The sequence below is a fragment of the Anaerofustis sp. genome (genome assembly GCF_019420015.1).
In the GTDB taxonomy this organism is placed as follows: Bacteria; Bacillota; Clostridia; order Eubacteriales; family Anaerofustaceae; genus Anaerofustis.
This window is the reverse complement of record NZ_JAHZIA010000008.1, coordinates 256,899-314,569: the sequence shown is the minus strand read 5'-3', so window position 1 is coordinate 314,569 and position 57,671 is coordinate 256,899. Positions and strand designations below refer to the sequence as shown.

Below are 57,671 nucleotides of genomic sequence, written 5' to 3'. Positions count from 1 at the left end.
AAAGATTGTGTTTATTCGCGTAATCGATTAAAAATTTTCTGTCTTCAATGGAATGTTTTGCGTGCAAAACTTCTACACCGTCAAGTCCGGTACTTCTTGCACAGTCAAGCATTTTTGTTACCCTTTCATGCTCCATATGATGAATACAGGGATGGGCAAAAAATGCCATTCCGTCTGCTTCGTGGATGATATCTATTGTTTGCTTTATTGTTTTAAAAAATCGTGATTCATCAACATAAAAGTTGCTTTTTTTATTTGCACAATTATCCCAAAAGAATGCTGACGGATTCATAAGAGAGGGGTATTTTTTTATATTTTCCTCGTGTCCTAATGCACTTATAATAGTTTTTTTATATCCTTCATTTTTTTCTCCGTCTTCTATTTCCAAACCTTCATCAATTATGATCCCGTTTTTTCTAAATACATCAATATACTCTGTCAATAATTCTTTTTCTCTTTTAATATCGCCTTCTTTAGATTCAAGACTTTTTAGGATTTTTCTCATTTTCTCTATGTCTATATTGTATCCGAGTATATCTCTCATTTCACTTTCATAGGCACAAGAAAGCTCAACGGCAGGAATAATTTTTATTCCTGTTGTATCAATTTTTCTTAAATCGTCATATGCATTGACGGTATCATGATCAGTAATGGAAATTAAACCTATATCTAAATCTTTAGCTTTTTGTATAATCTCTTTTGTGCTGTCATCGCCATCAGAATTATTAGTATGTAAATGTAAGTCTATATTCATAAAAACACCTTCTCTATTTTAGTATTATCTTATCTACTTTATCCACCCAATCTTTAATCATATTATACGAGACTATTAAATCTCCTTTTCCTTTAACCATACTTATATCTGGTTTTGTTCCTCCGTGAAAATCACTTCCTCCGCTTTTATAAAGTTTATATTTCCTTGCAACTTCCGCAAGAAATAATTTATCGTCAAAAGTGTGTTGGGAATGTAACACCTCTATACCGTCTAACCCACATTCTATTGCATGATTTATAAGTAAAAGAGTTTTTAATTTTCCTATTCTGTACATACATGGATGAGCTAAAAACGCAAGACCTCCTGCTTTATGTATAAGTTCTATTCCCTCTTTTATTGTAGGATATTCCTTTGATTCATCAACAAAAAACTTACTGTCGCTGTTTGAGCAGTAATTCCAAAAAAACATAGTAATTTTAGATATAAACGGGTATTTTTCTACATTTTCGGGATACTTTATGAGGCTGTTATACATAACCATAAAAGCTTCACTTTTATTTCCTCTATTAACCTCAAGCCCGTTATCGAATACTATCCCGTTTTCTCTGAATACCCTTTTATACTCGTTTAAAAGTCTCTTTTGTTTTTCCAGTTTTGCTTCAGCAGAATATCTTTTACTTACAAATTCATCTATTACTTTTCTGTCAATACCATAACCGAGAACATCTCTTATAACACCGTCAAAAGAACATCCAAGTTCCGTTGCTGGAATTATATTTATGGGCTTATCCAATTTAAATTTTGTATTTGTGATATCTTCATATGCTTTTACGTTGTCATGATCTGTTATTGACGCATAATCCACACCAAGATCACTCATCATATTTATCATATCAACCGGAGTAAAAGTTCCGTCAGAATAAGTACTGTGCATATGCAAGTCTACTATTTTTTCCATAAAAAACCTCATTTAGAATTCTTAAAATTATTATATATCAATATTTTTTACTTTTCAATTAATCAAAATAAATTAATATGTTATAATGATTTTATCACAATATACGATGTTTGGTATTGACAATGTAAAAAAGGAACAAATGTGAAGGCACATAAAATTTATCCAAAACAGGAGAAAGAGTATGAAAGAATATATTTGCGGGAATGAAGAGATAAAAATAAGAAAGTTACAAGATACCGATGAAGAACTTACGATGCTTGGAAAATGGCGAGATGACGAAAGGGTAAGCAAATTTTACGGAGGAAGAGACAAAGATAATTCCCTTGAAGGACTAAAAAAGAAATATCTTCCAAGAATTCACGGAGAAGAAAATATTCAGTGTTGTATTATTGTATATGAGGGTGAAGACAGTGGATATATACAGTTTTTCCCATTGAAAAAAGAAGCATACAAAGAACATAAACTTGAAAATTATAAAAATGCTTACGGAATAGATATTTTTATAGCAGGTCACATGGGTCATAGTAAAGGACTTGGTTCAAAAGCTCTTAAAATGCTGTATACATATTTATTCGAAGAAAAGAATGCGGATGTTGTTGAGATATGTCCGAGAACGGTTAATGAAAGAGCCGTTGCCGCATATAAAAAAGCCGGATTTACACCTCATTCAAAACTTGAAAAGGGAGAGTTTTTTGAGGGTGAATGGTTTGAAGAAACTGTTATGATTATTACAAAATAAAAGACTTCTGAATTTCAGAAGTCTTTTTCTGTTACTTTATAATTATTTTCTATCGTTTTTTTTACGTCTATTATACGTTGATTTGCACTTCCCACAAAGGTTTTATTGTAAGTTTTTTTTTCAATCTCAAATTTGCCGTCCATAATGTAATCATTCAATTCTATTAATTTCATGATATATGGATTTTCTTTACCCATGATAAGCAAATCTTCAAATAAAAAACCTGTATACGTTATTAATGACAGACCTTTTTCTTTTATTTTTTTCCCTATAAGGTAAAGACTTTTTGCTTGCATAAAAGGTTCTCCACCCGAAAATGTAACACCGCTCAATAAATGATTCTCGAATATCGCATTTAATATTTTTTCATGTGTTACCGTTTGTCCACCGTTGAAATCATGTGTTTGCGGGTTATGGCATTCGGGGCAGTGGTGTGGGCATCCCTGTACGAATAAAGTAAATCTTATACCCGGACCGTCAACAATGGATTCTCTAACTATCCCTGCTATTCTTATTTCCTTTTCTTCATTCATTATAAAGTTTCCATTTCAGAATTCATCGAATGTTTGACTCTTTCTGATTCTTCTGCTCTTTTTGCATCGTTGAATCTGTCAAGAGTTCCTACTAAATAACCTGTAATCCTTCGTATTCTGTCAAAAGGAATAGGTTTTACTTTTGCGCTTCTTCCTATGTATCCGCTTTCTTCGTCTGCATATAAATTAAGTTCTGTAACTTCGCTGTTTTTTTCTTTTTCTACTTCTTTTATATAAGCTTTTATTTCTTCTTTTGTAAGGTTTTCGATTTTACCGTATACATATACGTTAGTATTATCAATCTTTGTTTCATAAGTTAATTCTTTTGCCGTATTCATTCTTTTCCTCCTATAAAGTTTCCATTTCGGAATTTATTTCATGTTTAACTCTATCTGCTTCCTCTGATCTTTTCCCATTGTTAAATCTGTCTAAAGTTCCAACCAAATATCCCGTGATTCTTCTTATTCTTTCGAATGGCACTTCCGTGTCACTTTCTTTTCTGTGACAACATGGACATTCATCATATATTACACCGTTGTAACCGCATACCGGGTCTCTGTCTACGGGATGGTTTATTGCTCCGTAACCAAGCCCCATTTCTTTCATACATCTTACTATTTTTTCGAATGCTTCAAGATTTTTTGTGGTGTCTCCGTCAAGTTCAACATATGTTATATGTCCCCCGTTTGTAAGTTCATGGAAAGGAGCTTCTTTCTTTATTTTTTCGAAAGCACTTATTCCGTATCCTACAGGTACGTGGAATGAGTTTGTGTAATAATCTTTATCTGTTACTCCCTTTATAATTCCGTATCTTTTTCGGTCCATTCTTACGAATCTTCCTGATAATCCTTCTGCCGGAGTTGCAATCAGTGAAAAGTTTAGATGTGTTTTTTGTGTAACTTCATCAAGTTTTTCTCTCATATGAGATACTATATCAAGACCGAGTTTTTCACTTTCTTCGCTTTCTCCGTGGTGCTTTCCGACAAGAGCGGTAAGTGTTTCCGCAAGTCCTATAAATCCTACTGTTAATGTTCCGTGTTTTAGAACTTCTCCGACTGTATCATCCGGTTTTAAATTTTCAGAGTCAAGCCATATTCCTTCACCCATTAAAAAAGGAGAATTTCTGACTGTTTTTGAACATTGTATTTTAAATCTGTGGAGAAGTTGATCTACACATAAATCGATTTTTTTATCTAAATCAGAATAGAATTTTTCTATATTGCCTTTTGCTTCAATGGCAAGTCTTGGTAAGTTTATAGATGTAAAACTAAGGTTTCCTCTTCCTGTAACAATTTCTTTTTCTTTATCCACATTTGCCATTACTCTTGTTCTGCATCCCATATATGCAATCTCGGTATCAGGATCTCCTTCCTTGTAATATTTAAGGTTAAAAGGAGAGTCTATAAATGAGAAGTTAGGGAACAGTCTCTCACTTGAAACTTCCATTGCAAGCTTGAATAAATCATAATTTGGATCTCCTGGATTATAATTTATACCCTCTTTTACTTTGAATATTTGAACCGGGAATATAGGTGTTTCGCCGTTTCCAAGTCCTGCTTTTGTAGCAAGAAGTATATTCTTTATTATCATTCTTCCTTCACTTGATGTATCCATTCCGTAATTAATTGAGCTGAAAGGTACTTGTGCTCCTGCTCTGGAATGCATTGTGTTTAGATTGTGAATTAAAGCTTCCATTGCTTGATAAGTCGCCTTATCGGTTTCTTTGAGGCTGCTTTTTTGTGCGAATGATATAAGTGCATCAATATTGTTATTTGTTACGGTATTTTCAAGTTCTTTTCTTTCGAGTACCGAAAATTCTTCATTTTTATCAATAGTTGGATAAAGTCTTGATTTTTCTTCTATGTTTTTATATATAGTTTTTGCTGTGTTTTCGCCTTCTTCTATATTTGCAAGAAGTTCAAGAGCTTTGCCCATGTTTGTTATATAAATTTTTTTATAAGTTTTCTTTACCCCTGCAGCTAAATCATAATCAAACTTCGGTATACTTTGTCCCCCATGTTGATCATTTTGATTTGACTGTATAGCAATACACGCAAGAGCCGAATATGTTCTTATATCTTTGGGTTCTCTTATAAATCCGTTACCTGTAGAAAATCCGTTTTTAAACAGTTTTGTTAAATCTATTTGGCAGCAGGTTGTTGTAAGAGTATAAAAATCAAGGTCATGAATATGAATATCTCCTTTTGCATGCGCAGCCGCATGTTTTTCGTCCAAGATAAACATTTCATAAAAGTTTTTGGCACCTTCTGAGCCATATTTCAACATGGTACCCATTGCCGTATCGCCGTTTATGTTTGCATTTTCTCTTTTTACATCGTTCTCTATAGAGCTTTGAAATGTCAGATCTTCATAAATTTTCATTAACTTTGTGTTCATTTCTCTGACTTTGTTTCTTTCTGCTCTGTATAGAATATAATTTTTTGCGGTTTTTGCATGTCCGTTTTCTATTAAAGTTTTTTCGACTATATCCTGTATCTGTTCGACAGTCGGTATCATATCGACATATTTTTCGTTTAATATTTTATCAACTTTATCTGAAAGCATTTTTGCTGTTACATAGTCTTGTCCTCCGGCTGCTTCCGCCGCTTTGTAAATGGCATCGGTTATTTTTCTTTGTTCGTATTTACCTGTTCTGCCATCTCTTTTGAGTATTTCTGTTATCATTATTCGATCCCCTTTATATTAATAAAATTATATACGAGCTATATAGTATTTCGCTGACTGATATTAATTATATATTGTATATTATGTTTTTGTCAATAGAAATAAAACACAATATATTGTGTTTCTTGTTTTTGGTTATCTTGATATTCCCAAAGTGCTTTTGTAGTCGGTATTTTAGGTGATGTAAATTTTTTTATTTTAAATTTTTTTATATAATCAGATTTTTTATATTCATATATTTGAATTAATAAGATGATTATTATAAAATATACTCATATAGAGAAAGAAGGATGGATATGAAATACAATACTGTAATATTTGATTTTGACGGAGTTATTGTTGATTCATGGCTTGGAATAGCCAAAGGTTTTGTTAAAGCGCTCGGAACGTATGGAATAGAGGAAAGCATTGAAAATGTAAAAAAACTTATAGGTCCTCCTTTTGCAAAGTTGATAATAGAAAAGTATGGCTTTGATGAAAAAACGGGAAAAGAAGCGATAATGATACATCGAAAATATGTACAGGAACATGGATGTTTTGAAGCTTCCTTATATGAAGGAGTATATGAAATGCTTGTGTCTTTAAAATCAATGGGAATAAAAATGGCGATTGCTTCCAATAAACCTATAGAAAATGTGAAATTGCAAATAGAATATTTTAATATCGAAAAGTTCTTTCAAGTGGTTGTTGCCCAGGATACCATGCAGACCAGAGGAGAAAAATCCGATTTGGTAAGAGAAGTAATGGAAAAAATGAATATACATAACCCTAAAGAAGTGTTGATGATAGGAGATAAACCCACGGATATAATCGGAGGGCATAAAAACGGGACGGATTCCGTAATGGCCGATTATGGGTATGGGAATGATGAAGAAAAAAGGAATTGTAAAGTTGAATATCATATTCAAAACCCAATGGATTTGATAAAAATAGTGCAGGGGGAATAAATATGGTTAAACTTCTTGTTTTGGATTTGGACAAAACTCTTGTCAGAGATGACGGAACGATATCAAAGAAAGATGAAGAGTCAATAAAAAAATGTGTTGATTGTAATATTATTGTAAGTATTATTTCAGGAAGAAATACGGAATCAATAGAGCCTGTAGTAAAACAATTGGATTTATATGGGTACAAACATATAGGTGTAAACGGTGCAATCATGATTGATTATAAGGAAGGTTGCAAGGAGCTTGTTACAATAGACAATGATGTTTATGCTTATCTGGTTAAAAAATTTGAAAAAGATAACCGAGAATTTATGCCTTTAAATAAAGACGGATACTTTTATGACAAAAAGGGAGCGCTTTATAAGGATATAACCACATGGATAAAAGAAGATTCTTTGATAAAAGGTGACTTGAAGAATCTTAAAAATTGTTACAGAATATCAGTGCGTTTTGAAGATGAGAAAGATCTTGACTATCTTATAAGTTACCTTCCTTCTTCAATGTACGGCACGGTTGACAGAAATGTTTATGATATACGCCCGACGAAAGTAAATAAATTTACAGGATTAACCGTACTTATGGATTATTATGGTGTAAGTTCAAATGAAGTGGCAACTATAGGGGATCAAGACAGTGATATTGAATTACTTCAAAATACAAAGTATTCTTTTGCCGTTAAGAATGCATCGGATACGGCAAAAAATGCGGCAAAGTTTGTTTTGTCAAAGACAAACAACGAAAATGCCGTAAGTGAAATGATTGATATATTATTGTCTGGTTGTTATTAACTATGTTAATTTTAATAAAAAAAGCGGTTATTTTTCATAACTGCTTTTTGTTTATTTTAATTCATATGTAAGAAGTGCATTTTCACTTTCCGTGAAATTTGTTAAAAATACGGTATCATATTCTTTACGAAATGCTTCGTATGCATATTGTGCCTTTGAAAGACTGTCGTAAAGGGCAAAAACGCTCGGACCGGAACCGCTCATTTGTACTCCTATGGCATCGAGTTTTTCAAATTTATCTTTTATGTATTTTACTTCCGGATATTTTTCCAATACAAAAGGTTCAAATACATTTATCAGTCCTTTTTTCAGTTTCTTTTTATCCGCTTCCAGAAGTCCTGACATTAGAGATGTAAAATCCGGCCTTAAAAGTTCTTTTGCATTGTCTATTAAGTCGTATGCAAATTTTGTGCTTACTCCGAAGTCCGGTTTGCATAATACGATGTAGCACGGAATATAAGGGTAAATAGGTCGTATTTTTTCTCCTATTCCTTCACATAGACCTGCTCCGCTGTGAATTAAAAAAGGAATGTCCGCACCTATTTTGCTCCCTATTTTGCATAACTCTTCTTTTGTCAGGTTTAGTTCGTAAATTTTATTATATGCAATAAGTGCAGCTGCTCCGTTTGCACTTCCTCCGCCAAGACCTGCACATACAGGTATTCTTTTTTCTATGTGTACGGATAACAGTTTATGTTTATTGTCTGTTAATTCGCTTATTGTTTTTATACATTTATAAACTATATTGCTTTCATCTCTCGGGACTTCGTTATGATTGCAGGTAATGGAAATATTATCGGATTTTTCGAAAGTCAGATAATCATATATATTTATGGAATGCATTACTGTTTTTATATCATGATAATTATCTTCTCTTTTCCTTACTATATCAAGGCCGAGGTTTACCTTCGCAGGTATTTTAATTTGTATTTTATCCATTTTTTACCTTCGTTTTTTATAACATTTTTGGTACGTTAATGCATCTTTCGTCTTTGCTTGGTGCATTTTGCAATGCTTCGTCTATGCTAAGTCCTTCTTTTATCTTGTCTTCTCTTACTACGTTTTCCAAATTTAGAACATGAGCCAAAGGTTTTATGTTTTCTGTGTCGATATTGTCCAAAGATTTTGCATATTCCAACTGTTTTTGCAATGTTTCTGTGTATTTTTCAGCGTCTTCTTCGCTTATGTTGATTTTTGCCAAAGAGGCTGTATATAAAACATCTTCTTTATTTACTTTCATGTTAATCTCCTTTATAAATTTGAATTTAATATAAAATGAACAATTACAATATAAATATTATTAATATATTTTACTTTTTTTGGATTCATTAGTCAAGAAAGTATATCATACAAAGAAGTTTTTACACTATAATTAATTTTTCTTTAATGTAAATTTCTTCTTATTTTAATATAAATTATGATATAATACTAATTATTAAATATAATAGGAGGGGTATGCGTGAAGGTAATATTGCTTGAAGATATCAAAGGTATCGGAAAAAGAAGAGAAATAAAGAATGTTAAGACCGGTTATGCAAATAACTTTTTACTTAAAAACCAAAAAGCGGTAGAGGCTACAAAAGCTAATATAGATAAACTGGAAGAAGAGATAAGGCTTGAAAAGGAAAACAGAGCAAAGCTTATCGAAGAAGCAAAAAAATCAAAAGAAAAACTTGAAAAAATCAAAGTTGATTTAAAAACGAAAACAGGACCGGACGGTAAATTATACGGTTCTGTAACCTCAATGGACGTGAGCGTTGCAATTAAAGACGCAAGCGGTATAGAGATAGATAAAAGAAAAATCGTTATGGATAACATAAAGACAAAAGGCGAGCATAAAATAAAGATAAAATTATTTGAAGATGTAGAAGCAAATGTTTCAATAAATGTTGTAGGAGAATAAAAGTATTATCATAAATTTTATGAAAGTAAGGAGTCAAAATTGGCAGATAAATTAAATTTAAAGGTTATGCCTCACAATAGCGATGCCGAGAGGTGTGTTCTCGGCTGCATGTTAATAGACAGTGAAACCATAAGTATTGTAAGAGAAGTTCTAAGTGAGGATGACTTTTATGATGGAGAACATAGATGGGTATATAAATCAATATTATCATTATCTCAACGAGGCAAAGCCGTTGATACTCTTACACTTTCAAATGAACTTAAAGAAAATGATGTGTTCGATAAAATCGGCGGATATGAGTTTTTGACAAAAATCGGAGACAGCGTTGTATCTACAAACAATATTGAAAATTATTGTGAAATAATAAAAGAGAAGTCAATAAGGCGCAGACTTATAAGGGAGCTTGGGGATGTAATAGACAGGTGTTATACCGATGTAAGCGATGCGTCCGATATGATAGAGAGTGCTCAAAGATCTGTTTATAATATTTCGATGGATAACAATGCCACGGATTTTACAAAATTATCCGATGCCGTCAGTGATGCAGTAAACGAACTTAACAGAATTCAAAAATTAGATGAAAAGGTAATAGGAGTTCCATCCGGATTTGAGGCAATAGATGATATAACTTCGGGATTTCAAAAGGGTGATTTTGTTCTTATTGCTGCAAGACCGAGTATGGGTAAAACTGCATTGGCGGTAAATATAGCGCAAAATGCATCGATCAGACATAATAAATCCGTTGCGATTTTTTCTCTTGAGATGCCTACAAGGCAACTTGCCAACAGGATTATGTCGGGGGAAGCAGAAGTAGATTCGTCAAGACTTAGGATAGCGAATATTTTCCCGAGCGAATGGTCAAACTTATATGATACAGTAAGAGATATCAGAGAGAAAGACGTGAAATTATTTATAAACGATACGTCGGGAATTTCAGTAGGAGAACTAAGAAGAAAGTGCAGAAAGCTTAAGGCTACGGAAGGTCTTGATTTGATAATAATAGACTACTTGCAGCTGATGACGATAAACGAAAGAAGCGAAAGCAGACAGCAGGAAATTTCCATAATATCTAGAACTCTGAAGTCAATCGCAAAAGAGTTGGAATGTCCGGTTATAGCTTTAAGTCAGTTATCCCGTGGTCCTGAGGCAAGAACAAATAAAAGACCTATGCTTTCGGACCTTAGAGAATCCGGAGCGATAGAACAGGATGCGGACCTTGTAATGCTGCTTTACAGAGATAAATATTATAATCAAGAGAGTGAAGATGACTCAACAGAAGTTATAATTGCAAAGCACAGAAACGGTAGTGTAGGAACCGTTAAGCTTAAATTCCATGGAGAATACACAAAATTTATTACCATTGAAGATGACCCCACAAGCGGGGAAGCATACAGTGATGACAATTTAGTATAGGAGATGAAGTAAATGAAAGATATTTTTGAGAAGGATTTTATCCTTAAAGTATTGGTCCCTTTAGCTGTTACAATGTTGGTCAGCGGTGTTTTATACATTCTTGCAAATGTATTTTTTATTCTCGTGGGGTTAATTGTTTTTGCAGGACTGTTCTTCTTTACAAAATACAATAAAGATTTATTAGAAGAAGAGATATATTATGAAGAAGAAGATACTTCTCCTATAGGAAAGATAAGAGAAGAATTGAAATATGATAAAGATTATACCGAGCTTTCAAAAGAAAATGGGTATGATTCTTTGAAAGATAATAATATCAATAATGATTACGGTTCTTTTTTGGATATTGAAGATGAAGACGGAGAAGCTTTGCATTTTGAAAAGGCGGATATGTCTTTAACACAGCAAATAAAAGCAAGTGTTGATGAAGATTATCCTGAACCGGGAACTAGAAGAGCAAAACCTGAGAAGAAAAAAAGCAGTGGATTGGTTTCAAAATCTATAAACAATATTAAAAGGAAAAAAGAAGTTCCTGTAAAAAAAGATATAAACTATGACGATGATTATGAATTTGAATATGGTTCATATGACGAATATTAGTATTTTTATTTATTCATTTATATTAGTTAAAATGTAATTAACGTATAGTTGTAATTTGATATAAATTCAATTTATGCTATACGTTATTTTTTATGTATAAGTTGTATTTTAAAATGTAGGATAAATGTAATTGTTATATTTTTTACTTTATTGATAATTGATATAAAGATTATTTATATTTGACAAAAAATATTATTTTTAATATAATGAAAAACAATTGTTTACTTTGTGAACTAAATCGGGAGGGTTTATGAGCTTTTTAGCTGAAAATTTTTTAGATGCGTGGATTAATTTCTCAACAGTGCTTAAAAATAATAGATATATGATAAATATGTCTTTCAATGAAGGTCTTATATGCCATATTCTTTATAAAGAAAAAAATTTAAATGGGAATATTCTCGGTTTGCCGATAAAAGATATATGTTCAAAAACTAATATGTTAAAATCGCAAGTTAATAAAGTAATTAATGGGATGGAAAGAAAAAATATAATACTAAAAAATAAAATTAACGAAGATAGACGTTTGGTTTTTATTTCTCTCAGTGAAAATGGATTAAAAGTTTATCAAAAGGAATACAGAATTGTTTTAGAGCATATAAAACGCCTTGTAAATGTATTGGGGAAAGAAAAAGCAAAATCGGCGATAAATATTTTTTATGAAATAACCAGAGATGTTGAGTTATTAAATGGAGGTAAATATGAGCATAAAAATACTAACTGATTCTTCTGCTGACTATGAATCGGCAGAATTGAAAGAAAAGGATATATCATTGATTCCTATATCGGTTTCTTTTGGGGAAGAACATTTTTTGGATGGAATCAATTTAAGTAAGGATGATTTTTACAATAAACTTTTTCATAGTCAAGAATTCCCCAAAACGGCACAGCCTGCTCCGAGAGAATTTTTGGAGCACTTTAATGAAGCTAAAGCAAATGGAGATGAGTTGATAGTTATATTGCTTTCAAGCGGCTTAAGCGGGACCGTGCAAAGTGCCAATATTGCAAAGCAAATATCAGAATATGAAAATATTTATATAATTGACAGCGTTCATGCAATAACCGGGGTAAGGTTGCTTGTTGATACTGCCGTGAAACTTAGAGATGAAGGCGAGAGTGCAAAAAGAATATACGAAAACATTTATAATCTTACAAAGAAATTGCGTTCTGTAATAATAGTTGATACTTTGGAATATTTACACAGAGGCGGCAGACTCACAAAAGCACAGGCCACAATCGGAGAAGCCGTAAATATGAAACCAATAATAAGTATAGATGAACACGGGAAACTTTATATGAAAGATAAAGCCCTTGGAAAAGCCAGAGCTTATAAAAAAATAATAAAAATTTATCAAAGCTTTGACAGAGATGATTCTTATCCTGTTTATTTCACATATTCCAATGAAAAAGAAAATTGCGAAGAGCTTATAAGAAGGCTTGTATCTAATGGGGAAAAAATAGATGAAGATCTTATATACAATATAGGACCTACGGTAGGAGCTCATCTTGGAAGCGGTACCCTTGGTTTTACTATGGTTGTAAAATAAAAAAGAGTCATATTATATGACTCTTTTTTGTTATCTTTTATTTCTTGTTCTTTTAGTTATGTATTTTGTTGTTTTTTTATCGGCTTTGTTTATTTTATAAAAGATTAACAAAAGTAAATATATTGTCAGTATATTAAAGCTTATTGATAAAGATTTGTTGATAAATGTATCAGGATTTTTTCTTTTAAATAAAATTTTATTGCTTCTTTCTTCTATTTCTTCTGCATCTTTATTGTTTATTTTTTTTACATTTTCAAGATGTTTTAAAACCTTTTTACCGTATCCCTTTCCCGGATATGCCCATCCTTTTTTATATGGATTGTCTGCATACCCCAAGTATTCGACGTACTTTGCTTTATTTCTTAAAGTATTGTTCCACCTCGGATCTACACATTTTTGGTTTAGAGGTTCGGTTGATGCGTAACATTTTAAATGTTGCACAACCGCCCGTATTCCTATTTCCATTGTTTTAAAGCTTGCTCCTTTTACTCCTCCTCCCGTAGTTCCAAGACCTGCAAAATTATTCTGTTCTTTTTTTACGTCTCCTTTAAAATTAAGATATCCGGTTTCGTGCATCATTACACAAAAAGTTATATCTGCTCTCACGCCCTCTTTTTTTGCCTCTTTTATGGTTGTTTTTACGAAGCTTTTTGCGTATTTTTTTGATATGGGATTATTCCCTTTCGGATCATTGTTTTTTATTAAATACAAGTACATCTGATTTGCCGAACATTCGTAATTTTCTCCCATTATTTTAGTGAGGTTTTTTTCTTCCTTTCCATTTACTAAAGACGGAAAACATGGTAATATTATTAAGGTTATAATAATAAATACAGTAAATATTTGAAATTTATTAAATTTTAATGAAATATTCATGAAAAGCCTCTTTTTTTACATTTTTTATATTATGATTATTATAAATTAAAAAAAACAATTATTTTGTAAATTTTACTATAATGTATTTAAAATATATAAAAATTATTTTATAAATGGAAGGTACTATTTTGAAAAAAACATTAACTAAAATTATCGGTGTATTGTTAATAGGTATCATTTTAGCCGGTGCTACGGTATTTATGTATATTTCCCTTACTTTACCTGATATATCAGGGTATACATATTCTCCAAAGCTTAAAACGCAAATACTTACTGAGGATAAGCAACTGGTTGGAGAAATATATGATGAAAACAGAACTTTAGTTTCAATAGAAGATATGCCAGATGATCTTGTAAATGCCGTTGTTGCAATAGAAGACAGAAGATTCTATCAACATCATGGATTCGACCTTAAAGGGATTTTCAGAGCGATTGTCGTAAACTTAAAAGGTGATGGTATACACGAAGGTGCTTCTACTATTACGCAGCAAGTTGCAAGAAGATTATTCCTTTCGGACGAGAGAACTTATACCAGAAAAATAAAAGAGATTTTATTGGCAGTTAAACTAGAACAGAAATACAGCAAAGAAGAAATTGTTGAAATATATTTAAACGATGTTTTTATGGGGCAGGGAACGTACGGAGTAGAAGAAGCTTCCAAAAGATTTTTCGGTAAGCATGTAAAAGATTTGACTTTGGAAGAGTGCGCTCTTTTAGCGGGGATTCCTCAGGCTCCGACAGTGTATAACCCTACAACGAAATCCGGATATAAACAGTCGAAGGCAAGAAAAGAAGAAGTTCTTGATTCGATGGAAGAATGCAGATATATAACCCATGAAGAAAATGAGGCCGCAAAAGCAAAGAAAATCTCAATTAAAAAATCTGATTCTCAGAAAAACTTTAACGGAAGAATAAGAGAAGGATGCGGTGCATATTCACAAAGGGTTCTAAGCGAAGCTCAAAACGTTTTGGTAAATAGTTTTACGGATAAAAATCAGATGAGTAAGAAAAATGCTCAGGCTAAAGTTGAACAAATGATTAATCAGGACGGGCTTAAAATTTATTGTTCTCTTAATATGAGTCTTCAAACTTCAGGTATCAAGAGCGTTAAAGAATTTATGTCTGCTTATGGAATTACCGACAGTGCGGATCTTGCGTTTACCACTGTTGATGGGTCTAACGGTAAAGTTGTGGCTTATTACGGCGGATCTTCGGCAATTGATATGGCTAACACAGCAAGACAGCCAGGAAGTACAATAAAACCACTGTATGTGTCAAAATATTTGGAACTTCCGGATAAAACAATATATTCTACCGTACAGGATGGTCCTATAAATTTATACGGATATTCTCCTAGAAATTACGGTAATAAATATTACGGAAGAGTAACAATACAAAAAGCGATTACGAATTCTTTGAATACTGCTTGTTTGAGACTTTATGAAGAGCTTGGGGTAAATGAAGACGGTAATCTTGCGGGATACGAAGCTGTTAAAGACTTTGGGTTTACCACTTTGGTTGATGTGGAAGATGACCCTGTATACAATGATAACAACTATGCTTTCGCTCTTGGAGGGCTTACCTATGGATTAAAACCTTTAGAGCTTGCAAATGCTTATTCTGCTTTTGCGAATGACGGAGAAAAATATCCTTATTATTTTGTTGAAAAAATAACAACAAAAGAAGGAAAGGTTCTTTACGAAAGAAAGCCTGCAGAATCTGAAAGAATAAGAACCAGCGAAGCAAATGAAGCTATCGTGGAATGTATGAAAGGCGTTGTTAATTACGGAACAGGAACCCTTGCCAGAACACAATACGAAACATTCGGTAAAACAGGAACAACTCATGATAATAAGGACTTTTGGTTCTGTGGGGTTACAGGAAATCTTGCCACAAGTATATGGGTGGGAACACCTTCAAATAAGATACTATATGGAATATCTTCATCCGGAGTAGCTTCGTTTTATTCAAGATATGTAAATAATACGGATGAAATAGATGATTTCGGTAAAATAGCAAATGTAGGTGAAGGAACTTCATCTTCAACGGAGAATGTTGAGTATAAAAATTTATTGGTGGTAAAAGATAATATAGATGTTGCGGACAGAGAATATTTTACAAGATTGGAAGTTGAAACTATTTCTGTTCCGGAAGATCAGATTGATAAATATGAAGACAGGCAGGTTGTAAAGGTGAATGTTGATTCATCAAGCGGTATGCTGTTTAATAAGGAAAAATGTGACAAAGAAAATAAAGAAATAAGGTATTATATAAAAGGTCACGAGCCTGATAGTCTTTGTAATAAACTTCATATTTTTTAGAAGGTAAACAATGGAAGATATAAAAATAGAGATAGAGAAATTAACCGATAAACTTTTAGAGCATAATAGAAAATATTATGAAGAGGATAATCCGGATATATCAGATTATGAGTATGACATGATGCTTAGGAAGCTTACAGAGCTTGAAGAAAAATATCCTCAATTTAAAAAAGAATATTCCCCTACGGACAGAGTAGGGGGAAAGGCTCTTGATGTCTTTAATAAGGTAAAGCATGAGTATAAGCAGCTTAGCTTAGCTAATGCTTTTTCTTATGATGAGCTTAAAGATTTTGATGAGAGAATAAAAAAAGAGATTGAAAATCCAAAATATACTCTTGAAAATAAATTTGACGGGTTGACAATTGTTCTTACTTATAAAGACGGTATATTGACAACAGGAGCTACAAGAGGGGATGGACAGACCGGTGAAGATGTAACACTTAATGTTAAGACAATTAAAACTATTCCTTTAAAGCTTAAAGAAAAAGTAAATTTAACCGTAAGAGGAGAGGTTTTAATATACAAGGATAACTTTGAAAGAATAAATAAAGAGAGAGAAAAAGACGGATTGAGCCTTTTTGCAAACCCCAGAAATATGGCTGCGGGATCAATAAGACAACTTGATTCGAAAATTGCGGCAAAAAGAAATTTAGATTGTTTTATCTTTCAGTTAGAACATATTGATAATATGTCTTTTTCTTCTCATAGCGAAAGCTTGGATTATCTGAAAAAACTCGGATTCAAAGTCAGTGAATACAAAATCTTTGATAATATGCAAGCTATTTTTGAAGAGCTTGAAAAAAAAGAATATATGCGAAAAAGTATGCCGTATGAAATAGACGGTGCGGTAATAAAATTAGACAATTTGGAACAAAGAGAGATTTTGGGTGCTACAAATAAAAATCCAAGATGGGCAATCGCTTATAAGTTTAGCGAGACCAAAGTCATAACAAAACTTAAAGATATTATTGTTAACGTCGGCAGAACAGGAACTTTAACACCTGTTGCCATACTTGACGGTGTAAGGATAGATGGGTCTTTTGTAAGCAGGGCTACATTGCACAACGAAGATTATATAAAGGATAATGATATAAGGATTGGGGATAGTGTGGTCGTAAAGAAAGCGGGAGAAATTATTCCTCAGGTTGTTAGTTCCGTTAAAGGTGACAGAGATGGCAGTGAGAAGTTGTTTGAAATGCCTAAGGTGTGTCCTGTGTGCAACCATAAGGTCGTAAGGAATGAAGGGAATAGTGCCGTAAAATGTATAAATATAGACTGCTCGGCCAAAATTTCCAGAGAGATTATCCATTTTGCATCCAGAGACGCCATGAATATAGATACTTTAGGTGAAAAGGTATTGGAGAGTTTAATCGAAGCGGATTTGATAAATGATATAAGTGATATTTATAATCTTAAAAATAAACGCAAGGATATTGAAAATCTTGAAAAAATGGGTGAAAAATCCGTTCAAAATATGCTGAATGCAATTGAAAAATCAAAAGAGAATTCTCTTGAAGATTTATTATTTGCACTATCAATAAATTTAGTGGGAAAGCAAGGTGCAAAACTTCTTGCCAAAAAATTTAAGAATATGGATAATCTTATTAATGCTTCTTATGATGATATAGTTTCCATTAATGAGATAGGAGATAAAATGGCAACTGAGATAGTAAATTTCTTCAATAATCCGAAAAAAATAGAATTGATAAATAAACTTAAATCTGTAGGATTAAATATGGAGTATATCAATGAAGAAAATGAAGATTTGAAGTTTGAGAATATGACCTTTGTTTTAACCGGAACGTTATCTAAATATAAAAGAAGTGAAGCAAAAAAAATAATAGAAAATTACGGCGGTAAAGTTTCTTCTTCCGTAAGCAAAAACACAACATATGTGTTGGCAGGGGAAAATGCGGGAATTAAGGAAGAAAAAGCAAAGGCGCTGGGTATAGATATTATCTCGGAAGAAGAGTTTGAGAAAATGATTTGATGTATTAAGCTTTGGAGTTATCCAAAGCTTTTTTATTTGTAATTTTTTGTTGTATTTTATAATATTTTTTTTATTATATAATAACTTAAATAATATTTTATGAGAGGTGTATGTTTTGACATTTGATTATTTTTTTTCTAATCCTGAATTGATACCTAAATCACTTCTTTGGAGTATTTTTTCAAAAGAGCATTTAATATGGCTTTTTAGCATATTTATTTTTATTTTGTGTATGTGTAGAATCTTTAAAAAAACAGATTTTAATGTGCAGAATAAAATATTGAAGTTTTTTGCGGTTTTGATTGTTATTCAAGAAATATTAAAAGATATATTCCATTATATTGCGGGAACATTTACTCTTGAGCATTTACCCTTTCATTTGTGCGGAATATCGATATTTATAACATTTTTGTACGCTTTCAAGCCCGGTAAATTAAACGGAGAGTATTTATATGCTCTTTCTTTGCCCGGAGCTCTCGCGGCGTTAATATTTCCGGATTGGACAAATTATCCAATGTTTCATTTTTCTAATATAAACTCTTTTACCATTCATACATGGCTAGTGGTTTTTGTAGCTATGCTGCTTTACAGCGGAAGACTCAAACCTAATTATAAAGAGCTGATTCATGTTGGGGTATTTATAGGTGTTTTGGCTGTACCTATATACTTCTTAAATAAGTTGTGGAGTACAAATTTTATGTTTTTAAATATACCGGCTCCCGTGTCTCCTTTGGAGTTTTTATATACCCTCTGTAGTTGTTTTGGTGATAATTGTATGGTTTTTTATGTATATACCTTGGTATCTGAAATATAAGGCGGAATATAAAAAAGAGTTTGAAAAAATATAAGATTTATTTATAAACAAATTATATACTTTGATAAAGATGTAAAATTTTGTGTTAGAAATAATATGTTTTATCTACTATTAATACTTACCTGTTAAGTCAGAATAAGTTACGATTATTGCATCCATATTTTCTCTTAATAGGTAAGTTCAATTATATTTATTTTTTATTTTGTTTACTGAGTATTATATGTTTTAGTAAAGGTATGTATTAAATTCTTTTCTTTTTTATTACATATATATTTCCATTCACAATCCTTACATATTTGTTTTCTTTTCCCGGGAAATATAATCTTTTCTATAATTAAATTTTGTATGGAACTGTATTTGTAAGATTCTTTTGTGTTAAGGTTTAAAATATCCAGTATTTTTTTATCATAACTTTGTACTTTTTCGTTGTTGATACAACCGATACCATTTTCATTATTCGGGCATTTCTTGCATATTATATCTTCGTTTTTAGTGAGCTTTATATATGGATTCTGTTTAAGATTTTTTATAACTGTTTTCATGTTATATATGAATTCTTCATTATAGCCTTTTTCTTCAAAAAACAGAGTACAGAGAATATGGTGAGGTCTAAGATTAATCATCGTAAATCCTGCTTTTTATGATTTTTGATACGTAGAAGGCAAGAAGTATTTTTATTGTATCGGGAATAATAAAAGGTACTACACACATGGCGAGTATACCCGAATATGTTATGGTTCCCGTTGATGATGTGTATACGAGGTAAAACCATAATGTTCCTGCGGTATAACATATAAATAAGGATATAAACGAAAATATCAGTGTTTTTATGCTGCTTTTTTTATAAATGAATTTTGTTATTGACAGAAATAATGCGCTTAATAAAAAACCGATTATATATCCTCCGGTACTGCCGAATAATATTCCCATTCCGGAGGTAAATCCTGAAAATACCGGGATTCCTATTGCTCCCATAAGGATATAAACCGTTATGGATATAGCTGCTTTTTTTGCGCCGAGTACAAATATAATAAAAAAAACGGCAAAAGTTTGCATTGTGAAAGGTATTGATGTCGGAATTGATGTCCATGAACATATAGCCATAAAAACTGCTGATAATGCACATAAAATTAAGTCTTTTGTTTTCATATTTTTTTCTCCTTTTTTGTTTTGAAAATATGATATAATAAAAGAACAAAATATGTCAACTAATATCACTATCAAGGTTGACATGTTTTGTTCTACTTGTTGAATAGGTTAAATATAGTTTGTTTTAGGGTACTTACTTTTACTATTTCGATATCAATATTTTTTAGTTCTTCGTCTGATGAAGCTGAAAAAGGAATGATAGCTCTTGTAAAGCCCATGGATTTTGCATCTTTTATTCTTTTATATATATTACTTACATTTCGTATTTCTCCGCATAATCCGACTTCTCCGATAATTAATGTATCTCTTCTTATCTCTTTTTTTAATACGGAAGATACAATAGCACAGGCTACAGCCAAATCGCTTGCTGTTTCTTTTATTTTAACTCCTCCTACAACGTTAAGGTACACGTCTGTAGAATGAAGTTTTATATTTGTCATCTTTTCTATTACAGCTAAAATCAAAACAAATCTGTTGTATTCAAACCCGGTCGAAACTCTCCTTGGGACTTGGAAAGAAGAATCTGTTGCAAGAGCTTGTATTTCTATGAGCATACTTCTGTTTCCTTCCATTGCCGCGCATATAGTGCTTCCGTAACTTCTGTTTTCTCTGTCTTCAAGGAGGAGTTTTGAAGGGTTGATTACACATTCCAACCCACGTTTAGTCATTTCAAATACGCCTATTTCTTCACTTGAGCCAAATCTGTTTTTGCTTAGTCTCAATATCCTTAGATTTGAATTTGTTTCGTTTTCGAAATACATGACCGTATCCACCATATGCTCAATGGTTTTAGGACCTGCCAATGTTCCTTGTTTGTTTATGTGACCCACCAAAAATACACTGGTATTGCTTGCCTTTGCAAAGTTCATAAGTAAGTTTGTACATTCTCTTACTTGGGTTATCGTTCCCGGGGCGCTTTGTATATCTGTACTTCTTACTGTTTGTATTGAGTCTATGATTAGTAAATCTACTTTGTTTTCTTTTGCGCTTTCGATTATTTGCTCTATATTTGTATTGGATAGTACCATTATGTTACCGTCTTTAAGCTTCAATCTGTCCAATCTTAATTTTAACTGTGTCAGACTTTCTTCACTTGATGCATAAAGGACTTTTCTATTGGTAAGAGAAATATTGTATGCGGTTTGCATTAAAAGGGTGGATTTACCTATTCCCGGTTCTCCTCCTACCAAAACCAGACTTGATGCTACTATTCCTCCGCCCAATACTCTGTCCAATTCGCTTATAGATGTTGAAAATCTTATGTCATCGTCGGCACTGATGTCGTTTAACTTTTTTACTTTTGGTGTAACAATGTTTGCATTGTTGTTTACGATATCCAGTTCTTTTTTTGAAAATTCGCTGAAAGTATTCCATTTCCCGCAGTCCGGGCATTTTCCCCAATATTTAGGGCTTTCATATCCACATTCACTGCAGACGAATATTTTTTTGTCTTTTGCCAAAATTCTATCCTCTTTGCTGTTTTTTTATTTAAAATAATAATTGATTATAAAAAATTATATCATAACAGTCATTTTTTTCATAAATATTTGCTCAATTAATAAAAATTTAGTGTATTATAAAATTTTTATTAAAATAACTTGTAATTTTATGATAAAATAAAAAAAGATAATATAAGTTAAAAGAGCTGAAAAAGGGCGATAAAATTGGAAAAAAATTGATATTTTTCTTTTGTTACCCTTGACTTATTTGTGTTCTTTTGCTAAAATATTAAATTACTGAAAATACAAAACAAGCCTAAAATTTGTGTTGATTTTATGCAGTTTAGGACGGAGGAAATAACAGCAAATTGAGTGAATCTTTTATTTGAAATAAGATAATTTTGCTGTGTTTTTCATGTTTAAAATTAAGGAGAGTGGTACAGTGATTCATCCAGAGAAAATTGGTAGAAGAGAAAGAATGAGTTTTTCCAAAATCAAAGATGTTATGGAAATGCCTAATTTGATTTCTATTCAGACAGACTCATACAAGTGGTTTATCGAAGAAGGGTTAAGAGAAGCCTTTTTAGATGTATTCCCAATCAGCGATCCAAGTGAAAATCTTATACTTGAATTTGTTGATTACATCTTGGACGATACCCCTAAATATGAAGTTGAAGAATGTAAAGAAAGAAAAACGAATTATTCTGCTTCTTTAAAAGTGAAAGTTAGACTTGTTGTAAAAGAAGACGGCGAAATAAAAGATGTAAGGGAACAGCATGTTTTTATGGCGGACTTCCCTCTTATGACAAAGACCGGTACATTTATTATAAATGGAGCCGAAAGGGTTATCGTAAGCCAGCTTATCCGTTCTCCGGGAGCATATTTCTCGGTAGAAAGAGATAAATACGGTAAAGAATTATATAACGGACAAATTATCCCTAACAGAGGTGCATGGCTTGAATATGAAAGCGATGCAAGCGATTGTTTGTACGCAAGGGTAGACAGAACCAAAAAAGTTCCTATAACAGTTTTGATAAGAGCTTTGGGACTTGGTACAAATGAAGAAATTATTGACTTTTTCGGTGAAGAAAAAAGATTAATGACAACATTTGAAAAAGACTCTTCAACAAATGTAGATGAAGGTCTTATTGAAATATATAAAAAATTAAGACCGGGAGAACCCGAAAGTGTCGATTCGGCAAAGGGTTTATTTATCCCTATGTTCTTTGACCAAAGAAGATATGACCTTATGATGGTCGGAAGATTTAAATTAAATAAAAAATTAGCACTGGCTACAAGAATTACTGGACAATATGCATTTAAAGATATAGTTAACCCTCTAACGGGCGAAATATTGGTAAACAAAGATGAAATTATAGATGAAAAAACTGCATGGGAAATTCAAAACAGCGGTATTAATACTGTTGAGGTTAAAGTTTCTGAAGATAAAGGCTTTAAGGTTATAGGTAACGGAGTTGTTGATATTAATAAATATGAACTTCCTTTTGACGTAAGTGACCTTAATATAGACGAAATGGTTAACTTTAAAGTTTTAAATGAAATTTTGGAATCAGAAATTTCAAATGAAGAGAAAAAGGAACAGATAAAGCTCAGAATGAGTGAGCTTCTTCCAAAACATATTACCGTTGAAGATATTTATGCATCAATAAGTTATAATCTCGGATTTGACCACGGTATAGGAACTCTTGATGATATTGACCATTTAGGAAACAGAAGAATACGTTCTGTCGGTGAATTGTTGCAAAACCAATTCAGAATCGGATTGTCAAGACTAGAAAGAACCGTAAAAGAAAGAATGATTTCTTTCGATCCGGAAGAAGTAACTCCTTCAAGTCTTGTTAATGTTAAGCCCGTGAATGCGGCTTTGAAAGAATTTTTCGGTTCTTCTCAGCTATCGCAATTTATGGATCAAACGAACCCACTCGGAGAGCTTACACATAAGAGAAGATATTCTGCCCTTGGTCCAGGCGGGTTATCAAGAGACAGAGCCGGATTTGAAGTAAGAGACGTTCACCATTCTCATTACGGAAGGGTTTGTCCTATTGAAACCCCTGAAGGTCCTAATATCGGTCTTATCGGTTCACTTGCTACGTATTCGAGAGTAAACAAATATGGCTTTATAGAAACTCCTTACAGAAAAGTAGTTGACGGCAGAGTAACAGGAGATATTGAATATATCCCTGCTGATGAAGAAGGTAAGTACACAATAGCTCAAGCCAATGAGCCTTTGATGGATGACGGTACATTTAAGCATAAGAAGGTAACCGGTAGAGCAGGTGTGGAAAGAGATTTCGTTACGGTAGAAAAAGAAAAAGTTGATTATATGGATATTTCTCCTAAACAAATCGTTTCTGTTGCTACAAGTATGATTCCTTTCCTTGAAAATGACGATGCTAACAGAGCCTTAATGGGTGCGAACATGCAGCGTCAGGCTGTTCCGCTTCTAAAACCTCAGGCTCCTATGGTTGCCACAGGGATAGAACACAGAGCTGCAAAAGACAGTGGTGTTTGTGTGGTAAGTGAAGTTGACGGAGTTGTTAAAAGGGTTACTGCTACGGAAATTATCATCACCGATGATGATACAAAACAAAATGTAAAATATAAATTACTTAAATATAAGAGAACAAACCAAAATACCTGTATTAATCAAATTCCTATTGTTAAACTTGGCGACAGAGTTAAAAAAGGCGAAGTTATTGCCGATGGACCATCGACAGAAAATGGGGATTTATCACTTGGTAGAAATATATTAATCGGATTTATGACTTGGGAAGGTTATAACTACGAAGATGCGATTATAATAAATGAAAAACTTGTAAAAGAAGATGCTCTTACATCAATTCATATAGAAGAATTTGACTGTGAAGCAAAAGAAACGAAACTCGGAAGCGAAGAAATTACGAGAGATATTCCTAATGTCGGAGAAGACGCACTGAGAAACCTTGACGAGAGAGGGGTTATAAGAGTAGGTGCGGAAGTAAAATCTGACGATATACTTGTAGGAAAGGTTACTCCGAAAGGAGAAAGTGATCCTACTGCGGAAGAAAAACTATTACGTGCTATTTTCGGTGAAAAAGCAAGAGAAGTAAGAGATACTTCGCTTAAAGTTCCTCATGGGGAAAAAGGTGTCGTAGTAGACGTTAAAGTATATACAAAAGAAAACGGTGATGAATTAAAGCCGAATGTAAATAAACTTGTAAGAGTTTATATTGCAATAAAAAGAAAAATCCAAGTCGGAGATAAAATGGCCGGACGTCATGGTAACAAAGGTGTTATAAGCCGAGTTGTTCCTGAAGAAGATATGCCGTTTTTACCTGACGGAACTCCTCTTGAAATACTTCTTTCACCTATGGGGGTACCGTCTCGTATGAATATAGGGCAGGTTCTTGAAGTTCATCTTGGAAGAGCTTGTAAAGAGCTTGGATGGAATATTGCAACACCTGTATTTGACGGTGCAAAAGAAGAAGATATTATGGAACTTCTTGAACAGGCAGGATGTGACCCTGACGGAAAGGTACAACTTTACGACGGAAGAACAGGAGAGCCTTTTGATAACAGAGTAACCGTAGGGTACATGTACATGTTAAGATTACATCATATAGTTGATGAGAAAATGCATGCCAGAGCAACCGGTCCTTACTCTCTTGTTACACAACAGCCTCTTGGAGGTAAGGCTCAAATGGGCGGTCAGAGATTCGGGGAAATGGAAGTTTGGGCGCTTGAAGCATACGGAGCTGCTCATACACTACAAGAAATACTTACCGTTAAGAGTGACGACGTTTCGGGTAGGGTTAAGACTTATGAATCTATTATTAAAGGAGAAAATATCCCTAAAGCGGGTGTTCCTGAGTCATTCAAAGTTCTCATTAAAGAATTCCAAAGCTTATGTTTGGATGTAAATGTTCTTGGCGAAAGAAATGAAATCATCGAAATAAGGGATGATGTTGATTCTGATTTGGTTACTGATTTAGAACAAGTCGAAGACGGTGCAGATACACAGTTCAGTGAAGTTTTGGAAGACGAAGTTGTATTTGATGAAATGAATGATAATGCCTTTGCAGAATCAAAAGAGAACATCAACAGCGAAGATTTAGATTTCCTTGATAGTGATATTTTAAGTTCTGATGAAGATGATATCGAAGATGAAGAATTTTTATAAAATAAATTACTTATAAAGGAAAATATATTTGGGAGGTACATTCCTTGAAAGAATTTAACGATGTAAATATAGATAAAAAAGAAAATACAAATATGGGTGATATTGATTTTAAATCAATTCAAATAGGTCTGGCATCTAAAGAAAAAATTCTTGACTGGTCATATGGTGAAGTTAAAAAACCCGAAACTATAAACTACAGAACCTCTAAACCCGAAAAAGATGGTTTATTCTGTGAAAAAATATTCGGACCGACCAAGGATTATGAATGTTACTGTGGAAAATACAAACAAATAAGATATAAAGGCGTAATTTGTGACAGATGCGGTGTTGAACTTACAAAATCAAAAGTAAGAAGAGAAAGAATGGGGCATATAGCTTTGGCTGCCCCTGTTACACATATCTGGTATTTTAAAGGTATTCCTAGCAGAATAGGTCTACTTCTTGAAATGTCACCTAAAGAGCTTGAAAGAATTATTTATTTTGCTGCTTATGTTGTTACGGATCCGGGCAATACACCTCTTGACGAAAAGACCGTGTTAACCGAAACCGAATATAAAGAATACAGACAAATTTATGGAAATGAGTTTACAGCCAAAATAGGTGCCGAAGCTGTACAAGATTTGCTTGGGCAAGTGGATCTTGAAAAAGAGAGCAAAGAGTTAAAGCAAATTATAGCTACGGAAACTACCAGACAAAAGAAAACAAAAGCAATAAAGAAGTTAAAAATTGTAGAAGATTTTAAAAATTCTAACAATAACCCTCAAGATATGGTTCTTGAAGTTATTCCTGTAATTCCACCGGAACTCAGACCTATGGTTATGCTTGACGGCGGAAGATATGCTACAAGTGATTTGAACGATTTATACAGAAGAGTTATTAACAGAAATAACAGACTTAAGAGATTACTTGAACTTAATGCTCCTGATATTATTGTTCAAAACGAAAAAAGAATGCTTCAAGAAGCAGTAGATGCTTTAATAGACAATGGAAGAAGGGGAAGACCTGTAACCGGACCTGGAAACAGACCTCTTCGTTCTCTTTCTGATATGCTTAAAGGTAAGCAAGGTAGATTTAGACAAAACTTACTTGGTAAAAGGGTTGACTATTCGGGACGTTCTGTTATCGTAGTAGGACCTGAACTTAAAATGTATCAATGTGGTTTGCCTAAAGAAATGGCGATAGAGCTATTTAAACCGTTTATAATGAGAGAGCTTGTAAAAAGAAAGCATTCTTTGAATATAAAATCAGCTAAAAGAATGGTTGAAAGACAAAGTCCTGAAGTTTGGGATGTTCTTGATGATGTAATCAAAGATCATCCGGTTTTGCTTAACCGTGCACCTACTCTTCATAGACTTGGTATTCAAGCATTTGAACCGATTTTGGTTGAAGGCAGAGCGATTAAACTTCATCCTCTTGTTTGTACTGCATTTAATGCGGACTTTGACGGTGACCAAATGGCAGTTCATGTTCCTTTAAGTGTTGAAGCACAGGCAGAAGCGAGATTTTTAATGCTTGCCGCTTATAATATATTAAAACCGCAAGACGGCTCTCCTGTAGTTTCGCCTACTCAGGATATGATTTTGGGATCTTATTATTTGACCATCACACAAGATAATCAAAAAGGTGAAGGAAAAGCATTTTCTTCAATTTCTGAACTTGAAATGGCATATTACAATAAAGAAGTTGAACTTCATGCAAACGTAAAAGTCAGAATGAAGAAAATAATCGACGGTAAAGAACATGTAAAAGTTGTGGAATCTACTGTCGGAAGATTTTTATTTAACCAAATTATTCCTCAAGATTTAGGCTTTGTCGTAAGAGAAACTCCTGCGGATATGTTTAAACTTGAAATTGATAAAGTCGTTGACAAGAAAGTATTGTCTGAGATTGTATATAAATGTTTTACAAGACATGGTGCCGCAAAGACATCTATGGTTCTTGATGACATAAAGAAAATGGGCTTTACTTATTCTACTAAAGCTGCCGTAACTGTAAGTATTTCTGATATGGAAGTTCCTGATGTTAAGCATCAATTGCTTGATGAAGCGGATGAAAAAGTAGAAAAAGTACTTAAAAAATACAAAAGAGGTATGATTACCGAGGCAGAAAGAAAAAGAGAAGTTATTGATATTTGGAATGAAACCACAAATCTTGTAACAAATGCGTTACTTGATAATCTTGACCCATTCAATCCAATCAATATGATGGCTGACTCAGGAGCCAGAGGTAGCAGAAACCAAATCAGACAGCTTGCCGGAATGAGGGGGCTTATGGCATCTCCTAGTGGGGATATTATTGAACTTCCTATACGTTCAAACTTCCGTGAAGGACTTGATGTACTTGAATTCTTTATTTCTTCTCACGGTGCAAGAAAAGGTCTTGCGGATACTGCTCTTAGAACAGCCGATTCTGGTTATTTGACGAGAAGACTTGTTGATGTAAGTCAAGATCAGATAATTAAAGAAGAGGATTGCGGAACCGAACAAGGTTATGAAGTTACTGCTATTAAAGTTGGTAATGATATCATTGAAGACCTTGAAGAAAGAATTAGCGGAAGATATGCTTTTGAAGATGTAATAAATCCTAGTACAGGAGAAGTAATCGTAAATAAAAACGAACTAATCACTTCTGATAAAGCGAAAACAATAGTAGACAGCGGTATTGAAAAAGTAAATATCAGAGCGGTATTTAACTGTAAGAGTAAAATAGGTGTTTGTGCTAAGTGTTACGGTGTGGATTTAACCAGCATGAAGACTGTAAGTGTTGGTGAGGCTGTAGGAACTATTGCCGCACAGTCTATTGGGGAACCGGGTACTCAGCTTACAATGCGTACATTCCATACCGGTGGTGTTGCTTCTGCAGAAGATATTACTCAAGGTCTTCCTAGAATTGAAGAGCTATTTGAAGCTAGAAGACCAAAAGGTCAAGCGATAATATCAGATATTGACGGTGTAGTAGAAATTACAGAAGAAGACGGCCACAGCAAGGTTATAGTAATGAATAATGAAAACGGCGAAGTTTTCGAATATGATATACCTTACGGAGCAAGAGTAAAAGTAAGACAATCAGATAAAATCGCTGCCGGAGATGAAATCACCGAAGGTAGTATTTATCCTGAAGATCTTCTTAGAATTAAAGGTGTGGACGGAGTTCAGAAATATATCTTAACTGAAGTACAAAAGGTATACAGATATCAAGGGGTTCATATTTCGGATAAGCATGTTGAAATTATAATAAGACAAATGCTTAGAAAATATGAGGTTACGGATTCTGGAGAAACAGATCTTCTTCCTGGAACAAGCGTTGATATTTTTGAATTTGAAAATGCAAATGAAAAAGCAAGAAAAGAAGGTAAAGAAGAGGCGAGTGGAGTAAGAAAACTTCTTGGTATTACGAAAGCATCACTTTCAACATCTTCGTTCTTATCTGCTGCTTCATTCCAAGAAACAACAAAAGTTCTTACGGATGCTGCTATCCAAGGTAAAGTCGATCCTTTACTAGGTCTTAAAGAAAATATTATTCTTGGTAAATTGATTCCTGCAGGTACCGGTATTAAAAAGTATGATCTTGAGCTTGTTAAAAATAAAGACGATGATGATCTTTTAAAAGAAATATTGGATGAATTGAACGATACAAATAGTGAGAATTCTTTTGGTATGGATGAAAATTTAACGGTTCACGACATAGAAGAAGATGACTTGAATGAGGATTCAATGTCTTTTGATACAGAAGATACAACCGAAGAAATATAAATAATAATTTAAAATCTACGGCTTTTTTGAGTCGTAGATTTTAGTACATATATAAACGCTAAACATAAATAGGAGAAAATAAATGTCTAAAATAGGATTATTAGGATGTGGAACCGTAGGTACAGGCGTATATGAAATAATAAACGAAAAAAAAGGAAACTTCTTTGAACAGGATGATTACACAATAAAAAAAATCCTGGTAAGAGATACCTCAAAAGAGAGAGAAGGTATTCCAAACGAGTTACTTACGAGTGATGTAGATGAAATTTTAAATGATGAAGAAATATCTCTTATTGTTGCAGTAATGGGTAGCTATGATCAAGAGTATCCGGCTATAAAGACTGCTTTAGAAAAGAAGAAGGATGTTGTAACCGCAAATAAAGAGATTATATCTAAACATATGGAAGAACTTTTGAATATTGCAAAAGAAAACGGTGTTACTCTTCTTTTCGAAGCTTCGGTAGGAGGTGGAATTCCTATTATAGAATCCATTATCGATACTATAAAGATTAATAAAATCAACAAAGTCCAAGGTATTTTAAACGGTACAACAAATTTTATTCTTTCTAAAATGACAAAGGATGAAATGGATTTTGATGATGTATTAAAAATCGCTCAAGATATGGGATTTGCAGAAGCAGATCCAACTGCTGATGTAGACGGCTTCGATATATCTAGAAAGCTTACAATACTTTCATCCCTTTGTTACGGTGCATATATAGATAATGACGATGTATATACCAGAACAGTAAGGAATATATCTTTGGCCGATATTAAAGTGGCAGACGAGTTTGGTTATGTATTTAAATATATGGCAGAGAGTGAGCTTTATGAAGATGATACATTCGGTGCAAGCGTTACTCCTGTTCTTATAGGTAAAGATTTGGTTACGAGTAATGTAAATGACGAATATAACGTAATAAACATTAACGGTAATATAATTGGACAATTATCGTTTTTAGGCAGAGGAGCCGGCAAAGAAGCTACTGCAAATGCAGTTGTGGCGGATGTAATAAAGGTTCTTACAAAATCTGTCCATGACTATACTCATTTGAAATTTGAAAATGAATATAAAAGCTGCGGTATCGAAAGATATAAAAATAAATTTTATCTCAGAGTTTCTGTAAACAGCGAAACAGAATTTGCAAAAGCTGTAGATATAATTTACAGAAATATAGATAACATAAATTTGTCTTATGAAGACGGAAAAATCTTCTTGTTCACAAACGAAATGACCGGTGAATTTATGAGTAATCTTTGTGATAGATTATCACATGTTACCGAAGATGTATTTTACGCAAGAATAATTGAGGATATATTATAATAAGTATAGGAGAAGGTAGACACTATGAGAAAAGATGATAGTATAATAAAGGCCATAACAGTTGATGAAGATATTGCAAAAATATCAGTAATGGAAGTTCCCGATAAACCGGGTATTGCTTTTAATTTATTTAGCAATATAGCTAACGAAGGAATTAAGATTGAAAGTATAACACAGAATGTTAACAGAAGTCAGGTAAATGATATTACATTTACGGTACCTACAGATGAATTTGAAAAAGCGTTTAAAATAACCAGTGATTTTGCCATTGAAGTAGGGGCTACAAAAGTACTTTATGATAAAGGGGTAGCAAAGCTTTCTGTTATCGGTTCTGGAATGGTTGCAAGCACACAAGTTGCAAGTAGGGTTTTTAAAGCTTTATACGAAAAAGGCGTAAATATTCAAATGATTTCTACAAGCGAAGTTAAAATATCATGTGTGATTGAAAAAGATAAAGCAAAAGAAGCTTTAAAACAAATATACAAAGAATTTGAAGTTGAATAATCTAATTGAAAAAGACCTTTAATAAGGTCTTTTTTTGTTAAGTTTTAGTTACTAATCAGTTATTAAAATATTTATGTGAAAAACTGGATTTCTGCCACATAGTAATGTTATAATATAGTTAAATAATGTTAAAGGTTTACATAACTTTTAATTAGCTGATAAGAACTTTTTTGAAGGAGGCTTAGGGGAAATTATGAAAAAATTTTTGTCGGTATTTTTGGTAGTATTGATAGGAGTGTGTTTTTTGTCTGGATGCGGAGAAGAAGAACATAAAAAAGTTTCTTTTAATGTCGGTGAAACGGCCACTTTTGATGATGTTGATTACACATTAACAAAGGTAGAAAAATCAAATGGAGATGATTTTGATCAACCTAAAAAGGGGTACGAATATGTTGTGGTAACTTTAAAAATAGAAAACAAATCAGAAGAAAATATACCATATAGTACTTTTGATTGGAAAATGGAAAATTCCGAAGGACAAATTTCAGAAGAATCTTTGGCTATTATTGACAGTGATACGGCACTTAGTGACGGAGAGTTAAAGCCTGGAGGAAGCGTAAAGGGAACTATAGTATTTGAAGAACCTAAGAAAGACAAAGGATTAAAGCTCCATTATTACGGTAATATATTAAGTGACGAGGCTGAATTTCATTTTGTTTTAAATGGGAAAAATAAATAAAAAAGACCATATAGGTCTTTTTTATTTATTTTTCCGTTATTTAATAATTTATTTATCTTTTTTATTTGCTGTATTTGATAGGTTCAAGTATCAAGCTTGGTATTACAAATAATATATAAGGAATAAACAATATTTCTCTAACCACATATAAAATTGCTCCAGTCAATGTAAATTCAGACTTCTTTAAAAAGAAGGATAAACACATAAATATTGTATCTAATACGATTAATATTATATGGGGTTTAACTAACATAGTTGCAATTGCAGTTCTGTCCTGTTTTGTTGAGCTACCTCTTTATGTCAGTGTTCTGGTGAAATATACAATGATATAAATCATATATGCAAGTTTGTTAAATTAAAAGTTGTGTCGTTAAATATAATTTCTGTAATATATTTTATAATTATTTTCAAGGGTATATTATGCTTATATCTTTTTATAAGTTTATTTTATGTATGTTTATTTATACCTTAATAAACTCTTAATAATAAATGAATATATTATTTAAAAATTCATGATATATTTTATTTATAAAGGAGATATGATAATGAATAAAAAATTAAATATATGGAATATATTACTTTTTTCGATAACGTTATTTTATATTTATTTTTTGATAAGTCAGATTTTATTTAAATATGTTACTTTGGTTGGTCTGTTTGAACAAGGACGATATTTTTCGCAAAGTATCAATATGATACCGTTTAATGATTTATTTAAAGGGGTTTACAACCAGTTAGATGTTTTTGGTAATATAATATTGTTTATTCCTTTTGGACTTATTGTTAAAATATACAAACCTTCATTAAAGTTTAAAAATAGTTTTATTCTATTTTTTATTGTAAGTTTTTCATTTGAAGCTTTTCAGTATATTTTTGCTATAGGAGCAAGTGATGTTACTGATATTATATATAATGTATTTGGCGGTATTTTGGGTATGGGTATTTATAAAATATTAAAGTTTATATTTAAAAAGGAAGATACAGCTAATAAAATTATTATTGTTATGGGAAGTGTTATGCTTATAATAGTCAGTACATTGTTGATACTCATAAGTATTTATAATTAAAAAGAGGTTTTTAATTAACCTCTTTTTTATTTAAAATTTTATTGTTGTTATATAAAAACATTATTATTGATGCAATACATATTATTGTATAACCTACAAAGCTGTATAAATCCGGAATCTGCCCCAGGAAGATAAATGAGAGCAATGTTGCAAATATAATTTGCGAATAATCGTATATTGATATTTCGCTTGCAGGAGCATGAGTATATGCGGCAGTTATAAAAAATTGACCTCCTGATGCGGCTAGTCCCGTCAGCATCAGTATTAGGAATTGATATAAACTCATCGGTACATATTGTATTATCAAAAAAGGCAAGGATACCATGCACGAAAACAAAGAAAAGAAAAATACGATAAAAGGTCCTTTTACTCCTTTTGTACCCAGCTTTCTGACATAGGTATAGGCGGCTCCCGCACACATGCCTCCCAAAATACCTATTATTGCAGGCATAATTGGCATTCCTGTGAATCCCGGTTTTATTACGAATAATGTTCCAAAAAAAGCAAGTGCGACGCAGAATCCTTGAAAGGGTTTGATTTTTTCACTTAATATAAAGTAAGAAAAAATAATTACAAAAAAAGGAGAAAGCTTATTTAACATTGAAGCATCACTTACAAGCATATGATCTATTGCATAAAAGTTGCAAAATATTCCTATTGTTCCAAAAGTCGCTCGTAAAATCAGATCGAATTTTGCTCCTTTTGGTATTTGAAGCTTTATTCCTTGTTTATACATTAATATTAAAGCGAAGAAGAATGCAACGAAATTTCTAAAAAAACTTTTTTGTATGAATGGTAAATCCCCTGCCATGCGGACAAGTACATTCATCATGGCAAAACAAAATGCCGATAAAATAATAAAAAATACACCTTTATTTTTTGAAGATAATTTATTCATTTGATTTTTTCCTTTTTTAAAATTTACGGTTTATTATATCATTTATTGACTGTTTTCACTATATTAGTTTTAAAATATATAATTTATTTTGAATTTTGATATTTTGTGCTTAAATAAGCATAGAAACTTATGATTTTAAATACAACTTAAAAATAATAAAATATAAAAAAATTAAAAATTATATTTTACAAAATATTTTTATGATAAAATACTTTTAAAGAGAGGAAAAACAATGGATATAAGTAAAATACATTTTTCAGGCGAACTGCCTCTTGAAGGAACAAATAATGTACGAGACCTCGGAGGATATTACTGTGATTTGGGCAAAGGTAAAATCACAAAATACCATAAATTCATAAGATCATCCGGACTTTCTTATATTACAAAGAAAGATATTGATTTTCTTATAAGTTACGGAGTAAAAGACGTCCTTGATTTGCGAAGCCAAGAAGAAGCAGAAGCCATGCCAAACAAATTAAAAGACATTGAAGGAATAACTTATTACAATATTCCGCTTAGTATAGAAGATATGGTTGCAGACATAACAAAAGAAGAAAAAAATTTCAATATGCAGGAAGGATACATAAAGCGTATAGAAAGTAAGCACATAATAAAAGGTATCGTAGAATACATAGCAGATAATATAAACGGAAATTTTTTATTTCATTGTACTGCCGGCAAAGACAGAACGGGACTGGTTGCTTCCATATTGCTCGGACTTTGTAAAGTAAGCAGAAGTGATATAAAGGCAAACTATGAAGTATCCCATACATATATGTGAGAAAACAAAGACTTTATGAATGCATATCAAAGAGGAAAATCAAAAGTATTTCTTTCAAAATCAATATACATGGAAAGTGTATATGATTATATAATCAATACTTACGGTACATATAAAACCTATTTAAAAGAATGTGGAATAAAAGAAGAAAAACTCAATAAAATAATAAAATACTTTACAACGGATATATAAAATGAATAAGAATAAGAAAAATAAAAAGAAAATAGCACCTATAATAATCGGTGCATTAATGATAGTTGTATTTATAATATATATTGTTTCAATTGTAATATTGCCTATACCTATATTGATTAAAATAATAGGCTCAGCAATCTTTTTGGGACTGATAGGTTTAATGATATATGTTGTAATTGAAAGAATTAAAGAAATAGAAAAAGGAGAAGAAGATGATCTTAGTAACTACTGAAACAATTTCGGGAAAAGAACTGGAAATGCTTGGACTTGTAAAAGGTTCTTGCATTCAAACAAAGAACTTAGGTAAAGACATAGGACAAACATTTAAAAACCTGGTTGGAGGAGAATTAAAATCATATACGGAAATGATGGATGAATCAAGAGCCCTTGCAACCAAAAGAATGGTAAATGAGGCTGAACAACTGGGTGCCGATGCAATAGTGGCAGTCAAATATGCTTCTTCTGCAGTAATGCAAGGTGCAGCAGAAGTATTTGCATACGGAACAGCCGTAAAGTTCAAATAAAAAAAGAGCTATATAGCTCTTTTTTTATTCACCGTAACCCCAAACCTCTTTTGGTATACTATTTAAATGAGTCAATGTTCTATTTGCATAAAACATCAAACATAAAAATACAAAGTGTATCCCCATTTGTATATAATCAATAGACAATATAGTAATGATAAAATCAATAATGTAAAAGAATATTATAACAGAATAAGCAAACTTTACATTCTTATAACAAAAGAATGCACATGTTCCCATTATTATAACACTTACCCCAACTGCACCGTAAAACATAACAGATAATACAACATTTTGTACATTGTAAAAAAGACGTGCATTGGTAAATAATTGATCTACCAATACAAAATTAAACCAGGTAGCGTCAGTCTGAGTTCTTGCAATCAATAATACAATTTGAAATATCATTGCCAAAAATATAAATATCGGTACAAACGATAATATTTTTGCTCTTCTCTCAAGTTTATCTTTTATAACTTTAAAATCGGCATAATTCATAACAAAACCTCCTAAGCATCTTTACCTATTATCCTTACTTCTTCTTCCAATCTAACATGGTATTTACCGAATACTTCTTTTTTGACATGCTCAATGACCGCAAGAATATCATTAGTTGATGCATTATTTTCATTTATAACAAAACCGGCATGCTTCTTACTGACACAAGCACCTCCGACAGTATAGCCTTTTAATCCCGCTTCATCAATAAGCTTTGCGGCTATATACCCTTCAGGTCTTTTAAACGTACTTCCGGCAGAAGGATCCGAAGGTTGTGTTCTGGTTCTGTAATCCTTAAACTCTTCCATTTTTGCTTTTATTTCTTCTTTACTTCCTTTTTTGAGTTTAATCCTTGCCGATAATACGACATATCCCTTTTCGGATATATTACTGTGTCGGTAACTTAAATCCAACTGCTCCGGTTTTAAGACTTTGATTTTTCCGTTATCAATTACTCTAACATCAAGAAGAACATCTTTAAGCTCGCCACCATGTGCTCCCGCATTCATAAAGATACCTCCGCCAAGACTTCCCGGAATACCGCCGGCAAATTCAAAACCTTCCAGCTCTTTTGCAAGAGCTTTATTTGCAATCAAAGCAAGGGGGGTGCCGGCATCGGCAGTTACAATATTATCTTCTATTTCAAGTCCGGTCAATTTAAAAGTGCTTATAACGACTTTATCGATACCGCCGTCTTTAACTAAAATGTTTGTTCCTCTTCCAAGAATTATATATTCTGTATTATTATTTTCAAAATACTTTATTAGTTCTTCCAACTCCTTAACGGTTTTAGGTAATAAATATATTTTTGCATTACCTCCGCTTCTGAAGTTAGAATGTTTTTTCATCGGTTCATTCAATAAAATATTTTCTTTATCTATAATATTCTCAATGTCTTTTAAAATTTCCATAAAACTCCTTATCAATTACAATCACTTGTATCAACATCAATATCGGATTTTTCTTTTCTTAAAAAAGAAAAATTTGTTTCGGCTAATATCAACGCCGTAAATATTATAACAGCTCCGAATAACATTTGTATAGTAAAAACTTCATTTAGGAAAATAATACCTAAAACAGTACCAAATACACTTTCCATACTCATTAGTATACCCGCATGAGTAGGTGTCGTATACTTTTGAGCAATATTTTGAATCAAAAAGGCTCCTGCAGAAGCAATAACACCAAGATACAACAATGTCGGAAGAGTATTTCCCGAAATATTAAATGTAAAAAGTTCTCCGTTTAAAATCAAAAATACAAATGCAAATATGCCCGCAAATCCCATTTGAATCATACAAAGAATGATTGGATCTTCATCTTTTGAAAACAAACCCACGAAAAAAACATGAAAAGCCCAAAATACAGCGCCAATCAAAGTAATGCCGTCATAAAAATCAATTGAAAAACCTTCATTTGGATTTATAGTAAGAAAAAATATACCTACAATCATAAGCAAAGCGGCTACAAAATTATGCTTTTCTGGCTTATGCTCTCCCACAAACATTGCTATAAAAGGAACGATCGCAACATATACTGCGGTTAAAAAAGCACTTTTACCTGCAGATGTTTCAACTAAACCGTAAGTTTGAAAGGCAAACCCGAGAAAAAGAACAAAACCTATTACAGCACCTTTAATTACCGTTTTAGCTTTTATCAATTTTACTTTATTTATATTTATTATAAACAAAGTAACAAAAGCTATTAAAAAACGTAAAAATATTAATTGAACACCGGTAAGAGAGTCCAGTGTATTTTTTGTAAATATAAATCCGCTTCCCCATATAAGCGCCATTATAAGCAGTGCAAAATCAGCTAAAAAAGATTTATTTTTAATATTCATCAAATTATTACCCCTAAAACAAATATGTGTTTAATTATATCATAAATTAATATAAGACAAAAGTATTTATAAGCTTATATTTTTGCAGTGAATTTTATAGATTAAATAATAAAATTGAATTACATTTACAAAAAATAAAGAACCCGAAGTATTAATTCAGGTTCTTTATTTAAAAGGTTTTTATTATTCATGAACAGGTTTCTTCAGAATTGCAAGAAGTATCATCCCAACCAAAGATCCTGCCAGAAGGGCAATAATATAATATAAAGGGTTACCTATAATGGCAATTACCCAAAATCCTCCATGAGGTGCACGAAGGGTACAATTAAACAACATCGACAATCCTCCAGCAACCCCCGCCCCAATGGCACATGAAGGTATTACTCGCAAAGGATCAGCTGCAGCAAAAGGTATTGCTCCTTCGGTTATAAACGATAACCCCATTACATAATTGGTAAGAGCAGAACCTCTTTCATCTTTTGAAAATCTGTTTTTAAAAAATGTTGCACAAAGAGCAATAGCCAAAGGTGGAACCATTCCGCCTATCATAACCGCAGCCATAATATCATAACTGCCAGTTGTCAAAGAAGCTGTTCCGAAAACATATGCAGCTTTGTTAAACGGTCCTCCCATATCTATTGACATCATAGACCCAAGAACAATCCCCAAAATTACTTTTGAAGATTCTCCCATTGTGTTAAGTCCGTTTGTCATAGCAGTATTAAGAAGGGATACTGGCGGATTTACCACAAAAGTAATAACAGCACCTATCAATAATACTCCAAGAAGCGGATAAATCAAGACAGGCTTCATTCCTTCTACGCTTGCAGGAAGTTTTTCGCAAACTTTCTTAAGTCCGAGCATTAAATATCCGGCAATAAATCCTGCCAATAAAGCTCCCAAAAATCCAGAACCTCCGCTGTTTGCGAGGGCACCGCCCACAAAGCCCGTAACCAGCGCAGGTCTGTCGGCAATACTCATTGCAATATATCCGGCCAATATAGGTAGCATGAACCCAAAAGCAGTATCACCAATGGTTTTCAAAAAAGCCGCAAATGGCGTATTAGAGCCAAATGTTTTTGCACCCAAACTTGCATCGTCAAACAAAAAGGCAAGCGCTATCAAAATCCCTCCGCCTATTACAAAAGGCAGCATATGAGAAACACCGTTCATAAGATGTTTATAGACTTGTCGTCCAAAACTTTCGTTTGCTTCGCTTTCGGCTGTAACCTCGCCACTGTTTTCATATACAGAAGCTTTGCCGCTCATAGCATCATTCAGTAATTGTTCAGCCTTATTAATGCCATTCGCAACTTTTGTTTCAATGACTTTTTTACCGTTAAACCTAGCCATTTCAACTTGCCTGTCTGCTGCTACGATAATACATTTTGCATGTTTTATCTCGTCTTTAGAGAGTTTATTCTTTACACCTCCGGAACCGTTTGTCTCAACTTTTATTTTTATTCCCATTTTACCGGCTTGTTTTTCCAGTGCCTCGGCAGCCATGTAAGTATGAGCAATTCCGGTAGGACAAGCCGTAACGGCAAGAATATCAAAATATTCTTCATTGTCTGATGAAGAATGTTCTTTTTCCTCTTCTTCTTTGAATTTTTCTTTTTCTGCTTTATCAATCATATTTAAAAATTCATCTTTATTCTTTGCATGTATAAGATTATTCCTAAAATCTTCATCCATCAACAATGTTGAAAGACGGCTCAAGACCTCCAGATGTACATTGGCATCGGTATCAGGCGCCGCAATCATAAAAAACAAATAAGCGTCATTCCCGTCAAGTGATTCAAAATTCAGGCCGTCTTTTATAACCATAGCGCTAAGGCCGGCTTTTATAACAGCTTTATTTTTAGAATGAGGTATAGCTACCCCTTCTCCTATACCTGTTGTTCCCTGAGCTTCTCTTTCAAGTACACCCTTCTTGTATTCTTCCTTATCTGATAAATTCCCGCTATTATCCATCAAATCAACGAGAAAATTAATTGCATCAGACTTATTTTTTACATCAGGATTAAGGGCAATTCCTTCCTTTTTTAACAAATCAATAATTTTCATCTAACTCTCCTTTTGTTTTATAACAATTTCATTAAACTTTCTACTTTTTCTTTTTGAGCTATTCCTTCGCTGAAAGCACTTGCACTTCCGGCCGCAATACCGAGCTTCAAAGCTTTTTCATAATCTTTATATCTTTCATACCCACATATAAAGCCGGCCACCATTGAATCTCCTGCACCTACTGAATTTATGACTTTTCCTTTCGGAGAAGAACTTTTATGGACATCTCCTCTTTCATCTACCAAAATAGCACCGTCTTTAGCCATCGAAATTAAAACATTTTTTGCACCCATCTCTCTTAACTTATTTGCATATCTAACTATATCTGAATCACTTTCTATTTTAACGGAAAATAATTCTGCCAATTCATGATGATTAGGTTTAATCAAAAAAGGAGAATATTTTAAAACATTTAAAAGTAAATCTTTTGTTGCGTCAACAACAACTTTTATACCTTTGTCCTTAACCTTTTTCATAATCTTTTCATATATATTATCATTCATAGAAGCAGGAACGCTTCCTGCCAGGACAAGTATATCCTCATTTTCTAAATCTTCTAGTTTATTAAGCAATAAATCTATATCATCTTGTGTAATTAAAGGACCTGTTGCATTTATCTCACTTTCAACATCTGCTTTTATTTTTACATTAATCCTCGTCATACCCTCTTTCAAAGTTACAAAATCATTCTTTATGTTTCTTTCTTCAAGTTTTTTCAAAAATTCTCTGCCGGTAAATCCTGCAACATATCCAAGAGCAGTATTAGCTATCCCCAGTTCTTTAAGCATCATAGAAACATTAATCCCTTTACCTCCTGGATTAATAAACTCCTCTTTTGTTCTGTTTACATCTCCCAAGCCGAATTTATCCAAAACCATAACATAATCCAATGCGGGATTAAATGTAACGGTATAAATCATATTATTCTGCCTCCATTATTTTAGTCTTTTCCTTAAATACAGAATTTACTCCACCAACAGTAATTATTGTCGCATCTTCTATATTTCCAAAGGTTATCGGAGCTATTTTGTTAAATTTGGAAGAATCACTCAAAATAAAAGCTCTCTTACATTTTTTCAAACCGGATTCTTTTACCATTGCTTCTTTGTCTTCATAAGTGGTATATCCGGCATTTATATCCACCCCGTTTGTTCCGAAAAATCCTTTTGTAAAATTATATTTATTTATACTTTGAACCGCTTCAACTCCGGTAACAGAACCTGTTAAAGCTTTTGTTTCACCGGAAAGGATATATACCTTATATCCCATTTTAGACAAGTTTAATGCATGATATACACCATTTGTCACAAAAGTTGCATTTTTAACTTTAATATGCTTTATCATTGTTTCTGTAGAAGTACCTGCATCCAAATAAACAAAATCATTCTCATTTATTAAACCCGCAGCCATTTTTCCTATTGAATCTTTTTCTTCCTTATGAATATTTTTTTTAGTGATAATATCTTCTTCCACATTAATAAAACTGCTGTTTTCTACTCTGATAGCACCACCGTGTACTCTCTTAATTTTACCCATCTTTTCTAATGCTTTAAAATCCCTTCTTGTAGTCGCATCGGAAGAATTAAGTACATGAGTAACTTCTTTTACGGTTATAACACTTTTTTCTTCAAGCATATCAATAATTTTTTCATATCTTTTTTCCGTTAACATATCATCACTTCCTTTTCAAATGTATAATATCATTATAATAAAGCAATGTCAATCATTTTCAATCATAATCAATCAAAACTAATCAATAATTTGCACTATATTATTTTATTTATTACTTAAAACAACTGTATATATCCATATAATCGTAAAATATATAAATAAAAAAGCGACAGATTTTCTGCCGCTTTTTTATTTATATATTTGCTCTATTCCTTATTAGTTAGAATACTTTCTTATGTATAAAACACCTACACAAAAAGTATATATTTTTCACAGAAAAATTTTATTTTGGAATTTTCTTGAAATTATAATAAAAAAGATTGTTTACGCAAAATAAAAAGTATTTTCCTTGCTATCATATAATATTGACATATTATTTTATGAGGTATAAAATTTAGAAAAAAGGAGTTTTTTATGAGCGATATAGTACTTAGAAGCGAAGATATTAATTTAAAGGAACATAAACGCATAAGTAAAAATACAGGCAATATTACGTATGATATGCATTTGGTTGATGATGAAGATACAAAAATGATGGTTAAACAAATGATATATCCGAAAGGTGTTCTTACCCCTTGGCATGTGCATGATTGTGCTCACGGTATGTATGTTTTAAACGGAACCCTTCATACAAATTTAGGCGATTTTGACAAAGGCAGTTTCATTTGGTACAAAGAGGGGTCTAAGGGATTTCATGGAAGCAAAGATGAAGATGTTGAAGTTTTATTTATAACAAACAAAGAATTCAATATAAAATACCTTTAAAAAAGAGCAGGTTATCTGCTCTTTTTTCTTAAATCAATTATTTGAATATTGTATTCTTTTAACTTTTGTAAAAATACATCGTATCCTATATCATCATTTTCTATTTTTAATACAGGGGTGTTGTCAATAAACAGTATTGTTGCCATATTTATTACTCTGCATGAAGTAAATTCAGAAAATGAATAAACATTTCCTTTTGTATCCGTTATTTTGTTATTTTCTACGGTTATTTTTCTGTTTATTGCCTTTTGTACATTGAATAAATTCATAAGTATGACAATTATAAATAATATGTCCCACATAAGTGAGTCTTGAAATATTAAACCTTGTTTGTAAAGGGCAAATGCCGCTACTGTAAATATCAAAATTCCTGTATGAAATACGACTTTTGATTGCGGTTTTTTCATTACAAAATTATTTTCGTCTATCTTTAGGGATTTCTTTTTCACTGTCTTGCTCATATATTTTGTCCACATTGAAAAGCAGATTGCTCCGAGTATTATACCTATTATTGTTGCAATTATGCTCATTTTTTACTTCCTCACAAAATCAATTTCTATTTTTACCGGATTATGATCGGCGTAGTTGAATTTTGTATCTATTGTTTGTGTTTTTTTAAGTTTTATATTTGGTGATAATATAAAGCCGTCAATTACATATAACTGTGTATTTGGACTTTTTTCATTGTATTCTTCATTTAAAAGTCTTGATGTAGGAGTACTGTCATCAACAGCAAAAGTCCAGTCTTTTGAAAATGCTGTTAAGTCAAGTGTTCCCGGAGAAAAATATTTATCGTTTTTTATAGGATATTTGCTGTAATCTGCACCGGGGAAGTTTTGATTAAAATCTCCTCCTGCAATGCAATAATTTCCTTTTTTGTATTCTTCCTTTAAAAAATCTGTCAGTACTTTGGTCTGTGCCTTTTTCCCTTCTCCGTCATCGTAAGCTTCCATATGCAGGTTAACAAGAACTAGTTCTTTATCGCTGTTTTCAATGCTTATTCTTTGAACCAAAAGACATCTTTTAAGTTGGCATACCCTGATTGGATAAGTGAATGCAACGGGTAATGCATATCTTTTTGCATCTTTTACTTCAAAAGGATTTATCGTAACAATTCCGCCTTGAACCTCACCTATGGTATCGGGAATCGGATAGGGAATATATTTACATGAAAAGTTTTTTGCAAAATAACTGCTTCCCTTTAGGTTATCGCTTAAATATTTTACTTGGTTGACACCATATCCTCTTTTGGACTTTTCATCGACTTCTTGTAGCATTACTATGTCGGCATTTGCTTCTTTAATATTATTTCCGATGCCTTTCATGTTTCTTATTACTTTGTCTTTTGATTCTATCCGGGTTCGTTTTCCTCCGTCCATGAAGAAATCGCTGTCTGCGCTGTCATTACAATATCCCAGATTGTATGTCAGTACACTTAAAGATTTATTCAAGTCTATTTTTTTATTGTTATCGTATTTTTTTATTAATTTTGCTTCTTCTATTTGTTCGGGTTTATATTCCGTAATCGTTAGGTATATGACTCCTAAGATTAAAAGAATGATAACCGCGATAATTATATATAATATAAACTTTAAAATAGTTCTTACCACCTTTCTGTATCCTCCTATATTGCTGTTATCATCAATTATAACATAAAAAAATAAAAGAAGGAAAACCCTTCTTTTAAAATGTTGAATATATTTTTACATTAAATTTTCTTTTCTTAAATTTTTAACTTTTTTAAAATATTTGTCTTTTGTTTCTGTTACTGCACACCATTTATCCATAATGCAAACTATAACTGCTTCTTTGCTTTTGGGATAATTCCTGAGTGTTAAAGGCCACATATGAGAGGATATGATATTTTCTTCTTTTTGAGTAAGTTCAAAATGTTTCTTTGCGTTAATCAGAGCTCTGTTTGGGTGTTTAAATCCGTGAAAGCCTTCTCTTTCTTTTTTATTTTCATGCCAGTCATATAAGTAAAAGTCATGTAACAGTGCACCTTTTAGAAGTTCATCTTCGTTTATTTTGATATTATGTTTTTTTACAAATTTGTAGCATGAAAAAGCAACGTTTAAACAGTGGGTGTACGTGTCTGTTATTCCGTGTTGCATGAAATTCTGCATTCTTCTTACTTCCTCATGTGTTATTATATGATTTACTTTTTCGTAAAAATTATCTTTTTCTTTTCTCGTCATGATTTTTATCCGCCTTGTTTGATGAGTTATGTTTATTTTTTCAGTATAATAATTATAATATATATTTATTATGAACTTCTTAACTAAAAATTATAACTTAATAAATTTTGTTGTTAATAATTATATAAAATAGAAGTGTAATTTCGATTTATAATAATTTATATAAAATTATAAGGAATTTATAAAAAAATTATTGACATAATATAAAAATTTATATATAATAATATAGCTTTATAAATATGCGGATGTGGCGGAATTGGCAGACGCGCTAGACTTAGGATCTAGTACTTCGGTGTGGGGGTTCGACTCCCTTCATCCGCACCACTTGAGAAATCGCTGAAAACCTTAATATAAAGGGTTTTCAGCTTTTTTATTTTGGGTCTAAGGCAAAAGAGATTGTAATAAAGAATAAGGTTAGTAAATGGATATAAATAATTTATTTGATAATAGAGAAGATATAAAGTTAGAAAGCTTTGATGATTTTTATAAAATAATGGAAGAAAATCGTTCGTATATTAATGAAGATTATGAAGGTACATTAAGGGTTATAAAAGATATTTTTGATGAAATGTATTTTTTAGCATTACAATATATGAAATTTAGATCTTTTATGGGGTTAGGAAATAATAAAAATTTAGATATGATTTTATCAACAGTAATCAAAAGTATGAATAACTTATTATCTGTTATTAAGATGACCACAGAAGGTAATATTGGTTCATCAAGAATAATAATGCGAAATATATTTGAGTTTTTAGTTATTGGTAAATATGCATTATTATATGATGATATACAGATTAGAGATAAATGGGATAAAATAGAATATATAAATATAGATAGAATTATATTTAATAATACTATTTATCCAAACAATAAAAATAAAAAAGCTTTTCTTGATTTTTGGGCGACTTTATGTAAATTTACTCATGCAACAAGAGCCTCAGGTCAAATAAGTTATGATTATAAAGATATAACTGGAGATGTAAAACTTAATTTTACATTAATATTAATGTTTTTATATTTAATTTATTCTTATTTAAATAAATATTTAGCAACTCCTTATATAAAAGAATATATAAAAAATTTATCTTCTATGAGAGGAAATGAAAGTAATGTGAATCTAAAAAAGAGTATTTTATTTGAATCTCATCTTAAAAAAGTAATGAAAGATATAATTTTTCAGCCTTTTTCTCCAGATGCAAAAATGGTTTGTCGATATTTTGTATCTAATTGGAGAGTAAATGAAGATAAGCTGCATAAGAGGAATACAGAATATTTTAATTCTCAAAGATTTGATTTAGAAGATAAGTTAGACAATAATAAATTAAGTGAACTTAACAATAATGGGGATTTAGCTTCATGTGACTCAAGAGAGTTAAAATCAAAAGAAGATATTATAAATTACTTAATAGAATTAAAAGAACTTTATTCTAAAGAAAAAATAAATTCTATAGACGATACATTTAAAAATATTTTCCTTAAATATATAAAAAGACTTTTAAAAGTTGTAAAAATGTATAATATAAAAACATTAAGCTCAGATAATTGTGTTTATGAGTTAGAGGTTACAAACTCAAGTCTTTCTATTGTGTTGTATAGAAAATTATATATTTCACGGGATACTTATGTTAAGGAATTAGAGGTTATAAAATTATCTTGTGATTATATAGAAATTGATGACTATGCAAAGCTTTATAATATTACTTCAAATACTGTTAAAAGGTGGATACGGGAAGTCAAAATACGAAATGTAAAAAAAATAGCAGGCGTATGGTTCATTCCAGAAATGCAACAAAAGCCTAGTAGGAATTATGATTTTGTGTTTTATGAAATCAGTAATTTATCAAAAGAGTGTATTAATACATTTAGTTTTCTTAAATGTCAAAAAGAAATGTATTTAAAGAAAATAAATAAAGATAGTTACAAATGTGTTTTACTAAATAAAAACGGTAAAAGTAAAACAATTACTATTTCAAATAAGGATAGAATAGTTTTAGAAAAGATGCTATTAAGAAGAGGAAATAAATTTGAAGAAATAAATATTTATTATCTTTAGGAAACTAATGACAGATTTTTTATAATAAACTTCTACTTTTGACTTTAACCGATTGTTATACAATCGGTTTTTTATATTTTAAATGTATATTTAATTTTAATAATAGAGTAGACAATATTTAAAATCAAAGGAAGCTATTTAGCTTCCTTTGATTTTAGTTTAATAATTTTATTTTATGAATGGAATTATCGATTATCTTTTAATCAATAACTTTTCTCCGGGATGAATTAATTTTAAGTGGTTTAGCTTAATCAGTTCTTTAGGTGTTGTTTTATATCTTTTTGCGATTTCCTTTAAGGTGTCTCCTTCTTTAACTGTATAGGAAATATATTCTTTATTTTTATTTTTTTCTTCTTCGGTTATAAGCATTTCTTCTTTGAATCTGTCCATATCTACATGTCCGTGTATTCCTTTTACGCTTCCTCGGCTGCTGTACTGGAATCCTGACCATTCTCTCCAGTGCCCTGTTGTATACGGTCGTCTTACACCGTAATCGGCAACCCATAGAGGATATTTTGAAAGATCTTCTTCCCAAACACTTTCCACATCGTAAGCATTTGAATAGAATGCAGGTTTATATTTTATAAGTTTCTCAAGGGTTTCCATATATACTTTTGCTATATCGTTAGCTTCTTTTTTGCTTAATCCATTTAGTTGTTCAAAGTCCATTGCAGGTCTGAGTTCCTGTTTTTTGCTTTTTATTAAAGAGTAGAAAAAGTGAGCTTGTTCTCTTGCTTCTGAGGTATTTCTCGCTGTTACGAAGTGGTAGAATCCTATTTTCAATTTTTCTTTTTTTGCTGCTTTATAATTTCTTTCAAACTTTGAATCAACCAGGTTAGTTCCTTCGCCGGCCCTTATATAGACATATTCGATACCGTCTTTCTTAACTTCCTTAAAGTTAATATCACCCTGCCATACGCTGACATCTATACCTTTTTTTTCACTTGAGGCGGATATTATACCGACCGTAGAAATACATATTATAAAGGCAAAACAGACTGCCAATATTTTAATGGTTTTTTCTTTCATTTCATTCCCTCCCGGTATTTATAGTATTCAATATATAAAAAAATGCTACATTGATATTTATGCGCCTCTGTTTCAGATTTCCTCATATTATTCTGTTTGTTTTTTATATAATTGTGACGGTTAAAGTATGTAATTCATTTTTATATATTTTTCTTTGGATATATGAATTGTATTATTTTACGGGAGGACAAGCTTATGAAAAAATTGATTAAATTTTTATTGTTGGTTATGATTATCGCTTTGAGTTATATAACCATAAAGGAACCTGATTTAACGGCAAAAGTTCAGGAGACTGTAGGCAGTTATATAAAAAAGGAAGTAAAGGAAGAAAAAGAACAGGTGACTGTTTATTATAAAACCGCAGAAAACTATGTTGTTCCTCTTACAAGAACTGTAACAAAAGAAGAAGCTATGTTTGACAATATTTTAAATTTAATGACCGATAATGAAGAGAACAGCAAAATTGCAAGTAAAAACGGTCTTTTACCCACTATTGTCGCAGGAAGTATAAAAAGTGTTCAGGTTGATGGAGAAACCGCAAAAGTCAGTTTAAATAAAAGTGCGGATGAATTTATGGATAAAAGTGATGAAGATTCCTTTATATATTCGGTAATATATGCTTTAACAGAATATAAAAATATCGATAGGGTTATGTTCAGCCTTGAGGGTAAAGAAAAGTTATCTTTCGGTACTGTAATGAATAAACCATATGCAAGAGAAAATATAAATAAGATTAAGTCCACATCAAAATCAAAAGCAAAATATACCATGTATGTGGCAAAAAAATGTGATAATGTATATAATTATATTCCTTACAGTGTGTATTATAATAAAAGCAATCTTGAGTTGAAGGAAATTTTAACAGAACATTTCAGACTTTGTTGTGAAAAAAAATATTCGAGTATGATATTTGCGGATGAAGCTAACATCAAAGATGTGCTTATAAAGGGAGAAAGCGTATATGTCCATTTAACTGAGGAGTTTTCCACTATGGATAAAGTTATGTTAAATTTGTATAAGAACAGTGTTGCTCTTACAATTAAAGAAAATTCCGATTCAATAGAAAAAGTTCGTTTTATTATTGACCAAAAAGAGGAAAATAATGGTATAATTGAAACTGAAATTATCAAAGAATATTCAAACGAAGAAAAAAACTGAAGGAGAGTATTATATGGAACGTTTTGACGGAAGAAAATATGACGAAAAAAGAAAAGTAAAAATCACGAAAAATTACACAATGTATCCCGATGGATGTGTGCTTATAGAAGTGGGGAATACCAAGGTAATATGTTCTGCATTTGTTGAAAACAGAGTTCCTCCGTTTTTGAGAGGAGAAGGCACGGGGTGGATAACTTGTGAATACTCTATGCTTCCATCTTCAACGCAAACGAGAAAACAAAGAGATATTAACAGATTAAAACTTGACGGAAGAAGTTCTGAGATACAAAGACTTATAGGTCGAAGTTTGAGAAGTGTTGTGGATTTGAATATTTTGGGTGAGAAAACCGTGATGATAGACTGTGATGTTATTCAGGCCGATGGAGGAACTAGAGTAGCAAGTATAACGGGAGCTTTTGTAGCTTTGTATGATGCTCTCAATAAAATGGTTGAAAAAGGAGAAATAGAAAGACTTCCTCTTACTTCTTTCGTTGCCGCAATAAGTGTTGGTGTAGTTGAAAATGAAGCCTTGCTCGATTTATGTTATGTAGAAGATTCAAATGCGATTGTTGATATGAATGTCGTAATGAATGAGTACGGAGAATATATAGAGCTTGGAATGACAGGTGAACAAAGACCGGTTAAAGAAGAGGAATTGAATAAACTTTTACTTCTTGCAAAAAAAGGAGTAAAAGAACTTATAGATATTCAAAGGGATGTATTGGAACTGAATAAATAGAGGTATTAATTATGAAAGAAATAATAATAGCATCGGCAAACAAACACAAATTGGATGAAATAAAAAGTATACTTAACGATTATAAGGTTATAAGTATGGAAGAAGCAGGGTTTGATGATGATATAGTCGAAGATGGAAAAACTTTTGAAGAAAATGCCTTAATAAAAGCAAAAGCAATCCATGAAAAAACAGGGAAATTGGTTTTGGGTGATGATTCGGGGCTTATGGTACAGTATCTGAACGGAGAGCCCGGAATATATTCTGCCAGATATGCAGGAGAAGAAAAAGACGACAAGAAAAATAACGAAAAATTACTTAATGCTCTTGAAGGAGTTGAAAAAAAAGACAGAGACGCTAAATTTGTATGTACGGTAGGAATCTGCTATGAAGACGGAAATACAGATGTTGTCAGAGGAGAAGTAGAGGGTATAATAGGTTTTGAAGAAGTCGGCAGCGGAGGATTTGGATATGATCCGTTATTTTATATCGATAAATTGGGCAAGACATATGCGCAGCTGACTTTTGATGAAAAAAACAGTGTAAGTCACAGAAGAAGAGCTTTTATGAAAGCAAAAGAGATATTGGATAAAAAGTTTAATCAATAATACAGAAGGTAATAGAATGGATAAAATTATTATAGTAAGTGATACTCATGGAGATATTAAAACTCTTGAAAAAGTTCTTAAAAAAGAAAAAAACTATAATTATATTTTTCATATAGGAGATCATCATTTTGATATGGATGAAGTTGATATGGATTTATCCGGTGTCGAGGTAAAAAAAGTACGAGGTAATTGTGACTTTATGAAAGAAACCGAGGAAATATTTTTTGAACTTTCCGGGAAAAAGATATTTATTACACACGGGCATCTTTATGGAGTCAAAAATTCATATACGAATATATTCTATAAAGCCTGTGAAGTCGGTGCGGATATTGTTTTGTTTGGACATACACATGAAAAGTTGGATATAAAAATGGGACATATACATTTATTTAATCCCGGAACATTGAGCCTTAGGAGTTTTGGCAAAAGAAGTTACGGTGTTATGACTATTGACAGTACGGGTAATTATAAGCTTGTACATAAAAATATTTAGAGGTTAAGATGAAGAAAGACAATAGTATAAAAAAAATATTTTTATGTATATATCCTTTATTTATTTGGGGTATTGGTCAGATTTTAACCGGGATTATTTTTCAGTTGTTTTATATATTTAAAAATGTAAACAATGGTACCAGTATATCAACGCAGGATATGATTGGTTTTATCAATAATAACACAATGTTGATATTACTTTTTTCTTCCGTTATCAATATATTTATATTTATGTTTATACTCTATAAAACAAATAATTTAAATTTGAGAATAAACAGTAATATCAATAAACTGTCGTTACTTACATTAAGTGCAATTATGGGTATAAGCTTTTATATGTTGACCATGGGAATCATAACTTTTTTTGATTTAACAAGATACTCTAGTCAGTATATTGATACAATGGAAATTTTATCTTCCGGAGGTATTATTTTAAACATTATAAGTGTGGGAATAATTACTCCAATAAGTGAAGAGTTGATGCTTAGAGGATTGGTTTACAATAATTTAAAAAAGTATATAAATATAAGATCAGCTATTTTCATACAGGCGCTGTTGTTTGGTATTTTACATATGAATATAATACAAGGTACATATGCGGTATTGGCAGGTATTTTAATTGGATATGTATATGAGAAGTCAAACAGTTTAATTGTTTCTTCGGTTTTTCATATAAGTTTTAATTTATGCAATCATTTGTTTGAGGTTCCTGTATTTTCATTTATCATGGGATTTCCTTTAGGTATGTTTATTTTGGGTCTATTTTTCTTTTTATTTTCTATAAAGTGTTTTAACCGTGTTTTAGTAAAGTAAGTTTGTGTGTTATAATCACAACAATAAGGTATTTATAACAAAAAAGACAGAATTATATCTGTCTTTTTTATTTTAGAGTAAAATTGGGGACTTTGTTTTGTGTCTTAAATGTGAAAAATTTATTTTGTTATTGACAATTAAAAAGAATCATAATACAATAGTTAGGCAACTAACATAATAGTTAGGGAGCTAACATTATTAGAAGGTGTGTTATGGATTCAGATAAAAATGAAATAGGTATAATTGTTAAAATTTTATCAAACGAAATAAGAAAAAAGATGAACACTGAAGGCTCCAAATATGGAGTGACAGGTATTCAAAGTCGCGTTATTCACTATGTTTCAACGCAAGAAAGAGATGTTTTTCAGAAAGATATAGAATCTGCCTTTCAATTCAGAAGATCCACAGTTACGGGGATTTTGCAGTTAATGGAAGAAAACGGTCTTATAAGAAGAGAAAGTGTGGATTATGACGCAAGACTTAAAAAAATTGTTATTACACAAAAAGGTCTTTGTATAAAAGCTCATATATCAGAAGATATAAAAAATATTGAGAAAAAATTAAAAAAAGGTTTGAGTGAAAATGAGATAAATACATTTTTTTCTGTGGCTGATAAAATGATAAACAATTTGAAATAATTTTCATATTTATTGGGTTGGTAACCTTACTATTATGAATTTATTATTTGGGAGGTATGTTTATGATAAAAACTTTAATGGGTTCTATCAGAGAATTTAAAAAGGATTCTTTTCTTGCTCCTTTTTTTGTAATTATCGAAGTTCTCATGGAAGTTCTTATTCCTTTTTATATGGCCGATATAATTGATATTGGTATTACAAAAGGTAATTTGAACTTTGTTATAAAACTTGGATTATTTTTATTTTTCTTGGCCATTATTTCATTAATAACTGGTATTTTAGCAGGAAAGTATGCTGCTAGAGCATCTGCAGGACTTGCAAAGAATTTAAGAAAAGATATGTTTTATAAAATTCAGGATTTTTCTTTTCCTAATATAGATAAATTTTCTACTGCAAGTTTGGTTACAAGGCTTACAACAGATGTAACCAATGTTCAAATGGCATATCAAATGATAGTAAGACTTCTTATAAGATCTCCGATAATGTTGATATTTGCTTTATTCTTTACAATTAAAATTAATTTTGATATTGCAATTATATTTTTTATAGCAATTCCGGTATTATCATTTTTATTGTATTTAATAGCAATAAAAGCACATCCTCATTTTGAAAGGGTGTTTAATACTTATGATAAATTAAATAGTGTTGTTCAAGAAAATGTAACAGGAATCAGAGTTGTTAAAGCTTATGTTAGGGAAGATCATGAAATAGAAAAATTTGATGGTATTTCAAAACTTATATATAAATTTTTTACAAAAGCAGAAAAAATCGTAGCTTTAAATGCACCTGTAATGCAATTTACTATTTATACATGTATTCTCCTTATTTCATATTTTTCAGCAAGGTTTATTACTGTTGGAACAATGACAACAGGTGAACTTACGAGTCTTATTGTTTATGCAAGTCAAATACTTTCAAGTTTGATGATTCTTTCAATGGTATTTGTTATGGTATTAATGGCACAAACATCAGCAGAAAGAATTGTGGAAGTATTGGTTGAAGAAAGTACTCTTAAAAATAAAGAACACCCTGTTAAGGAGTTAAAAGATGGTTCCATTGATTTTATAAATGTAGATTTTACATATGGAAAAGATGAGGGAAATGGAAATAATCTTCCTTTGAGTGATATAAATTTACATATAAAATCTGGTATGACTGTGGGGATAATAGGAAGTACTGGTAGTTCTAAATCATCTCTTGTTCAGTTAATTCCAAGACTTTACGATGTTACAAAGGGACAAGTTAAGGTTGGTGGTGTTGATGTAAGAGACTATGATTTGGAAACTTTAAGAAATCAAGTTGCAATGGTACTTCAAAAGAATACTTTGTTTTCGGGTACAATAAAGGAAAATTTAAGATGGGGAGATGAAAATGCAACAGATTCTGAAATTATCCAAGCTTCAATTCTTGCACAGGCCGATGGTTTTGTTAGTGAATTCCCTGATAAATATGATACGAAAATAGAACAAGGTGGAACAAATGTTTCAGGGGGACAAAAGCAGCGTTTATGTATTGCAAGGGCACTCCTTAAAAAACCTAAAATACTTATTTTAGACGATTCTACTAGTGCCGTTGATACAAAAACCGATGCTTTGATAAGAAAAGCATTTAGGGAAAAGATTCCAGGAACAACGAAAATTATTATCGCACAAAGAATTTCTTCAGTTGAAGATGCTGACATGATTGTTGTTCTTGATAATGGTAAAATTAATCAAGTAGGTACTCATGAAGAACTTCTTAAGACAAATGAGATATATCAAGATGTTTATAATTCTCAAATGAAAGGAGGCAAAGAATAATGGAAATGAAAAATAAGAAGCCTCATTATTTGAAGACAGCTGCAAGGCTTTTAAAATATGCTTTAAAGAGTTATAAAATACAGTTTATTTTTGTTTTTGTTTCGATTATAGTAAGTTCTATTGCAAGTATGTCAAGTTCTATTTTTTTGATGTATTTGATAGACGACTGTATTACACCACTTATAAACAGTGTTGCTCCTGATTTTACTGGAGTTATAAGAGCTATTTTAACATTTGCTTGTATATATTATGTTGGTGTAGCTTGTACCTTTATTTATATGAGATTAATGGTAAATATCGGACAAGGTGTATTAAAAAAAGTAAGAGATGATATGTTTGAACATATGCAAACTCTTCCTATAAGGTATTTTGATACGCATCCTCATGGTGAACTTATGAGCCTTTATACAAATGATACTGATACATTAAGACAAATGATTTGTCAGAGTATTCCTCAGGTATTTGCTTCAGTAGTAACCGTTATTGCAGTATTTTGTGCAATGATTTATATTAGTATTCCATTATCACTTCTTGCAGTTTGTATTATTGCAATTATGACACTTACTACAAAGATAATTGGTGGGAAAAGTGGAGAATATTTTGCGAAACAACAGAAAAATATCGGTATATTAGATGGATATGTTGAAGAAATGATGAGTGGACAAAAAGTAGTAAAAGTATTTTGTCACGAAGAAAAAAGCAAAAAAGATTTTGATAAAATAAACGATGATTTATTTGAAAGTTCTGCAAAAGCTCATCAATATGCAAATATTATTATTCCTGTAATTGCAAACTTGGGTTATATTCAGTATGTATTAACAGCCATTCTTGGAGGTGCTCTTGCGATTTCAGGGGTGGGAGGACTTACTCTTGGAGGAATAGCTTCCTTTCTTCAACTTACAAGAAACTTTAACTTTCCATTCAGTCAAATTTCAGGACAGTTAAACCCGATTCTTATGGCACTTGCAGGAGCCGAAAGAATATTTGATATGATGGATGAAAAAGGCGAAGAAGATAATGGGTATGTTACATTGGTCAATGCCAATATTGATGATAATGGAAATATTACCGAAAGTGAAAATAGAACAGGTAAATGGGCCTGGAAACATCCTCATTCTGATGGTATAGTAATTTATACTCAGTTGAAAGGCGATGTTAGGTTTATAGATATGACTTTTGGTTATAATACCAATAAAGTAGTTTTACATAAGTTGAATTTATTTGCAAAGCCTGGGCAAAAAATTGCTTTTGTAGGCTCGACTGGTGCCGGTAAAACGACTATAACGAATTTGATAAACAGATTTTATGATGTTACCGATGGTAAAATCAGATATGACGGAATCAATGTAAATAAAATCAAGAAAGAAGATTTAAGAAGATCTCTTGGAATAGTACTTCAAGAAACAAACTTATTTACTGGAACGATAAAAGAAAATATTAGATATGGTAAACTTGATGCAACTGATGAAGAAGTATATGAGGCAGCTAAACTTGTAAATGCTGATCATTTTATAAAAATGCTTCCTGACGGTTATAATACTGTGATTTCAGGAACAGGTGAAGAACTATCTCAAGGTCAAAGGCAACTTTTAAGTATTGCAAGAGCTGCTCTAAATAATCCTCCTGTACTTATTCTTGATGAAGCAACTTCAAGTATTGATACAAGAACTGAGAAAATCGTTCAAGACGGTATGGATAAATTAATGGAAGGAAGAACTGTATTTGTTATTGCTCATAGACTATCTACAATCAGAAACTCTGATGCAATTATAGTTTTGGAGCATGGTACGATAATTGAAAGAGGTAATCATGAAGAACTTATCAAAAAACATGGTACGTATTACAGGTTGTATACCGGTGCATTGGAATTATCGTAATAAAAAGAGGCGTAAGCCTCTTTTTTGGTTGTTTTTTTATATTACTTTGTATAATTCATCTTGTGAAGGTGGAGATAATATTTCTTTTACTCCTTTTGCTAAAGTATAGATTTCTTTTTCTTCTGTTAAATATCCTACTGTTGCAGATGGTATATTATTTTTGTTTAATTCTTCTTTTAACTTTTCGTCATCATTAGTTATAAACAACATTACTCCGCTGGATATGAGCTTATATGGGTCTATATTAAAATATTTTGCTATCTTTTTTGTTTCTTCCAATATTAATATTTTATCAATATTTATAATTGCTCCAAAGTCGGAGTTTGAAACCATCTCCCATATTCCTCCCAAAACGCCTCCTTCTGTTGCATCATGGAGAAGACTTACATTAAGATTTTTCGCTATTAATCCTTCTTTTATTACGGATGTGTCCTTTATTAATTTTGATGTTTTTGATATTTCTTTCTTTGTTAAAAAGTTTTCAACTTCCTCTTTTAAATCAAGGGTTATAATGGCGCTACCTTCAAGCCCTGCATATTTGCTCATTACGATTTTATCCCCTGCTTTGGGAGTAGGATGTGAAATGTTCTCTTTTCTCCCTATACATACTCCGCTTAAAATAAATTTATTTACACTTGAAGTTACTTCTGTGTGTCCACCGATTAAATCTACATGATTTTCTTCGCAGGTTTTAAGTATTTCGTCAATAATGAACTCTACATCTTCAATCGTGGCATATGTGGGGATTAACATTGTTATCAGCATTGCAGTGGGTTTTGCCATTGAGGTCGCAATGTCATTACATGATATATTTACACATAATCTTCCGATTCCATTTTTGCTTCCGGTTATGGGGTCTGTGGAAATTGAAAACAAATCGCCTTCAAAATTTAAAAGTGCGGTGTCCTTTCCTATCCCTGCTCCTGTCAAGACTTCTTTGTTTTTGATGTTGATTTTATCGAATAATATTTTTTCTAATGTTTGATTGCTTAATTTACCGTTTTTCATTTTATACCTTTTTATTTTGATTTGTAAATATTTTAACATATTTTAGTCAATACTCAATAGTGAATACTTTTGTTTGGAGAATGATTTTATGATGAATATTTATTGTACATTGGATTGTAAACATCAAGAAGGAGGAATGTGCACATTATATGATGTTCCTTTGTATATTTCCGGCTTGAGCGATAAATGTATGTACTATTTGCCTTCGGATGATAATAAATATAAGGAGTATACAGATAAAGATAAGTCCTATTTTGAATAAAGTAGGATTTTTTTATTAACTGGGTTATAATTAAGTTGAAAAATAATGTATATTTTGTTATTATAACCATGAATGTGTAGTAAAAAGAAAGTAATAAGATTTTATGGAGTTTTGTATTAAATCTTATATAAATAACTTGGAGGTAAATAAGAGGTTATGGAAAAAGTGGATCCTAAGGTTTTGGTTAACCAGAAGAAAAATGCTATTAAATATTGTGGCGCGACAAATCCTGAATGTATAGATGATTATATAGCATTTGATGGTTACAAAGCAAAAGAAAAAGTTTTAAAAGGTGAAGTTGATGTCATTAAACTTGCAAGTGATGCTTTGCTTGTTGATAGAAGAAAACAAGATGAACTTTGCTGTGACAATTGGAAAGGTGCTGATGTTGTTGTTTGCGAAACGCTTGATGCTTTAGCTGTTGCGGATAATAAAGTTTTAATTGAAGCTCCTCACGTAATTGTTGAATCAATGCTTATTGTTATGGAAGTAAGCGGTGCAAAAGAAGGTTATATCGTAGCAAAAGATGACCTTGCATTTAGAAGAGTGTCAAAAGCTGTTAACGATGCAAAAGCTTACGGTTTATTAGATAAAGAAATAAGTGTTGTAAAAGAAAGCAAAGAAGGCTTAAACGTAAATGCAGAAATTTTAGCTAACTTACTTGTAATTGTTCAAGACAGCTATAAAACACTTCCTGAAAAAGGATTTAAAGGTGTTGCAATCGGCGGTAAAGTAAAAAATCCTGGAATTTACAATGTTGAAAACGGCGTTACATATGAAAAACTTATTGAACTTGCAGGTGGTGCAACAGGAAATGTTAAATCTATCAAAGTAGGAG

At 31.7% G+C, this 57,671-nt stretch carries 54 protein-coding genes, 1 tRNA gene and 1 pseudogene (1 of these 56 only partly in view); 33 read left to right on the top strand and 23 right to left on the bottom strand.

The window, feature by feature from the left end; all coding sequences use genetic code 11:
- Both QZ357_RS02975 and QZ357_RS02970 read right to left on the bottom strand, forming a co-directional pair.
- Positions 1 to 754 carry the 5' portion of a PHP domain-containing protein gene (locus tag QZ357_RS02975; RefSeq protein ID WP_290771614.1) on the bottom strand. 122 nt of this gene lie to the left of the window's left edge, so only the first 754 of its 876 coding nucleotides appear in the window; it begins with the start codon at positions 752 to 754; the stop codon falls past the left edge of the window.
- A 13-nt stretch (positions 755 to 767) separates the two neighbouring features.
- Positions 768 to 1,673 carry a PHP domain-containing protein gene (locus tag QZ357_RS02970; RefSeq protein WP_290771612.1) on the bottom strand — a complete coding sequence of 302 codons (906 nt, stop codon included), beginning with the start codon at positions 1,671 to 1,673 and terminating at the stop codon, positions 768 to 770.
- Between the two features lie 181 nt (positions 1,674 to 1,854).
- On the opposite strand from QZ357_RS02970, the gene QZ357_RS02965 reads away from it, so the two are divergent.
- Positions 1,855 to 2,412, top strand: a complete 558-nt coding sequence (locus QZ357_RS02965) for a GNAT family N-acetyltransferase (RefSeq protein WP_290771610.1) — start codon at positions 1,855 to 1,857, stop codon at positions 2,410 to 2,412.
- 14 nt (positions 2,413 to 2,426) lie between these two features.
- On the opposite strand, the gene nrdG is transcribed toward QZ357_RS02965, so the two are convergent.
- Genes nrdG through QZ357_RS02950 form a run of 3 tightly spaced genes read right to left on the bottom strand, consistent with a single transcriptional unit; the run spans position 2,427 to position 5,630 of the window.
- Complete coding sequence (gene nrdG / locus QZ357_RS02960) at positions 2,427 to 2,945, bottom strand: anaerobic ribonucleoside-triphosphate reductase activating protein (RefSeq protein ID WP_290771608.1); 519 nt, start codon at positions 2,943 to 2,945, stop codon at positions 2,427 to 2,429.
- Positions 2,945 to 3,283 carry an anaerobic ribonucleoside-triphosphate reductase gene (gene nrdD, locus QZ357_RS02955; RefSeq protein ID WP_290771605.1) on the bottom strand — a complete coding sequence of 113 codons (339 nt, stop codon included), beginning with the start codon at positions 3,281 to 3,283 and terminating at the stop codon, positions 2,945 to 2,947. Before nrdD ends, nrdG begins: the two co-directional genes overlap by 1 nt.
- A gap of 10 nt (positions 3,284 to 3,293) precedes the next feature.
- On the bottom strand, positions 3,294 to 5,630 hold the full coding sequence (locus tag QZ357_RS02950) for an anaerobic ribonucleoside triphosphate reductase (RefSeq protein WP_290771603.1): 2,337 nt from the start codon (positions 5,628 to 5,630) through the stop codon (positions 3,294 to 3,296).
- Positions 5,631 to 5,926: 296 nt separating this feature from the next.
- Here QZ357_RS02950 and QZ357_RS02945 point away from each other — a divergent pair, with 296 nt between their 5' ends.
- Together QZ357_RS02945 and QZ357_RS02940 are read left to right on the top strand one after the other, a co-directional pair.
- On the top strand, positions 5,927 to 6,577 hold the full coding sequence (locus tag QZ357_RS02945; RefSeq protein ID WP_290771601.1) for an HAD hydrolase-like protein: 651 nt from the start codon (positions 5,927 to 5,929) through the stop codon (positions 6,575 to 6,577).
- A gap of 2 nt (positions 6,578 to 6,579) precedes the next feature.
- Positions 6,580 to 7,365 (top strand): HAD-IIB family hydrolase, encoded by a 786-nt coding sequence (locus QZ357_RS02940; protein ID WP_290771599.1) that lies wholly within the window; start codon positions 6,580 to 6,582, stop codon positions 7,363 to 7,365.
- Positions 7,366 to 7,416: 51 nt separating this feature from the next.
- On the opposite strand, the gene ispE is transcribed toward QZ357_RS02940, so the two are convergent.
- A complete protein-coding gene (gene ispE, locus QZ357_RS02935) occupies positions 7,417 to 8,304 on the bottom strand; it encodes a 4-(cytidine 5'-diphospho)-2-C-methyl-D-erythritol kinase (RefSeq protein WP_290771597.1) in 888 nt (295 codons plus the stop codon).
- Positions 8,305 to 8,320: 16 nt separating this feature from the next.
- A complete protein-coding gene (gene gatC, locus QZ357_RS02930) occupies positions 8,321 to 8,605 on the bottom strand; it encodes an Asp-tRNA(Asn)/Glu-tRNA(Gln) amidotransferase subunit GatC (protein WP_290771595.1) in 285 nt (94 codons plus the stop codon).
- 219 nt (positions 8,606 to 8,824) lie between these two features.
- Here gatC and rplI point away from each other — a divergent pair, with 219 nt between their 5' ends.
- The 5 genes from rplI to QZ357_RS02905 all read left to right on the top strand — a co-directional run bounded on the left by rplI (position 8,825) and on the right by QZ357_RS02905 (position 12,822).
- Positions 8,825 to 9,268, top strand: coding sequence for a 50S ribosomal protein L9 (gene rplI / locus QZ357_RS02925; protein ID WP_290771593.1), 444 nt, complete (start codon positions 8,825 to 8,827; stop codon positions 9,266 to 9,268).
- Positions 9,269 to 9,307: 39 nt separating this feature from the next.
- Positions 9,308 to 10,681, top strand: a complete 1,374-nt coding sequence (gene dnaB / locus QZ357_RS02920; protein WP_290771591.1) for a replicative DNA helicase — start codon at positions 9,308 to 9,310, stop codon at positions 10,679 to 10,681.
- Positions 10,682 to 10,693: 12 nt separating this feature from the next.
- Complete coding sequence (locus QZ357_RS02915; protein WP_290771589.1) at positions 10,694 to 11,278, top strand: hypothetical protein; 585 nt, start codon at positions 10,694 to 10,696, stop codon at positions 11,276 to 11,278.
- Positions 11,279 to 11,528: 250 nt separating this feature from the next.
- Positions 11,529 to 11,999, top strand: coding sequence for a hypothetical protein (locus QZ357_RS02910; protein WP_290771587.1), 471 nt, complete (start codon positions 11,529 to 11,531; stop codon positions 11,997 to 11,999).
- On the top strand, positions 11,977 to 12,822 hold the full coding sequence (locus tag QZ357_RS02905; protein WP_290771585.1) for a DegV family protein: 846 nt from the start codon (positions 11,977 to 11,979) through the stop codon (positions 12,820 to 12,822). The genes QZ357_RS02910 and QZ357_RS02905 overlap by 23 nt, the downstream gene beginning before the upstream one ends.
- A 30-nt stretch (positions 12,823 to 12,852) precedes the next feature.
- Here QZ357_RS02905 and QZ357_RS02900 read toward each other — a convergent pair whose 3' ends face one another.
- Positions 12,853 to 13,698, bottom strand: coding sequence for a glucosaminidase domain-containing protein (locus QZ357_RS02900; RefSeq protein ID WP_290771583.1), 846 nt, complete (start codon positions 13,696 to 13,698; stop codon positions 12,853 to 12,855).
- Between the two features lie 128 nt (positions 13,699 to 13,826).
- Here QZ357_RS02900 and QZ357_RS02895 point away from each other — a divergent pair, with 128 nt between their 5' ends.
- The 3 genes from QZ357_RS02895 to QZ357_RS02885 all read left to right on the top strand — a co-directional run bounded on the left by QZ357_RS02895 (position 13,827) and on the right by QZ357_RS02885 (position 18,823).
- Positions 13,827 to 16,019, top strand: a complete 2,193-nt coding sequence (locus tag QZ357_RS02895; protein WP_290771581.1) for a transglycosylase domain-containing protein — start codon at positions 13,827 to 13,829, stop codon at positions 16,017 to 16,019.
- A gap of 10 nt (positions 16,020 to 16,029) precedes the next feature.
- Positions 16,030 to 18,009: an NAD-dependent DNA ligase LigA gene (gene ligA, locus QZ357_RS02890; protein WP_290771579.1), complete on the top strand. Its 1,980-nt coding sequence runs from the start codon at positions 16,030 to 16,032 to the stop codon at positions 18,007 to 18,009.
- A gap of 265 nt (positions 18,010 to 18,274) precedes the next feature.
- Positions 18,275 to 18,823: a YwaF family protein gene (locus QZ357_RS02885; protein ID WP_366934110.1), complete on the top strand. Its 549-nt coding sequence runs from the start codon at positions 18,275 to 18,277 to the stop codon at positions 18,821 to 18,823.
- A gap of 206 nt (positions 18,824 to 19,029) precedes the next feature.
- Here QZ357_RS02885 and QZ357_RS02880 read toward each other — a convergent pair whose 3' ends face one another.
- The 3 genes from QZ357_RS02880 to radA form a co-directional block, all read right to left on the bottom strand.
- Positions 19,030 to 19,446: a DUF1284 domain-containing protein gene (locus QZ357_RS02880; RefSeq protein ID WP_290771577.1), complete on the bottom strand. Its 417-nt coding sequence runs from the start codon at positions 19,444 to 19,446 to the stop codon at positions 19,030 to 19,032.
- Positions 19,439 to 19,972: a biotin transporter BioY gene (locus tag QZ357_RS02875; RefSeq protein ID WP_290771575.1), complete on the bottom strand. Its 534-nt coding sequence runs from the start codon at positions 19,970 to 19,972 to the stop codon at positions 19,439 to 19,441. Before QZ357_RS02875 ends, QZ357_RS02880 begins: the two co-directional genes overlap by 8 nt.
- Positions 19,973 to 20,064: 92 nt before the next feature.
- Positions 20,065 to 21,432, bottom strand: coding sequence for a DNA repair protein RadA (radA, locus tag QZ357_RS02870; protein WP_290771573.1), 1,368 nt, complete (start codon positions 21,430 to 21,432; stop codon positions 20,065 to 20,067).
- Positions 21,433 to 21,853: 421 nt separating this feature from the next.
- Between radA and QZ357_RS02865 the strand changes: the two genes are divergently transcribed.
- The 6 genes from QZ357_RS02865 to QZ357_RS02840 all read left to right on the top strand — a co-directional run bounded on the left by QZ357_RS02865 (position 21,854) and on the right by QZ357_RS02840 (position 32,917).
- A complete protein-coding gene (locus QZ357_RS02865; RefSeq protein ID WP_290771571.1) occupies positions 21,854 to 25,591 on the top strand; it encodes a DNA-directed RNA polymerase subunit beta in 3,738 nt (1,245 codons plus the stop codon).
- Between the two features lie 92 nt (positions 25,592 to 25,683).
- Positions 25,684 to 29,343 (top strand): DNA-directed RNA polymerase subunit beta', encoded by a 3,660-nt coding sequence (gene rpoC, locus QZ357_RS02860; RefSeq protein ID WP_290771652.1) that lies wholly within the window; start codon positions 25,684 to 25,686, stop codon positions 29,341 to 29,343.
- An 82-nt stretch (positions 29,344 to 29,425) separates the two neighbouring features.
- Entirely contained in the window at positions 29,426 to 30,667 is a 1,242-nt protein-coding gene (locus tag QZ357_RS02855; RefSeq protein ID WP_290771569.1) for a homoserine dehydrogenase, read from the top strand.
- A 24-nt stretch (positions 30,668 to 30,691) separates the two neighbouring features.
- Entirely contained in the window at positions 30,692 to 31,171 is a 480-nt protein-coding gene (locus QZ357_RS02850; protein ID WP_138269356.1) for an ACT domain-containing protein, read from the top strand.
- Positions 31,172 to 31,364: 193 nt separating this feature from the next.
- Positions 31,365 to 31,850: a DUF4352 domain-containing protein gene (locus QZ357_RS02845; RefSeq protein ID WP_290771565.1), complete on the top strand. Its 486-nt coding sequence runs from the start codon at positions 31,365 to 31,367 to the stop codon at positions 31,848 to 31,850.
- Positions 31,851 to 32,395: 545 nt separating this feature from the next.
- Positions 32,396 to 32,917, top strand: coding sequence for a VanZ family protein (locus tag QZ357_RS02840; protein WP_290771563.1), 522 nt, complete (start codon positions 32,396 to 32,398; stop codon positions 32,915 to 32,917).
- A gap of 10 nt (positions 32,918 to 32,927) precedes the next feature.
- Here QZ357_RS02840 and QZ357_RS02835 read toward each other — a convergent pair whose 3' ends face one another.
- Positions 32,928 to 33,815: a DMT family transporter gene (locus tag QZ357_RS02835; protein ID WP_290771561.1), complete on the bottom strand. Its 888-nt coding sequence runs from the start codon at positions 33,813 to 33,815 to the stop codon at positions 32,928 to 32,930.
- 232 nt (positions 33,816 to 34,047) lie between these two features.
- Between QZ357_RS02835 and QZ357_RS02830 the strand changes: the two are divergent.
- The 3 genes and pseudogenes from QZ357_RS02830 to QZ357_RS02815 all read left to right on the top strand — a co-directional run bounded on the left by QZ357_RS02830 (position 34,048) and on the right by QZ357_RS02815 (position 35,315).
- A pseudogene (locus QZ357_RS02830) lies at positions 34,048 to 34,788 on the top strand (tyrosine-protein phosphatase).
- Position 34,789: 1 nt separating this feature from the next.
- Positions 34,790 to 35,023, top strand: coding sequence for a hypothetical protein (locus tag QZ357_RS02820; RefSeq protein ID WP_290771555.1), 234 nt, complete (start codon positions 34,790 to 34,792; stop codon positions 35,021 to 35,023).
- Positions 35,004 to 35,315: a YbjQ family protein gene (locus tag QZ357_RS02815; RefSeq protein ID WP_290771553.1), complete on the top strand. Its 312-nt coding sequence runs from the start codon at positions 35,004 to 35,006 to the stop codon at positions 35,313 to 35,315. The genes QZ357_RS02820 and QZ357_RS02815 overlap by 20 nt, the downstream gene beginning before the upstream one ends.
- Positions 35,316 to 35,339: 24 nt before the next feature.
- On the opposite strand, the gene QZ357_RS02810 is transcribed toward QZ357_RS02815, so the two are convergent.
- The 6 genes from QZ357_RS02810 to QZ357_RS02785 all read right to left on the bottom strand — a co-directional run bounded on the left by QZ357_RS02810 (position 35,340) and on the right by QZ357_RS02785 (position 41,394).
- On the bottom strand, positions 35,340 to 35,813 hold the full coding sequence (locus QZ357_RS02810) for a hypothetical protein (protein ID WP_290771551.1): 474 nt from the start codon (positions 35,811 to 35,813) through the stop codon (positions 35,340 to 35,342).
- 11 nt (positions 35,814 to 35,824) lie between these two features.
- A complete protein-coding gene (gene murB, locus QZ357_RS02805; RefSeq protein WP_290771549.1) occupies positions 35,825 to 36,724 on the bottom strand; it encodes a UDP-N-acetylmuramate dehydrogenase in 900 nt (299 codons plus the stop codon).
- Positions 36,725 to 36,735: 11 nt separating this feature from the next.
- A complete protein-coding gene (locus QZ357_RS02800; RefSeq protein ID WP_290771547.1) occupies positions 36,736 to 37,656 on the bottom strand; it encodes a DMT family transporter in 921 nt (306 codons plus the stop codon).
- 183 nt (positions 37,657 to 37,839) lie between these two features.
- Positions 37,840 to 39,723 carry a fructose-specific PTS transporter subunit EIIC gene (locus tag QZ357_RS02795; RefSeq protein WP_290771545.1) on the bottom strand — a complete coding sequence of 628 codons (1,884 nt, stop codon included), beginning with the start codon at positions 39,721 to 39,723 and terminating at the stop codon, positions 37,840 to 37,842.
- A gap of 17 nt (positions 39,724 to 39,740) precedes the next feature.
- Positions 39,741 to 40,643 (bottom strand): 1-phosphofructokinase, encoded by a 903-nt coding sequence (gene pfkB / locus QZ357_RS02790; RefSeq protein WP_290771543.1) that lies wholly within the window; start codon positions 40,641 to 40,643, stop codon positions 39,741 to 39,743.
- A 1-nt stretch (position 40,644) separates the two neighbouring features.
- Entirely contained in the window at positions 40,645 to 41,394 is a 750-nt protein-coding gene (locus QZ357_RS02785) for a DeoR/GlpR family DNA-binding transcription regulator (RefSeq protein WP_290771541.1), read from the bottom strand.
- 414 nt (positions 41,395 to 41,808) lie between these two features.
- Between QZ357_RS02785 and QZ357_RS02780 the strand changes: the two genes are divergently transcribed.
- Positions 41,809 to 42,159, top strand: a complete 351-nt coding sequence (locus QZ357_RS02780) for a hypothetical protein (protein WP_290771539.1) — start codon at positions 41,809 to 41,811, stop codon at positions 42,157 to 42,159.
- Positions 42,160 to 42,170: 11 nt separating this feature from the next.
- On the opposite strand, the gene QZ357_RS02775 is transcribed toward QZ357_RS02780, so the two are convergent.
- The 3 genes from QZ357_RS02775 to QZ357_RS02765 all read right to left on the bottom strand — a co-directional run bounded on the left by QZ357_RS02775 (position 42,171) and on the right by QZ357_RS02765 (position 44,357).
- On the bottom strand, positions 42,171 to 42,689 hold the full coding sequence (locus tag QZ357_RS02775; protein WP_290771537.1) for a hypothetical protein: 519 nt from the start codon (positions 42,687 to 42,689) through the stop codon (positions 42,171 to 42,173).
- Positions 42,690 to 42,692: 3 nt separating this feature from the next.
- Positions 42,693 to 43,769: an endonuclease/exonuclease/phosphatase family protein gene (locus QZ357_RS02770; protein ID WP_290771535.1), complete on the bottom strand. Its 1,077-nt coding sequence runs from the start codon at positions 43,767 to 43,769 to the stop codon at positions 42,693 to 42,695.
- 93 nt (positions 43,770 to 43,862) lie between these two features.
- Positions 43,863 to 44,357, bottom strand: coding sequence for an HD domain-containing protein (locus QZ357_RS02765; RefSeq protein WP_290771533.1), 495 nt, complete (start codon positions 44,355 to 44,357; stop codon positions 43,863 to 43,865).
- A gap of 241 nt (positions 44,358 to 44,598) precedes the next feature.
- Between QZ357_RS02765 and QZ357_RS02760 the strand changes: the two genes are divergently transcribed.
- Together QZ357_RS02760 and QZ357_RS02755 are read left to right on the top strand one after the other, a co-directional pair.
- A tRNA-Leu gene (locus QZ357_RS02760) sits at positions 44,599 to 44,681 on the top strand.
- A 97-nt stretch (positions 44,682 to 44,778) separates the two neighbouring features.
- A complete protein-coding gene (locus QZ357_RS02755; protein ID WP_290771531.1) occupies positions 44,779 to 46,413 on the top strand; it encodes a hypothetical protein in 1,635 nt (544 codons plus the stop codon).
- A gap of 192 nt (positions 46,414 to 46,605) precedes the next feature.
- Here QZ357_RS02755 and QZ357_RS02750 read toward each other — a convergent pair whose 3' ends face one another.
- Positions 46,606 to 47,442, bottom strand: coding sequence for a GH25 family lysozyme (locus QZ357_RS02750; RefSeq protein WP_290771529.1), 837 nt, complete (start codon positions 47,440 to 47,442; stop codon positions 46,606 to 46,608).
- A 195-nt stretch (positions 47,443 to 47,637) separates the two neighbouring features.
- On the opposite strand from QZ357_RS02750, the gene QZ357_RS02745 reads away from it, so the two are divergent.
- The 8 genes from QZ357_RS02745 (at position 47,638) to QZ357_RS02710 (ending at position 55,563) form a co-directional block, all read left to right on the top strand.
- On the top strand, positions 47,638 to 48,600 hold the full coding sequence (locus QZ357_RS02745) for a GerMN domain-containing protein (protein WP_290771527.1): 963 nt from the start codon (positions 47,638 to 47,640) through the stop codon (positions 48,598 to 48,600).
- A 13-nt stretch (positions 48,601 to 48,613) separates the two neighbouring features.
- Positions 48,614 to 49,339, top strand: a complete 726-nt coding sequence (gene rph / locus QZ357_RS02740; protein WP_290771525.1) for a ribonuclease PH — start codon at positions 48,614 to 48,616, stop codon at positions 49,337 to 49,339.
- 11 nt (positions 49,340 to 49,350) lie between these two features.
- Positions 49,351 to 49,944 (top strand): XTP/dITP diphosphatase, encoded by a 594-nt coding sequence (locus QZ357_RS02735; RefSeq protein WP_290771523.1) that lies wholly within the window; start codon positions 49,351 to 49,353, stop codon positions 49,942 to 49,944.
- A gap of 16 nt (positions 49,945 to 49,960) precedes the next feature.
- The gene (locus QZ357_RS02730; RefSeq protein WP_290771521.1) at positions 49,961 to 50,437 is read left to right on the top strand and encodes a metallophosphoesterase; all 477 of its coding nucleotides are present in this window, start codon (positions 49,961 to 49,963) and stop codon (positions 50,435 to 50,437) included.
- Positions 50,438 to 50,445: 8 nt separating this feature from the next.
- Entirely contained in the window at positions 50,446 to 51,249 is an 804-nt protein-coding gene (locus QZ357_RS02725; RefSeq protein ID WP_290771518.1) for a type II CAAX endopeptidase family protein, read from the top strand.
- A 212-nt stretch (positions 51,250 to 51,461) separates the two neighbouring features.
- Positions 51,462 to 51,887 carry a MarR family transcriptional regulator gene (locus tag QZ357_RS02720; RefSeq protein WP_290771516.1) on the top strand — a complete coding sequence of 142 codons (426 nt, stop codon included), beginning with the start codon at positions 51,462 to 51,464 and terminating at the stop codon, positions 51,885 to 51,887.
- A 62-nt stretch (positions 51,888 to 51,949) separates the two neighbouring features.
- The gene (locus tag QZ357_RS02715) at positions 51,950 to 53,686 is read left to right on the top strand and encodes an ABC transporter ATP-binding protein (RefSeq protein WP_290771514.1); all 1,737 of its coding nucleotides are present in this window, start codon (positions 51,950 to 51,952) and stop codon (positions 53,684 to 53,686) included.
- A 5-nt stretch (positions 53,687 to 53,691) separates the two neighbouring features.
- Positions 53,692 to 55,563 (top strand): ABC transporter ATP-binding protein, encoded by a 1,872-nt coding sequence (locus QZ357_RS02710; protein WP_290771650.1) that lies wholly within the window; start codon positions 53,692 to 53,694, stop codon positions 55,561 to 55,563.
- 36 nt (positions 55,564 to 55,599) lie between these two features.
- Here the strand turns inward: QZ357_RS02710 and QZ357_RS02705 are convergent, their stop codons facing one another.
- Positions 55,600 to 56,571: an AIR synthase family protein gene (locus QZ357_RS02705; protein WP_290771512.1), complete on the bottom strand. Its 972-nt coding sequence runs from the start codon at positions 56,569 to 56,571 to the stop codon at positions 55,600 to 55,602.
- An 88-nt stretch (positions 56,572 to 56,659) separates the two neighbouring features.
- Here QZ357_RS02705 and QZ357_RS02700 point away from each other — a divergent pair, with 88 nt between their 5' ends.
- Both QZ357_RS02700 and QZ357_RS02695 read left to right on the top strand, forming a co-directional pair.
- Entirely contained in the window at positions 56,660 to 56,833 is a 174-nt protein-coding gene (locus tag QZ357_RS02700) for a hypothetical protein (RefSeq protein WP_290771510.1), read from the top strand.
- Positions 56,834 to 56,989: 156 nt separating this feature from the next.
- On the top strand, positions 56,990 to 57,671 hold a 682-nt coding region (locus tag QZ357_RS02695; protein ID WP_290771508.1), incomplete at its 3' end, for an SLBB domain-containing protein.

Excerpts from the sequence above, each read along its gene's own strand:
- QZ357_RS02710 (WP_290771650.1), top strand. The coding sequence starts at position 53,692 with ATGAAAAATAAGAAGCCTCATTATTTGAAGACAGCTGCAAGGCTTTTA.
- QZ357_RS02855 (WP_290771569.1), top strand. The coding sequence starts at position 29,426 with ATGTCTAAAATAGGATTATTAGGATGTGGAACCGTAGGTACAGGCGTA.
- QZ357_RS02875 (WP_290771575.1), bottom strand. The coding sequence starts at position 19,972 with ATGAAAACAAAAGACTTAATTTTATGTGCATTATCAGCAGTTTTTATG.
- QZ357_RS02795 (WP_290771545.1), bottom strand. The coding sequence starts at position 39,723 with ATGAAAATTATTGATTTGTTAAAAAAGGAAGGAATTGCCCTTAATCCT.
- QZ357_RS02840 (WP_290771563.1), top strand. The coding sequence starts at position 32,396 with ATGAATAAAAAATTAAATATATGGAATATATTACTTTTTTCGATAACG.
- QZ357_RS02950 (WP_290771603.1), bottom strand. The coding sequence starts at position 5,630 with ATGATAACAGAAATACTCAAAAGAGATGGCAGAACAGGTAAATACGAA.
- murB (WP_290771549.1), bottom strand. The coding sequence starts at position 36,724 with ATGGAAATTTTAAAAGACATTGAGAATATTATAGATAAAGAAAATATT.
- pfkB (WP_290771543.1), bottom strand. The coding sequence starts at position 40,643 with ATGATTTATACCGTTACATTTAATCCCGCATTGGATTATGTTATGGTT.
- QZ357_RS02715 (WP_290771514.1), top strand. The coding sequence starts at position 51,950 with ATGATAAAAACTTTAATGGGTTCTATCAGAGAATTTAAAAAGGATTCT.
- QZ357_RS02720 (WP_290771516.1), top strand. The coding sequence starts at position 51,462 with ATGGATTCAGATAAAAATGAAATAGGTATAATTGTTAAAATTTTATCA.
- ligA (WP_290771579.1), top strand. The coding sequence starts at position 16,030 with ATGGAAGATATAAAAATAGAGATAGAGAAATTAACCGATAAACTTTTA.
- nrdG (WP_290771608.1), bottom strand. The coding sequence starts at position 2,945 with ATGAATGAAGAAAAGGAAATAAGAATAGCAGGGATAGTTAGAGAATCC.
- QZ357_RS02800 (WP_290771547.1), bottom strand. The coding sequence starts at position 37,656 with ATGAATATTAAAAATAAATCTTTTTTAGCTGATTTTGCACTGCTTATA.
- QZ357_RS02905 (WP_290771585.1), top strand. The coding sequence starts at position 11,977 with ATGAGCATAAAAATACTAACTGATTCTTCTGCTGACTATGAATCGGCA.
- QZ357_RS02850 (WP_138269356.1), top strand. The coding sequence starts at position 30,692 with ATGAGAAAAGATGATAGTATAATAAAGGCCATAACAGTTGATGAAGAT.
- ispE (WP_290771597.1), bottom strand. The coding sequence starts at position 8,304 with ATGGATAAAATACAAATTAAAATACCTGCGAAGGTAAACCTCGGCCTT.
- QZ357_RS02820 (WP_290771555.1), top strand. The coding sequence starts at position 34,790 with ATGAATAAGAATAAGAAAAATAAAAAGAAAATAGCACCTATAATAATC.
- QZ357_RS02965 (WP_290771610.1), top strand. The coding sequence starts at position 1,855 with ATGAAAGAATATATTTGCGGGAATGAAGAGATAAAAATAAGAAAGTTA.
- QZ357_RS02750 (WP_290771529.1), bottom strand. The coding sequence starts at position 47,442 with ATGAAAGAAAAAACCATTAAAATATTGGCAGTCTGTTTTGCCTTTATA.
- QZ357_RS02705 (WP_290771512.1), bottom strand. The coding sequence starts at position 56,571 with ATGAAAAACGGTAAATTAAGCAATCAAACATTAGAAAAAATATTATTC.
- QZ357_RS02735 (WP_290771523.1), top strand. The coding sequence starts at position 49,351 with ATGAAAGAAATAATAATAGCATCGGCAAACAAACACAAATTGGATGAA.
- QZ357_RS02835 (WP_290771561.1), bottom strand. The coding sequence starts at position 33,815 with ATGAATAAATTATCTTCAAAAAATAAAGGTGTATTTTTTATTATTTTA.
- QZ357_RS02785 (WP_290771541.1), bottom strand. The coding sequence starts at position 41,394 with ATGTTAACGGAAAAAAGATATGAAAAAATTATTGATATGCTTGAAGAA.
- QZ357_RS02810 (WP_290771551.1), bottom strand. The coding sequence starts at position 35,813 with ATGAATTATGCCGATTTTAAAGTTATAAAAGATAAACTTGAGAGAAGA.
- QZ357_RS02755 (WP_290771531.1), top strand. The coding sequence starts at position 44,779 with ATGGATATAAATAATTTATTTGATAATAGAGAAGATATAAAGTTAGAA.
- QZ357_RS02765 (WP_290771533.1), bottom strand. The coding sequence starts at position 44,357 with ATGACGAGAAAAGAAAAAGATAATTTTTACGAAAAAGTAAATCATATA.
- QZ357_RS02815 (WP_290771553.1), top strand. The coding sequence starts at position 35,004 with ATGATCTTAGTAACTACTGAAACAATTTCGGGAAAAGAACTGGAAATG.
- nrdD (WP_290771605.1), bottom strand. The coding sequence starts at position 3,283 with ATGAATACGGCAAAAGAATTAACTTATGAAACAAAGATTGATAATACT.
- QZ357_RS02845 (WP_290771565.1), top strand. The coding sequence starts at position 31,365 with ATGAAAAAATTTTTGTCGGTATTTTTGGTAGTATTGATAGGAGTGTGT.
- rpoC (WP_290771652.1), top strand. The coding sequence starts at position 25,684 with ATGGGTGATATTGATTTTAAATCAATTCAAATAGGTCTGGCATCTAAA.
- QZ357_RS02700 (WP_290771510.1), top strand. The coding sequence starts at position 56,660 with ATGATGAATATTTATTGTACATTGGATTGTAAACATCAAGAAGGAGGA.
- QZ357_RS02880 (WP_290771577.1), bottom strand. The coding sequence starts at position 19,446 with ATGATTAATCTTAGACCTCACCATATTCTCTGTACTCTGTTTTTTGAA.
- QZ357_RS02725 (WP_290771518.1), top strand. The coding sequence starts at position 50,446 with ATGAAGAAAGACAATAGTATAAAAAAAATATTTTTATGTATATATCCT.
- QZ357_RS02945 (WP_290771601.1), top strand. The coding sequence starts at position 5,927 with ATGAAATACAATACTGTAATATTTGATTTTGACGGAGTTATTGTTGAT.
- QZ357_RS02900 (WP_290771583.1), bottom strand. The coding sequence starts at position 13,698 with ATGAATATTTCATTAAAATTTAATAAATTTCAAATATTTACTGTATTT.
- QZ357_RS02970 (WP_290771612.1), bottom strand. The coding sequence starts at position 1,673 with ATGGAAAAAATAGTAGACTTGCATATGCACAGTACTTATTCTGACGGA.
- QZ357_RS02730 (WP_290771521.1), top strand. The coding sequence starts at position 49,961 with ATGGATAAAATTATTATAGTAAGTGATACTCATGGAGATATTAAAACT.
- QZ357_RS02940 (WP_290771599.1), top strand. The coding sequence starts at position 6,580 with ATGGTTAAACTTCTTGTTTTGGATTTGGACAAAACTCTTGTCAGAGAT.
- QZ357_RS02910 (WP_290771587.1), top strand. The coding sequence starts at position 11,529 with ATGAGCTTTTTAGCTGAAAATTTTTTAGATGCGTGGATTAATTTCTCA.
- QZ357_RS02775 (WP_290771537.1), bottom strand. The coding sequence starts at position 42,689 with ATGAGCATAATTGCAACAATAATAGGTATAATACTCGGAGCAATCTGC.
- QZ357_RS02780 (WP_290771539.1), top strand. The coding sequence starts at position 41,809 with ATGAGCGATATAGTACTTAGAAGCGAAGATATTAATTTAAAGGAACAT.
- gatC (WP_290771595.1), bottom strand. The coding sequence starts at position 8,605 with ATGAAAGTAAATAAAGAAGATGTTTTATATACAGCCTCTTTGGCAAAA.
- QZ357_RS02745 (WP_290771527.1), top strand. The coding sequence starts at position 47,638 with ATGAAAAAATTGATTAAATTTTTATTGTTGGTTATGATTATCGCTTTG.
- QZ357_RS02915 (WP_290771589.1), top strand. The coding sequence starts at position 10,694 with ATGAAAGATATTTTTGAGAAGGATTTTATCCTTAAAGTATTGGTCCCT.
- rph (WP_290771525.1), top strand. The coding sequence starts at position 48,614 with ATGGAACGTTTTGACGGAAGAAAATATGACGAAAAAAGAAAAGTAAAA.